Origin of the sequence: Rhizobium leucaenae USDA 9039 (assembly GCF_000426285.1) — a bacterium.
Taxonomy (GTDB): Bacteria; Pseudomonadota; Alphaproteobacteria; order Rhizobiales; family Rhizobiaceae; genus Rhizobium; species Rhizobium leucaenae.
Genome location: NZ_AUFB01000029.1, coordinates 1 through 46461, shown reverse-complemented (window position 1 = coordinate 46461; position 46461 = coordinate 1). Strand labels below are relative to the sequence as shown.

The window sequence follows — 46461 nt, the reverse complement described above, 5'->3', positions numbered from 1 at the left end:
CCCAGGCAAGGGCCAGTTTAACCCAGCCGCCGCTGCGCGCTGCAGATTATCCTGCACCGTGCTACGCGCAATTCCCAACACGACGGCAATCTCACGCGAGCTGGTTCCGCTTGCTGCAAGCCGCAGCATTTGTCGCAAATGTCTCATGGTCAGCCTTCTCTTTGCCGGCATCAAAATCCCCTCGTTCACCGCGAGGTATTTGATGCCAAAGTTGCTGACCCAGGGAGTGATGTTCAGTGTCGAAAACTGGCCGGTCTTTGATCGGAACGGTGGCCGGCTTCAAATCGGAATGGTGGCCGGTCTTTGATCGGATTGGCGGCCGGCTTCACGTCGGAATCCGCAGCCAGGTAGCTGCATTTGAAGAAGATGTGCTGTTTCTCGCCTGTACGCGCCCGGCAATGATTGCAGGTGTTACCATGGAAGCGATGGGCATCAATGTCATTGTGACGACCATCCTTTATGTTCTCGCCGGCTCGATTGCCTATGTATTGGTCGGCGTGGCTTTTCACTTCATCTTCCGGGCACTCGTCAAGCACGACCACAATATGTTTCGCACTCTGATTGCTTGGGTCGAGACGCGCGGCCGTTCGCGCAACATCAGACATTGGAATGGTGCTTCGATAACTCCGCTCAGGCTCTTGCGGCGCTACGATGAAAGGGACTTCGGTCATGACTGACATGTCTCGACTGAAATTCCGAGAACTCGAGCCGGAAACGTTTATCCCATATGTCCGATTTGTAGACGAGACGGCGGTAGCACTCGATTCCAGGTCATTAATGGTGATGATCACATTGGAGGGAGTGTCATTCGAGACGGCCGATGCTACCGACCTAAGTAGCCTGCAGCGCGATCTCAACACGCTGTACCGCAATATCGCCGACGAGCGTCTGGCAATCTGGACCCACGTCCTGCGCCGGCGCGACAACACTTATCCAGAAGGCGCGTTCGCCAATACCTTCTCTGCAACGGTGAATGGCAAATATCGCGAACGTATGGTCGGCGAAGATCTGTTCCGCAACGATCTCTATCTCACCCTTATTTGGCATCCCGGCCGCGATCCGGCCGAACAGCTCGTAAATCTTCTGACCCGGCTGCGCAAAGCCAGACGTATGGGGGGTGAACTTGATGGAGACAGTCTGAAGCATCTGCATGAAAAGGTGACTGATGTCACCGCGGGACTGCAACATTTCGCTCCGCGTGTGCTGTCACTCTATAATCGAGACGACATCGTTTTTTCCGAACTGAGCGAAGTGTTGCATCAGCTGATCGGCGGCCGCCGTGAACCGGTGCCGCTGACGGATGGCAGGATCTCCTCGGCAATCTATTCCGATCGTCTCATCTTCGGGCGCGAGACTGTTGAGATCCGCCACGAGGGATCAAGCCGTTACGCCGGCATGTTCGGTTTCAAGGAGTATCCGGCGAGGACTCGCTGCGGCATGCTGGATGGCATTCTGACGGCACCATTCGAGCTGATCCTGACGCAATCCTTTGGGTTCATGTCCAAAACCGATGCGCGCACAGTCATGGGGCGCAAGCAGAACCAAATGGTCAGTTCCGGTGATAAAGCAGTCTCCCAGATCGAGGAGCTCGATGCCGCCATGGACGAGTTAGAATCGAACCAATTCGTCCTCGGTGAGCACCATATGTCGCTTTGTGTGTTCGCATCCTCGGTAAAGGAGCTGACGGGCAACCTCGCAAAGGCGCGCTCGCATCTGACCACCGGCGGAGCGGTCGTGGCGCGCGAAGATCTCGGGCTTGAGGCAGCCTGGTGGGCGCAATTGCCTGGCAATTTTCGTTACCGAGCCCGCTCAGGTGCAATTACATCGCGCAATTTCGCAGCGCTTTCGCCCTTTCATTCCTATCCCGTCGGCAAGAAAGACGGAAACGAATGGGGGCCGGCAGTCGCTATGTTGCAGACAGCCTCAGGTTCGCCGTTCTATTTCAACTTCCATTATGGCGACCTCGGCAACACCTTCATCTGCGGCCCATCGGGCGCTGGAAAAACCGTGCTCGTCAATTTCATGCTGTCACAGCTCGAAAAGCACAATCCGCACATGGTCTTCTTCGACAAGGACCGCGGATCGGACCTTTTCGTACGTGCCGCCGGTGGCACGTATCTGCCGCTCAGAAATGGGGAGCCGACAAAATGCGCGCCGTTTAAGGCTCTAGAATTGACGCCGCACAACAAGGTTTTCCTGGCGCGCTTTGTCGGCAAGCTCGTCGGCTCGACGGCGCGCGAGCTTTCAGTCACCGAAATCGGCGATATTGCTCTGGCAATCGAAGGGCTTGCCGACCTTTCACGAGAACAGCGCTCGATCGGAGCTTTGCGCGCATTCCTCAACAATACCGATCCGGAAGGGGTTGCCGCGAAACTTCGCCGCTGGGAGCGGGGAGGGCCGCTTGGTTGGGTCTTCGACAACGAGGCTGACGATATTGGTATTGGCGCCAAGTTCCTCGGCTACGACATGACGGACTTTCTCGACAATGAGGAAATTCGCACTCCCTTGATGGCCTATCTCTTCCACCGTGTCGCACAATTGATCGACGGGCGCCGCATCATCATTGTCATCGACGAGTTCTGGCGAGCATTGCAGGATGCAAGCTTTCTTGACCTTGCGGAAAACAAGCTCAAAACGATCCGGAAGCAGAACGGGTTGATGCTGTTTGCCACTCAAAGCCCGCGCGATGCTATCAATTCCCCGATTGCGCATACGATTATCGAACAATGCCCGACGCAGATATTCCTGCCGAATCCGCGCGGCGACCGCGCCGACTACGTCGATGGCTTCAAGCTCACCGAACGCGAGTTCGAATTGCTCTCCCGCGAGCTCTCGCCCGACAGCCGCCGTTTCATCGTCAAGCAGGGCCACAACAGCGTTGTCGCTGAGCTGAAACTCAACGGCTTTGATGACGAACTCGCGATCCTTTCCGGGCGGACGGCAAACGTCGAACTTGCAGATGCAATCCGCGCCGAATTCGGAGCCAGCCAAGACGACTGGCTGCGGATATTCCAGCAAAGAAGGAGTGTAGGCTAATGGCCCAGTACAGAAAGCTGTCCACGGCAATGCTGGCGTTGTTCCTATCGGCCCAAGCGATCGGGGCGCAGGGCATTCCGGTGATCGACCAAACCGCGGTTACCAAGCAGATCGAAAGTATCGCCCAGCTAAAATCGCAGCTCGACACATTGAATCAGCAGCTTCAGCAGGCACAACAGCTTTACGGCTCGCTGAACAAACTGACCAACATGGCGGATATTGCCGGGGTCTTGAACGATCCGTCGATCCGAAAAGCGTTGCCTCAGGATTTCTCCGCCATCGAAAGCCTGTTTAAGGGCTCTGGCTCGGGGGTGTTCGGGGATGTCGCCTCAAAATTCTTGAGTGACAACTCGACTTACAAGACAAACGCCAACGATTTTTACGCGCAGGAGCTATCGCGAGTTCAAAACAAAAATGCCGGGCAGATGAGCCTCGGCCAGCAGATTTATGATGCCGCCACCAAGCGGATCGATGGCATCGATCAATTGCGGCAGAAAATTTCTTCGGCGAGTGATGCCAAAGACATCGCCGATTTGCAGGCGCGGCTGCAGGCCGAGACGGCCTTTCTTCAGACCGACGTGCTGAGGCTGGAAGGCCTGCGCATGGTGCAACAGGCACAAGTCCAGGTCGATGAACAGCGCAAGGCTGAAGATTGGCGCAAGCGCATGGATGTGATGGGAGCTGCGTTACAATGAAGTCACTCGTTCTTTTGGCACTCATCATCACCTTGGCCAGCTGCGGGAAAAAGGCTGAGCGCGTCTATTCGGTCGAGGAGCTATTAGCCGATCAACAGTTGCGCGCCGAGATATTCGAAAAATGCCGCAACAATCCAGGGGAGCTTCGAGGCACGCCAAACTGCGTGAATGCGGAGGCGGCAAATTGGAAGGCCAGCGTTCTGGACACACCTTCGGCACCGGGAGGCTGATGTATGTATGAGGTCTTTGCCTTTGTCGACGGGCAGTTCAAGACGCCACTCGAGACCTTCATCTCCTCGGGGACCTCGAATATCGCCAGTTGGGTGACTGGTCCGCTCACAGCGGCATTGACGCTTTACGTTCTTCTTTATGGTTTCCTCATTCTGCGCGGATCAATCCACGAACCAATTATGGATTTTGCGTTTCGGGCAATGAAGCTCGCCATCATCCTGATGCTGGTGAAGAGCGCCGGCGAGTATCAAACCTATGTGACCAACATCTTCTTTGATGCGCTGCCGAAGGAAATCTCGCAGGCGCTGAACTCGGGCACGATACCCAGCGCCTCCACCTTCGACAGCCTGCTCGATAAGGGCCAGAAATGTGCAAAGGAAATCTGGGCGCGGGCCTCATGGCCCGTCGATATTGTGACCGGTATTGAAGGCATGCTCGTCATCGTGTCGAGTTTCGTGGTAGCTGCGATCGGTTACATCGTTTCGCTCTACGCACGACTGGCGCTGGCGATCGTGCTTGCCATCGGACCGATCTTCATTGCGCTGGCGATGTTTCGGGCGACCCAGCGTTTCACCGAGGCTTGGATCGGACAGCTCGCCAATTTCGTAATCCTACAGGTGCTCGTCGTTGCCATAGGCTCTTTGCTCATTACCTGCATTGATTCTACCTTCGATGTCATTGAAACTTATAGCGATGTGCTGATGCGCCCCGTCGCGCTTGGCGCCATCTGCCTTGCCGCACTCTACGTCTTCTACCAGCTCCCCGGCATTGCTTCCGCACTCGCAGCTGGCGGGGCTTCGCTCACCTACGGATATGGGGCTGCGCGCGATGCGCATGAAAGCACCCTTTCCTGGGGCGCTACCTACATCGCGCGGACAGCGGGCCGCAGCATGCGCACCGCTGGCCGCCGCTTTCGCCCAAACAGAAGCTGACGATCCGGGGGTCGCAAACATGAAACACACGAGTGGCTTTAGTATGCTCCGAATACTTGCACTTCTAAGCATGGCATCGATTTTAGGTGCTTGCGTCTCCCATTCTCATTCTTTGCCGAAATGCGACGGCTACGCGCGCCGACCGCTCAACCGCGCGATGTGGCAGTGGGATGACGATAAGAGATTTTCGAAGCAAAGAACCGATCCTCCGGCCGTGCCCGCGGGCACGCCGCCGTCTTACGTCGAAGAGGAGGGGAGTAACGTCCCTGCTGCTTTCGCACGTTACCATATGACCGAGTCCTATCGTCCTTGTGCGGGGCAGAGCTGATGGTCACCGCGGACGGTCTTAAAAGCTATTTCGAAAAGGCTCGGCGCTTCGACCAGCACCGCATGATCCAGTTGGAGCGCTCCGCGCGAATTGCATGGTTCGTCGCGATCGTCGCGAGCGCCCTATCAGCAGCGTCGATCTTTGCTGTCGCCGGCCTGACGCCTCTAAAGACAGTCGAACCTTTCGTTGTGAGGGTCGACAATTCGACCGGGATTGTTGATGTCGTTTCAGGGCTCACGTCAACGGCCGGAAATTATGATGAAGCGGTCACCAAATATTTTGCCTCCCGCTATGTGCGTGCCCGGGAGGGATATGTGTGGAGCGAGGCGGAAGAGAATTTCCGCACGGTTTCGCTGCTGTCGACCGCCCCGGAGCAGACCAAGTTCGCCGCCCTTTATCGTGGTAGCAATCCAGATTCCCCTCAAAACATCTATGGCCACGGTGCCACGTCGCGCGTCAACATCGTTTCGATTTCGCTGATCAATAGCAACGTGGCTTCGGTTCGCTATATGCGCACAATCACCCGCGGCGACGAGGTCCATACCACCCATTGGGTGGCGACGCTCACTTTCTCGTATAGCAACGCACCGATGTCCTCGGCTGATCGACTAGTCAACCCGCTCGGTTTCGTCGTGAGCGAGTATCGATCCGATCCGGAGGCCATCAATTGAAACATCACTGCGCAATAGCTCTGATTGTCACCGCCATTTGGTCCTCACCGGCTCTCGCGCTTGAGACTCCACGTGGCGCCCCGCAGGACAATCGTATCCGCTTCGTCGACTATCAGCCCTATAACGTCACGAAGGTTGTGGGCTCGCTACGCTCGTCTGTCCAAATCGAGTTTGCTGGCGATGAAGAAATAGCCCATGTGGCGCTTGGAAATACCGTCGCCTGGGAGGTGGCGCCCGCAGGCAATATCCTCTTCTTAAAACCGCGGGAAAACCAGCCAATGACAAACATCTCAGTCGTCACCACCCGGCGGGACGGTTCCACTCGCAGCTACCAAATAGAGCTGACGGCTCGGGATGGTCCGGTCGCCGCCGGCCAAGACACCTATTTCTACATCAAATATCGCTATCCTGGCGACGAGGCGGAACGCCGTCGGGCGCAGGCGGCGGCGCAAACCCAGGCGGCGCAGGCGAGCGCGGCCGACAAGGTGTTGGCGCTGCATGAGCAATACGGACCACGAAACTGGCGCTATTCGGCGCAAGGGACTGCCCCTCTCGAGCCCCAGGCGGTTTATGACAACGGCAAGATTACGACCTTCGCCTTCCGCGGCAATCAGGAAATGCCCGCAATCTACATGGAAAATTCCGATGGGACGGAGAGCCTAGTTCCGAAGTCGGTGGATGGGGATCTGGTGCTCGTCCATGCGATCGGTCGCAAGTTCATCCTGCAGCGAGGAGGAGACGTACTTTGCGTTTTCAACGAGGCTTACGATCCGGTCGGCGTAAATCCAGACACCAATACGACATCGCCCTCGGTCGAGCGTGTACTAAAAGCGCAGACGGCAAACGCTCAGCAATAGGAGGTCGCGATGACAGAAGAGACAGAAGACCTCATCCCGGGAGAACGTGCTGAAACTGAGGAAGGCCGGCCGGGTAACGGCAATCCGCTCTTAAGACGCGGCGCCGTCGTTCTGGCAATGGTTGCCTTTGTGGCATTTTCGCTATGGTCCTTGCAGGGCCGGCAGAAGGCGGAAGTCAACCAGCCGGAGCGTGTCGTCATTCGCCAGACCTCGGATTTCGAGCCAGCCAAGGAGGAACCTAAGGTCGTAGCACCTCTCCCGGAAGTGCAACTGCCGACACCTTTGGCCAAGGACCCGGCGAATTCTGCGGAGGATCCCTTGTTCGACGCTGCCCGCCGCGCGCCCGTGATGGCCTATAATACGCCCCAAACTTCAGCACAGCAGCGTGACAGGGCAGCCCCCGCCGACCCCGATTCCAACTATCTTCCTTTCTCGGCAAATCCTGGTGGGCTCAACGGGCAAGCGGAAAACGAGGACCAACGTTTCAACAGGTTGCTGACGCCGACGCATCTGGAAGGGTCGCGGGCCGGCACGCTCGGCAACCGCGACTTCGTCGTAGCGATGGGCACCTCGATCCCTTGTGTACTTGAAACTGCGCTTGCCTCCGACCAGCCGGGCTTTGCAAGCTGTATTATCAACCGCGATGTGCTCTCGGATAACGGTCGTGTGGTGCTCATGGAAAAGGGTACTCAAGTCGTCGGAGAATATCGTGGCGGTCTCAACCGCGGTCAGAAGCGCCTCTTCGTCCTGTGGAACCGGGCGAAAACGCCGAAGGGCGTCATTATTACGCTGGCTTCACCTGCGACCGACGCACTCGGGCGTGCCGGCATTGATGGCTATGTCGACACGCATTGGTGGGAGCGCTTCGGTAGTGCCATCCTGCTTTCCATCGTCGGCGATGCCACGACTTACGCCGGCAACCAGCTGCAGGACAGTGATGTTCAGGCGCAGAATACCGCAACTGCTGGCCAGCAGGCCGCAGCGATTGCAGTCGAGCAGTCTATCAATATTCCACCGACGCTCCTGAAAAGTCAGGGCGAGCTCGTGTCGGTTTTTGTTGCCCGCGATCTCGATTTTTCCGGCGTGTATAGCCTGCGCGTCACCGAACCGCCCGGCCGAATTCTAGATCGGGCAGCATTGGCGGATTTTGCCCCTCGCTCCACATTGATGACAAAGTAAAGAAAGCGACAAAAAGTTGAGGGACGTTTCCCATGTCGGTGTTGTCCGTGAGTTGCTGTCGCCCTTGTCGCCCTTCCTCAAGGACAGCTCACTCTACGAGATCGTCATCAATCGCCCAGGTGAGGTATTAACCGAGGGAGCAGGAGGCTGGCAAAGCTACGACGTGCCAAGCCTCACCTTCGAAAAGCTCATGCGCCTTGCGCGCGCCGTGGCAAGTTATTCCAACCAAGCTATCGACGAGGCGCGGCCACTCCTTTCGGCCACACTTCCCGACGAAGAGCGGATACAGATCGTGATTCCACCCGCAACCCTCAGCGGCACGGTGAGCATCACGTTGAGAAAGCCGTCATTAGTGACATTGACGCTGGCAGATCTCGATCGTGGCGGGTTGTTTTCTGGGCTCGCGGCTAAGAGCAACTATTCCGAATCTTTGAATACGAGGCTGGCTGAACTCCATAACGCTGGGGACTATACCGCGTTTATGCGCGAGGCCGTGCTGGGCCGTAAGAACATCATTATTTCAGGTGCGACTGGTTCGGGTAAGACCACGCTGTCGAAGGCTTTGATCCGGCATATTCCGGAGCATGAGCGGGTCATCTCAATCGAGGATACGCCAGAGCTTGTTATCCCCCAACTCAATCATGTTCGGTTACTCTATTCGAAGGGTGGTCAAGGTATGGCAAAAGTTGGCGTGAAGGATTTGCTGGAGTCTTGTCTACGGATGCGACCTGATCGCATTCTTTTGCAAGAGTTGCGTGATGGTTCTGCCTTTTACTACATCCGAAACGTTAATTCTGGACATCCGGGGTCGATCACAACAGTGCACGCAGATTCTGCGATGTTGGCATTCGAACAGCTGACATTGCTCGTCAAGGAATCCGATGGCGGACGCGATCTTGAGCGTGACGATATTCGTCGTCTGCTCAAGATTGCTATCGATATCATTGTTCAGTGTAAGCGGATCAATGGGCAGTTTCGAGTGAGCGAAATCTATTTTGAACCTTCAGCGAATCTCCTCCGGCGAAATAATTGAAGGCATCAGCATCATACCGCTAAAGATATCTGTCTCATTTGATTTCATACATCCAACCTGGGGAGGCGGTAGTTGCGACTTGAGCAACGCCAGTGCGGATTCAGGGGTGAGCTGTGGCTGCGATTTGTCCAGCCGCGATGAAGACGCCGCTTCAGCGGCGGATCGACGTCAAGAAGCGGCGTAAGAGTTTTACGCGTCATACTCCAGGTGAGCCTCGCTCGTAGCTCGTAGGAGCGCTTGTTCCGGCGATCTTTCATCATGCACTGGCTCGTCGATCGCTAGACAAGCGCAGGCGCGGGAATTTCGCGGCAGCCCACGCGCCAACGGCGGGGGCGGAATGTGTTGCTCCTACACGCGGTATCGCGCTTTGGAAGCAATGTCCCCGTTTTTCTCCGAGGTGCCGCCTCCATTGTGGATGGACGCCGTATGCCCCGCCGGGGGTGTGCGCGGGCGTCACCATGACTTACTTCCCAGCCAAGGTCTCCGTGTAGTGACCGAGCCTTGCTTCAATGTCAGGATTGGTCTGCAACCCCATGGCCATCAGTTTTCCAATGTTTTTCTGCGCAATCGGGCGCTGCACGGCCGTGATGAACGCGTCCCAGCCTGCGCCAATCTCGGGATCCGCTGGAAGGCTCGCGTAATCCACCAGACGCTTTGTATCGGCGATCGCCTGGCGATCGAAACCGGAGATCCGGTTCGCCAATGCGTCGACGAACGCGTCGAGCTTTGCGTCAGGGAACGAACGATTGACATATCCATACTCCTCGGCCAAATCGCCGTCGATGTCATCCGAGCCAAGCAGGACCTCCAGCGCGCGGCCGCGGCCCATTAGTCTCGGCAGACGCGCCATGGGCCCCCCGCCGGGGACGAACCCCGCTCCAACCTCCCACTGTGAAAGGATGGCCTTTTCCCGGCTCGCGAAACGCATGTCGCTGGCAAGAGCAAGCTCGCTGCCGACGCCCGTGGCCCTACCGCGGATCAAGGCGATCGATACGACGGGCGCTTTGCTGATGCGGACGAGCATGTCGGGAAGGGGGTGCAGGCCCGTTGGTCCTGCCGGCAGACTCGTGGCTTTGGATAACGGCGGCGTAAAGTTGTAGTGAGTAAGGAAGAAGCCCGGTACTGCGCTGTCGAAGACGACGACCCTTAGGTTCTGGTCTGTTTCGATCTCGGCAACGACCTTCTCCATCTGCGGAATCGTCTCGGGGCCGAAGATGTTGAAAGGAGGATTGTCGAAGGTGACCCGCCAGTAGGCTGGCGTCCGCTTCTCGACCCTGATCTCCGCCTTTTCGATCGCGGGCTGCGCTTTGACGTCGGCAGGCCGGTCTACCTTTTCTGCCACCGTCGTCTGACCTGAAAGAGCAGGGGCCGGGAGCAGCAGAAGGGTCGCACCCGTCAGGAGTGTGAATGACACGGCCATGACGCCGTTCGAACGTGATTTGATGCTCATGACTGCCTCCATGCTTGGAATAAGTGGGTTCGCTAAGCTTCGATCTCGAAGACGAGCTCGACTTCTACAGGCATGCCCAGCGGGATGCTGGAGACGCCCAGGACTATCCGTGGCGGGACCAGGTCCGCGCCGAACAGGTTCAGCAGGAGCTCGGAAGCTCCGTCGGCGACCTTCGGGTGCTCCTGGAAGTCGGCAGGCGTCGCGAGAGACACGGCCAGCTTTGCAATGGCCCGGATCCTGTCTAACGAGCCCAGGTAAACCCGTGCGGCCGCCAGTCCGCTAAGGCAGGCCGCGCGAGCGGCATCGTAGCCCTCGCGAACCGAAAGGTCGCGGCCGACAAGCCCCAGATAAATCGGGACATGCCCCGCCACCGGGAGCATCCCGCTAAGGAAAAGCAGGGAGCCACATTGGACCGCCTCCACGTAGGCGCCGAATGCGGTCGGCGGCGGAGGAAGGACGACGCCCAGTTCCTTTAGGCGGGCCTCCGAGCTAGGCCCTACCATTTTCCAAGATGTGCGCCGTTATCGACGTGCAGCACCTCCCCGGTGATGTTTGCGGACTCGGTCAGATACACGACGCCGTCGACGATCTCCTGCACTGGCGTGATCGTTCTCATCGGCGAAAGGGTCTTCAGAAAATCGGAGGGATTCTTCGAATGCAGTGGGGTGTCTACGACGCCCGGCGATAACGCATTGACGCGGATATTGTCCGCGGCGAATTCCAACGCGAGGCTCTTGGTGATCGCGTTGAGGCCGCCCTTGGTGATCATTGGCAATGACGCAGTCACGCCTGCGATGGGATGGTCGGTCAGGGATGAGGTGATGGCGACGATGCTGCCGCCGGACTTTTGGCGCAGCATCTGTTTTATGGCGTGCTTGGTAAAGTGGATGAAGCCCTCGATATTTGTCGCAGAGAGGCGCCGGAAGTCCTCAATCGTGTATTCGAGAAACGGCTTCGTGAAGAATATCCCGGCGTTGTTCACGAGTGCGTCTATCGATCCGAACTGTTCGACGGCATGCTGTGCCACCCGCTCGGCGGTATCCGGATCGCCAACGTCGCCGTCGACCAGTTCCAGACGGCCCATTCGATTGAATTGGGCGGCTTCGCTGATGCGCCGCGAGGTGCCGACGACGTTCCAGCCCTTGCCGAGAAACGTCTTCACCAATCCCGCTCCGATGCCTTGGGACGCCCCGGTAATGATCACTGTCTTCATTTCTGCCTCCATCTCGGCAAAACTCACCACGCACGCTCGCCACGACAGCCGATACGTCCAATGTTCGAAATTGCGATTTAATCCGGCCGATGCCGGGAAAGCCGACGATGCAATTGCACCTGTTTCGCTCAAACCATCGCGTGAAATGGCTCCCGCCGCTATTGTACCAAGGTGTCAATCGCCCCCTCGGCGGTCCTCGTGCGGGAAGACCAAGGTGCAATAGACCTGCCGGAGGACTGGAGCTATCATCCTCGGCGGGACCCGTGAAATGGAGTTCGACATGAAGCGTTGGCAAGATCGCCGCATCCTCGACCTTTTTGGTATCGAACTTCCGATTGTCCAAGCGCCCATGGCTGGAGCGACCTCGGTTGAAATGGTCGTCGCAACGGCACGGGCCGGCGGACTTGGTTCGCTTCCAAGCGCCCAGTTCAGCGTCGATCAACTGCGGGACGCGTTGAAGGAAATCCGAGCATCGACGCACGCGCCGGTGAATGTGAACTTCTTTGCGCATACGACGCCGGCGGCCGATCCTGTAGCGCAGATGCGATGGAGGGCGATACTTGCGCACTATTACGTCGAGGCCGACCTGGATCCTGCATCCGCGGTCGCAGGGGCGGGACGTACACCGTTCGACGCCAGCTTCTGCGACGTCGTGGAAGAGTTCAGCCCGGAGGTCGTGAGTTTTCACTTCGGGCTGCCGGAATCGACACTCGTCCGTAGGGTCAAGGCGACCGGGGCGAAGCTGATATCATCTGCTACAACTGTCGCGGAGGCTGTCTGGCTAGAGGACAACGGCGTCGATGCCGTCATAGCGATGGGGTTCGAAGCCGGCGGCCACCGCGGAAACTTCCTCAGCCACGACATGTCCACCCAGGTCGGAACGATGGCGCTTGTTCCCCAGGTCGTCGACGCGATCAAGGTGCCTGTGATCGCGGCGGGTGGCATCTCGGACGGTAGAGGAGTCGCCGCCGCCCTTATGCTTGGGGCCTCCGCCGTCCAGATTGGAACCGCCTATCTTTTCTGCCCGGAGGCAAGGATTCCGCCGGTGCACTCCGAGGCGCTTGCGAGCGCCCGAGATGACAATACCGCCATCACGAACGTCTTCACGGGAAGGCCGGCGCGAGGCATCGTCAATCGGCTCATGCGTGATATCGGCCCCATCTCGGATGCAGCTCCTTCTTTCCCGACTGCTGGCGCCGCGCTCGCACCGATCCGATCGAAGGCCGAAGGAGAGGGTAACAATGACTTCACGAACCTGTGGTCGGGGCAGGCGGCACGACTCGGCCGCCAGCTCCCCGCTGAGGAACTCACAAGAGCATTGTACGACGAAGCCATGAGCGTCATCGCAAGGCGTTCCGGAGCTGGCTAAGTAGCCATCCTGCCGTTTGTCGCGATCAGCTTCTTCGCGATGAACGAGGTGCGGCGCATCCTATCCAGCCATCATGCAAAGTACATGGTGCTCCTGACGGCGGGCCATGCAGTCGGCCAGATCCGGCCGTAGCAAATATCCTCGCTTGAGCTGGAAGCGCGGATGCAGGATTCGATTCTGCCCTCGGCCTCGCAAGTATCACGTTTGTTCTCGGCGCGGTCTATGTCCTTATGATCATTTTGTATCCGACGGACGCATTAACGGCACCGTCGCGTCGGGTCATCATATCAGTGGATCAGTTCGTCGTCGGATAGATGGAGGCGCGCGGCCATGTTCACCAGGTCTGGGAGAGAGCGCGCATTCATCTTCCGCATGACCTGGCCCCGATGGGCTTTGACCGTGATTTCGCTGATCCCCAGTTCAAAGGCCACCTGTTTGTTGAGGAGCCCTTTGACGACACGACGCATCACATCGCGCTCGCGAGGGCTTAGCAGCGCGTAAGCTTGCTGGAGGAGAGCAAGTCCTTCCTCCTCGCGCGAGACCGTCTCGCTATAAATCAGCGCGGCTCGTACAGCTTTCAGAAGTGCTTCGGTATCGATCGGCTTTGTGAGGAACTCAACTGCTCCAGCCTTCATGGCGCGGACGGTCATTGGGACGTCGCCGAAGCCGGTGATGAAGATGATCGGTACGCTGATGCCTTCCGCTACGATCGTGCGCTGCAGTTCGAGACCGCTGACACCAGGCATGTTCACGTCAAGTATCAAGCAACTCGGCCCCCGCGTACTGGCGCATTCAAGAAACTGGCGCGCGGAATCGAAAATCACAGGTGCCCATCCCGCAGAGCGGATCAACTGCTCCAGCGATTCGCGCACGGATACGTCGTCGTCGATGATGAAGACGACCGGCTTATTAGCCTCAAGGACTGACGGCTTCGAGCATCGATCATGGGTCGTGGATGTAAGACTGTACATGCGCATCCTCCTTCTAATCCAGGTCTACGCGATTGCTCGGTCAAGCGCGTCGCGCAGATCTTCGTCATTGAACGGTTTGAACAGGCAGTCGATCGCGCCGCGCTGAAGCAGGGCCCGCTTTCGATCGTCGTCATGCTGAGCTGTTATGAATGCGATTGGTACGGTTTCTCCTCGCCTCGCGAGTTCGGATGGGAGCTCCGGGCCAGACATGTCAGGCATTGCGACGTCAAGGAGCAGGCACGCGGTCTCGACCCTGGATGCGCAGCTCAAAAACTCTCGTTTAGAAGGATAAGTCCTGATGTCGACACCCAACGAGCGAATAAGGTCAGGGAGCGATTCTCGAACCGCTTCGTCGCCGTCCACGGGCGAGATAAGGGGGACCTTCGTCATCGCCGCACCTCGGGCTCAATTCGGGCATTCAAAAGGCCTGTATGATCATACTGGTCCAACCGATCAATGATACGGGCGTCGAATGCGATTAGGTCGGTGACTTTTGGACGGACATCCCCAGCCCAATCCATCTGACAGACGATCCTGCTGAACAGGAAGCCGCCGGGCGCATTTCCACCCGCCAATCCCTCAAACTCGGTGACCATCCAGTTCTGGTCGAAACGACGTTCCCGAAGATAGGCGTCGATGTTTCTCCGTAGCTCGAGCTGTCCTGACACTTGTGCGGACTCCGTATCAAATCCCTCACATCGCAATCTCGACAGGTGCGCGTCTTCGTCTCCTGGATTCACCAGAAGAACCACCTTGTGCCCACGGCGAAACGAACGATGGGCGCATGCGAAATCATCGGCGATCACAGTCCTCGCTCTGCCACGCACCTGCTACCCCTCGATTATCGACGCATGGCTGCGTCCAAACATATGATAGCGCTCACCGCGATCTCTCGCGCGGGCAAGATTCTGTCCAACGGCAAGCAAAGTCTATTGTACAAAGGTGTCGGCTGTCGGGGGCAACACGGCATCGAGAATGATCATGTTCTACCGCTCGTCCGGCTCTGACGACACCTTTGTACAATAGATCACCCGGTCGAGTTTGGCCATCCTGATATAGCTGACCGGTTCCGCAGGCCATTCAACGAACCGGTGAAGCCGAGGGTCAATATCTTGATCCAGATCCTCAAGCTGTGCTCAAACGGTTCGATGCGAACTGCTCGAACTCTCCTCCAGGAAAGTGGCGAACTTTCAAAGGTGACCCACATGAAATGGCATCTCATCGAGATTACCGGAAGCGACGCCAAAGCCGGCGATGGCGGGCCCCTCGATGCGCTCATCGAGTTCTACAGAGCGTTCAACTCCGGCGACAACACGGCGCTCGAGTCCACCTGGCTTCCTGGCGAGGCGCCGAGCATGGACAATCCGATTGGAGGCATTCGGCGCGGATGGAGCTCGATCGCCGAAGGCTACTCGAAGATTTTCGAAGACCGGGTGAAAGTGCAGGTAACCTTTCACGACTTCACAAGCCAGAGCGGTGGTGACTGGCATCTGTTCGTCGGGCGCGAACGTGGAACGTGCAAGTCCTTATCGGAGTCGCTCCCGGTGGTGTTCCGGACGACGAGATGGTTTGTCCGGAAGGACGGCTCCTGGCGTCAGCTCCATCACCATGGCTCTGTCGAGGACCCGAAGATGCTGGCCGACTATCAGCGACTGATTTTCGGCGCGCGTTGAGAGCCTGTGCGAATCTTCGGGAAGAGGCGCCGAGCCTGCGCGCGGCGCCATTGTGACTTCATGAACTCCCAAGCCGATTCAGGTAGGCTCCCATTCGATCTTCTGCGTCGCCGAGCTGATGGAAGCCGAGTTCGAAAAATGCCTTCAATCGTTCTTGCGCCGCTGGCCTTGCGATCGATTTCATGCAGGCGTCCCAGCCGGCTCTGATTTCCACCTCCGGCGGCAGGCTTGCGGCGTTTACGAGCCGCTTGGTGTTCGAAATTGCCCATTTGTCGAAAGTCGCAATCCGCTTCGCGAGCGCGTCCACATAGGCGTCCAGTTCCGCGTCCGGTAGCGATCTGTTCACGTATCCGTAGGCTTCCGCCAGATCCCCGCGCATGTCATCGGACGTAAGGAGAACTTCAAGTGCGCGTGCCCTGCCGATCAACCTTGGCAAGCGTGCCATCGGTCCGCCGCCGGCGACTAAGCCGACGCCCACCTCCCATTGCGACAGGATAGCCTTCTCGCGGCTTGCGAAGCTCATGTCGCAAGCGAGCGCGAGCTCGCTGCCATTTCCGGTGGCGCGACCGCGTATCAAAGCCACGGATACGAAGGGCGCGTGGGTAAGGCGCACGAGAATGTCGGGCCATGCCTCCAGTCCGGTGGGGCCTTGCGGCATGCCAGTCAAATCTTCAAGCTTCGCGCGGAAATCGCTGTGGTTCAGAAAGAAGCCATCCACGTCGCTTTCGAACACGACGACCTTCACGTCCTCGTCCTCTTCGAGCTCATCCCTAATAGCCCGAAACTCCTGCACGAATTGTGGCCCCATGACGTTCAGAGGCGGGTTGTCGAATGTGATCCGCCAGTATGCGGGCGATTTCCTGGCAATCCGGATCTGCTCTTTTGTCGACGAGTTCATCGAGGCCTCCTGTGGCTCAAATTGAAACTCGAGCAGCTTGAGGTCCCTGTAACGACTTCACCATTGGCCATAGGTATCGGCAATACCATTGTCGGGGGCGATTGCCGTCGGGCTTCCAACACTGAGCGGTGTTGAAGTGAGGAGCCCGTTTCCACCGATACTAAGGTATTGGCGATACCTATGTGCAAATGCGCTGACTTGCGATCGTCGGCATACTTCGGCCCCGCAGTCATTTCGCTGCGGGACAGCAAACGAAGGAGCCGACCAATGAAAGTCCTTATGGTTTTCACCTCGCATGACATACTCGGAAGCACCGGCCGCAAGACCGGCTTCTGGCTCGAAGAAGGCGCCGCGCCATATTACGTCTTTCGCGACGCCGGCATCGATCTGACGCTCGCATCTCCGAAGGGCGGTCAGCCGCCGGTCGATCCCAAGAGTGACCTGCCGGAAAACCAGACGCCTGCGATGGCTCGTTTCAAGAAGGACGCAGATGCACAGAAGGTCTTTGCGAACACGATGAAGTTGAAGGACATGCGTTCGGAAGGATTCGATGCAGTGTTCTACCCCGGCGGCCACGGACCAATGTGGGACCTTGCCGAGGATCCGGACTCGATCGCGCTGATCGAGTCCTTCTACAATTCAGGCAAGCCCGTCGCTGCCGTTTGCCATGCTCCGGGTGTGCTGCATCGGGTCACCTACAAGGGTGCACCGATCATCAAGGGCAAGCGCGTTACCGGCTTCACAAATACCGAGGAGGAAGAGGTTCAGCTCACCAAGGTCGTGCCGTTCCTGGTCGAGGATGAACTGAAACGCCTGGGAGGCCTGTTCGAAAAGAAGCCGAACTGGGAAAGCTTCGCCATCACGGACGGGCGGCTGATCACGGGACAGAATCCGGCGTCCTCTACCGCCGGGGCTCAGGCTCTCGTCAAACTTCTTTCCGGCGCGACGACAGGGGTCGGCTCCACTGCTGCGTGAACAGCAGTAGACAGCCGCGAAATCGCAAGAGGGTGGTCGCGAAGCCCTCGGGGTTTTGCGGCCGCAGATGTTTCGCCCGCTTCGGTGCGCATGACGCGGGTATGCGCCCGACCAGGCAATTCATTAGCCAGACTTATAGGCGTGTGCGGATTGAGCGATCTAATCAGTCGGGTGGCTCATGCGTAGGTTACCTGCATTGTTCCACCGCCTGGCGAAGAGGGGCAGGCGACCCTCGAGCACTACCGCCGTCCGCATCATTGCCGCCGGGCGCTCCCGGGGATTGAGGTGGGGCCAGGCTCGCGATCGAAGGCGCTGGGTGCAGCCACGGCTACTAGATCGATTTTCTCAGTCGTCGGGTAAGGCATGGCAGCTACAGGCTTCTGGGTCGACGGACTGACGATGTCCTTTGAGGCGACGCCGGGGGCGCGAATCCAGCGCCCCCGATGAAGAAGCTGTCCAGCAGTCTGGGTGAAATCTCGTCGTTGAAGTCCACGATCACGACCATGAGTGGGCTTCCAATATTGCGTTGGCGAAAGCCTCCGGGGCTTCCTGTGGAAGGTTGTGGCCGATCCCGCCTGAGATCAGCCGATGTTCGTATCTGGCCTTGAACTTGCCGGTATACACCTTTGGATCGGGATGAGGTGCAGCATTGGGGTCGCCTTCCATGGTGATCGTCGGGACGTGGATTTCTGGCCCGGTCGCCAGCTTCGTTTCGAACTCGTCGAACCGTCTTTCGCCGTCCGCCAGTCCAAGACGCTAGCGGTAGTTGTGCACGACGATCTCGACGTGATCCGGATTGGAAAAGGCCGCCGCACTCCGTTCGAAAACTGCGTCGTCGAAGTCCCATTTCGGAGAAGCCAGCTTCCATATGAGCTTGTTGAACTCCTTGGTGTACATCTCGTATCCTTCGCGTCCTCGGTAGGTGGCGAAGTAATATTGATACCACCACTGAAGCTCTGCCGACGGCAGAAGCGGCGTCTTGCCAGCGCTCTGGCTCCCCACGAGATAACCGCTGACGGAGACGAGCGCTTTGCAGCGCTCCGGCCAGAGAGCGGCGACGATATCCGCCGTCCTCGCGCCCCAGTCAAAGCCGGCGATCGTCGCCTTGTCGATCTTCAGGGCGTCCATCAATTTAATGATGTCAACCGCAAGTGCGGATTGCTGGCCGTTACGCTTGGTTTTCGTCGACAGGAATTTCGTGCCGCCATATCCGCGCAGGAAAGGCACGATCACGCGATGCCCTCGCATCGCCAGCAGAGGAGCAACCTCGGCGAAACTGTTTATGTCATATGGCCAGCCATGGAGAAGAAGCACGCGCGGCCCGCCTGCAGGACCAATCGCGCCGTAGGAGATGCTGAGATCGCCGGCGTCGATCCGCTCGCTGGCTTGTAGCGCGGCGCCGCCGCTCCGCGGAGCACCCCTGTTCGTCGCCTGCTCCGCTGCGGCCTGCTGCCCGAGAATGCTCGCGGCTGTCAGGCTGAGGGCGACACCGCCAAACGATCGACGGCTGAGGTTTACGAACTCGGTCTTGTGCATGACTTTTCCACCATCTTCGAAATCAGGGTCCTAGACGACTGCGGTCTCGACAGGATTTTCGGGTGTCATTTTTCCCGTGCGCTTGAGGGCGGCCTCCAAGATGCCGACGTCCTGTGCAACGGTCCCGCCGCTGACACCAACGCCGCCAACAAATTCGCCGTCGTGTTGAAGAGGCGCTCCGCCGCCCATCGCGCAGAACCTTTCCTGCGACATCAAATGGAATAGCTCCTTTTCCGGTTGCACGAGATGAAACAAGTCGGCCGTCCGAACACGTATGAGCGCGGAGGTGTAGGCCTTACGCTCGGAGATCAGCATGGAGAAGGCCAGCGCGCCGTTCATGCGGTGCTGAAGCACCGTATTTCCGTGGACGTCTATGACCGTAACCGTCACCGGCACTTTGGCACGAGCGGACTCCTCCTCGACGCGTTGAGCAACGTCCTTCGCAAGGGATAGCAGGTCCATGACTGAGTCCTTTCGTGAGCCGGGGCGTCAACCACGCCGACAGAAGACCGACGGGCCGCTTCCGAGGGAGTTTGAGGCAGGCGCGAAAGGACCGCTACTGAACGTTGGTATCGCCGATACCAAAGTATGGTCAATACCTATGTGTAACTGTCGCTATCGATGCAGGTAGACATAGTGAAGGCCGTCAGCCGCGGTCGCGGCACCTTTTCCAGGGATCGAACGATGACCTATCACGACGACAAACCTTCAAGTTCAAGCGTTCCTCTCGTCGCGATAGCGATCGCGATCATGGGAATGGCCATCGCATTGGCGGTGATCCACCAGCCTGCCGCTGCTGCGCGCGTATGGGTGCCGGCGGCGCCCTCGGCGAAAGAGATCACTTTGCTCGGTCATTGCTCGCCTGTCACGCCCAGATGCGAATGTTGGGTGCAGGACGGACGTGACGGGGAATAGGGTGATGTTCGAAGCCTTCGACTACCGGCGGCGCGATCGGCCGCTAGGGCCGGACGACCTCTCTTTGTTGCACGCCGTCCTCACGGAATACTGCAAGGCACGCCAATGCAACCGAAAGAGCGAGGAAGCGCTCGCAGCCGCTCGCGAGCTTATTCGCCTGTATCAAGCGGGCGTAGTCGACCGCGAGGTACTTGTGTCGCGTCTCTATGCGCGCTTTCCGATCTAGCGGCTGGTTCTCCAAGCCTGTCCAATGAAGACTTCCGAAGTGTCCGATCTCTAGCCGCTCGACAACACTCCCAGCAGTGTGCACCGCGCGAGCAAGCCTCGGACACTCCGACCGTCAGTGCCCATGGAGCCGGAGAGCCGGCTGTGGACTTGCTCCGCCAGGGTCATCGTAGAAGCCAGGTAGAAGCTTGAGTTGGTCGGTCTGCTGCTTGTCGTGATTTATGAAGAGCGTCGCATGGAACTTGGCCATCAATTCCTTGACCCTTTTCATGGACCCAATGGACTGCGCCTTGTCTACATTCAAAGACGGCACGATGTCGCGCTCAAAGTTGTCCTCGAGGTGCACCAGTCGCCGGACAGGATGACGTACCCCGTCTTGTTCAAGTGAATCATGAGCGCCTGGCTTCCGGGCGTATGGCCGGGTGTCGAGATCAGCATCACACTCCCGTCGCGGAAGAGGTCGACGTCCCCGGTAATCAGTTCAAGCCGTCCGGGATGACCAAGGAGCTTCCGGGCAAGTGTGACGAGCGTATTGAGGTTCGGATCTGATGGCGGAACGGAATTGATCCATTCGTATTCTGCCTGCTGCATCACCACTGTCGCGTCGGGAAAAAGCCTAACTTTTCCGATGTGGTCGCCATGCGTGTGCGAGACGAGCACGTAGTTCACGGCCGCGGGCGTCAATCCGATTTGCGCGAGCTGGGACGAAATTGTCCTATCGAGGTGGTAGACGATGAGGTCGGGCTGGGTCGACCACCCTTTGGGGTCGCCGATCGTCTCCTCTGGAACGCCGGTATCCCACATCAGCACGTCCGCGTCATGACGGATGAGGTAGCATGTGGACGAAAACTCGATGGGCTTCCCGACGTTTTCTCCGGGCGTCCATACGGATTCGTCGTTTGCCAGCGAGTGTCAGCAGTCGAGCCGATAGAGCCTGTCGATCACAGCGGCGGCTCGAGGCCCGGCATCGTTCGATGCAGGGACGGCTGTTGCAGATAGGAAAGGGGTGAGTGCGAGGCCGATGGCGGCTGTCAGGACGGAACGGGATATCATCTGAGACTCCAGAGTGCACCGAAATATCGGAAACCGTGCTCCCACTACGAATGGAAGGCCGCCTCCAGGCGGACGCGGAGACGGCCTTGGCGGATCTCGGGATGGATCCGCGGCTCCAGCGGAGGGGAGGAGCACTGGAGCGTGTCTGTTGATATCATCATGCCGCCCCGTCGAGGGGAGGTGACGGTTGGTAGCATAGGCCGCAAACGCCGGGCCGCGTAAGTGCACTTAGGTATTGCCTGGCTATACTCGAGGCAATTCGGAAGATCCCTGCACGGTGCGCACTTCGAACATCTATCGAAGCCATTTCTCTGAGCGCGGCGTCGGAGATTTTCTCACGCGGAAGGGCGCCGAGCTTGTAGGCGCGGCGCCCAATGTGAACGAGTTTGCCTTCGTCATGGCGGACTTCGATGCCGCGATCCTTGGCATCGCTTTGGCGGAACGAGTTTCCGCGTGGCCGACGCCCTGATGGTTCGGCGGCGGCCATTTGTCTTCGCGACCACATGCAATGGCAGTCGAATAACAGGACGATATCGAACAGCACCCGGATTCCTGAAGCAGGTAGAGGTGCCCAAATTGGACACGTTCTGTCCGGCGGAGCCGTCCCCCGGATGTCAGCCCTCTTTCGTCGTTGTGTGTTCTTCCTCAGGCAGGAAGGCGGCTCCTTTGTGTGAATCGGTTGACTTACCTAAGTGGTCAGGTTGCGTCGCGAAGCGTCTTGAATGCGGTGTTTAGATCTGCGACAAACAACTCGGGCTGTTCCCAGGCGGCGAAGTGCCCGCCCTTGGGAGGACGGTTGTAGAAGATGAGTTTCGGATAGGCCTTTTCGGCCCAGCTTCGCGGCGCCTGGTAAATCTCATCTGGGAAGGCGCTGACGGCGACCGGGATCTTGATGCCGCGCGGGTCGAAGAATCCTCCCGTAGGGAAGTGCGCGTTGTCCCAGTAGAGCCGTGCAGACGAGGTCGCCGTATTCGTGAGCCAATAGAGCATGACGTTGTCCAGGACGTCGTCAGGCGTCAGGCCTTCCTTCTGACCGTCGAATGAACGGGCAATCATCTGGTAGCTCCGAATGTCATGGTCGAGCATCCAGGCGGCAAGCCCGATCGGCGAATCCACGATGCCGTAGAGCGTCTGCGGCCGGTTGTTCATCTCGATCGCGTAGCCGAGTCCGTTCTTGTTGAAGTCATCGAGCTGGTCATAGGCTCTCTTTTCGTCCGGAGAGAGGTTCGTGGGTGGAGCGCCTGCGGCGAGCGCCTTCGAGATTTCGGCTGGCACCGTCGCAGCCATGTTGGTGTGGATGCCAAGCAGGCCTGAAGGCTCCTGCACCGCCATTAGTTCGGTGACGGCATTGCCCCAGTCACCGCCCTGGGCGACATATTTCGTATAGCCGAGGCGCTGCATCAGTACGGCCCAGGCCTTTGCGATGCGAGGCGGGTTCCAGCCCGGCTGCTTTGGCTTGCCGGAGAAGCCGTAGCCCGGCAGCGAGGGGATCACGACATGGAAGGCATCCGACTCGCTGCCGCCATAGGCTGTCGGGTCGGTGAGCGGCTTGATGATCTTCAACTGCTCGATGACAGAGCCGGGCCATCCATGGGTGATGATGATCGGGAGCGCGTTCTCGTGCTTCGAGCGGACATGGATGAAGTGGATGTCCAGGCCGTCAATCTCGGTCATGAACTGCGGAAAAGAGTTTAGCCGGGCCTCGGTCTTGCGCCAGTCATAGCCACGCCAATGCTTGGCGAGTTTTTGGATGGTGTCGAGCCGTACGCCTTGCGTGTCGTCCGGGACTGTTTCCCGGTCTGGCCAGCGTGTGGCGGCCACACGGCGGCGCAGGTCGCTCAGCTCGGCGTCGGTCGCGGAGAACTTGAACGAGCGGATTTCATTGTCTTCGCTCTTTGCCACGGCAAGCGTGCCAGGCAGGGCGCTGATTGCGCCGGCCGCCGCAGCGGTTACCAGAAGGGTTCGGCGCGTGAACGATGGTGAGAGAGTTGACATGGCGATCTCCAAAAGTTTGGGATGGGCGCGTCGACGCTCTCACCAAGTGAAACGGTTCGCTATTGTACGATGGTGTCGTCAACACTATCGGCTCGGCATCGGACGCCTTTGCCGCACTTTGAAATGGATCATCTTGGAGCGCTCGGGGATGACGGCCGCCGCCAGGGTCCGCGACTACTGGACTTCGAAGAGGTTATAGATCGGGCCGCCTGGCAACCGATGCCCGGTCCCGATCGCTATCATCCGGTTCATCCAGCCCAGGGCATTTGCCCCCGTGCTGAAGGTTGCATGGATACGAAAATAATACTCAGTCGGATCGACAAACTCGCCTCTGGCCAGCCGGACCATTACGTCGGGAGGTCCGCAGCGTATCCCGCCGAATGTCATGCCGATCAATTCGCCAACGTCCGTTTCCAGGACGATCCGCGCGTCCAGGTGTGTCATGTTCTCGCCGGTCGCCATTTGCCAATCGGAGCCGCCGGGCGCGACCCGCCCCTTGAGGCGTTGTCCTTCGAAGCGGCCCGAAGCGATCGGTCCTACCCGCCGCTTAAGCCCCTCTACATCCCCGATCGCTTGTAATGCATCCACTGCCACTTCCAGAGTGAAGAGGTGGCGGAATTCCACGCGCTGGAGCACGGGTGGCAGATCGATGAAGTTGGCCGTCTGGCCCGGCTGACTCTCCGAGTGGTTTTCCGCGACACCAGTCTTCCGTAAGTTTGAATCAGCGTTGGGCATCACTTTAACTCCCCCTGAGCACTCTTCGTTGTCTCCACAACCCTGAAGGCCTCGCTCAGCCACGTTCGAGATGGATTGGAACTATAGCCTGCGGCCAAGATGCCTCTATTGAACGATGGTATCGTCGAGAGCACTGGCATCTAGTTTGGCTGACATTCGCGAAAATGACACGCTCGCCATCATCTCAGTCTTTGCAGCAGAGCTACAGTCGCGAAGATGTGATATCAGGAGACTATATGCGGGACGTGCATGAGTGAATGTTATCGCGATCCAATTCTGAAGTCCTGTGCCGCCGGTCCACGTTATCGGCAGCCGCGACGGTAAGCCTTTCCGGCGGAGGAATCCCGCTAGAGAAGCTCATCGCAGATGCAAGACCATCGTAGGATGGACGTGTGTCGGTTTTTTGCGGAATCTGTAGTCGATCTGGAATTCTGCCAGCACAAGCTTTTGACAGTTTCCATAGGAGACGGAAATGGACGAATCGGCTTATCGAATTGGCTTGGAGCGTCATTGGCTCGCTTCCGATGCGGGTGACTTTGACGTCGAGCCTGAAATCTATAGTGACGATGCGGTGCTGGATTATCCACAATCGGGAAAACGCATTGTCGGTCGAGGCAAAATTCGGGAGAGCCGATTCGTCCAGCCCGACCAAAAGCAGTTTGCGGTGAGGCGAATTGTGGGAAACGGAAACCTCTGGGTCACGGAATTCGTGCTTACCTACGACGGGAAGCCATCTTATGCCGTAAGCATAATGGAATTTCACGCGGGTCTGGTCGCTAAAGAAACGCAATACTTCTCAGATCCCTTTGGGCCATCGCCCACGCGCGCGCATCTCGTCGAGGCGGTCGGTACTTCCATCTCGCAGGCCTGATCGTCCTGCGCTGCGGATTGGATGTAGTCAGCTTGAAGTTTTTCGCGGCATGAAGGATCCAGGCCGACGGTTTTTATTCTGCGACCAGCCGGGCGGACGCGCCGTCGCGACGGTGCCGGAAAATGGAGAAAATGACCATGCCGATCTCAGCCACCGAGCTGGAAACCGCAGTCGACGTCTTTGGCGAAGTCCGCAGCAAGCCGCTGTTTACGATGAGACTGAACGTCAGGCCTTCCTTGGTCATCGGTCGGACGCCTTCGACGTCGAGGCAAGTCCGGGTGATCGAGGGCGGCCGCTTCGAAGGTGATCGACTCTCCGGGGAGGTCTTGGACGGGGGAAACGACTGGCAGGCCATCCGAACGGATGGCTGCACGGTTTTGGATGCACGATTGAGTCTCTGACCTGCCACTGAACTTTCATCCAGCGGCGATTAGAGCCCCGGCGGTTTTCGATACGCCATTTGGCGCGGTGGGAGCAACCGGCGGAAACGCGTAGCCTTCATCTTGCGCAGCGTTGGAGCCGGTTGCGGCGATAGTCCCGGCATAGTTGGCCGGGGTCTGATATCCGAGCGATGAGTGTGGCCGGAAATTGTTGTAGTCCTCCGCCCATTCGGAAATGGCGCTGCGGGCGTGGCCGAGACCGAAGAACAGGCTCTCGTTCAGCAGTTCGTCGCGCATGCGGCCGTTGAAGGATTCGACGTAGCCGTTCTGCATCGGCTTTCCCGGCGCGATGTAGTGCCATTCGACCTTGTGCTCCTTTGACCAGGCGAGGATCGCGTTCGACGTGAACTCCGTGCCGTGGTCGGAGACGATCATGCCGGGCTTGCCGCGCCGTTCGATAAGCGCCGTCAGTTCGCGGGCGACCCGACGCCCGGAGATTGATGTGTCGGGGATTGCCGCCAGGCATTCGCGCGTCACGTCATCAACGATGTTGAGCACGCGAAACCTCCTTCCGCAGGCAAACTGGTCGTGGACGAAATCCAGCGACCAGCGGGCATTGGCCTTCGCTTCGACCAGGATCGGCGCACGGGTGCCGACGGCACGCCGTCTGGCTTTGCGCTTGCGGACCGAAAGACCTTCCTCGCGATAAAGACGATAGATGCGGTTGACCCCGGACGGCTCTCCCTCCCGCTTGAGCAGGACGAACAGCCGCCGGTAGCCGAAACGCCGTCGCTCGTTGGCGAGGTCGCGCAGTCTTGCCCGCAGTTCGACCTCCGGCGGTCGGCTCGGCCGATAACGGATCATCTTGCGGTCGGCGGATATGATCAGGCAGGCCCGCCGTTCCGAAAGACCCATCACGGTCCTCAGATGCGCGACGGCGTCACGCTTGGCGGCAGGCCCTACCATTTTTTTGCCAGAAGCTCGCGGAGTGCGGCGGCATCCAGCATCTGCTCGGCGAGCAGCTTCTTCAGCTTGGCGTTCTCCTCTTCGAGCGCCTTCAGACGCTTCGCCTCGGAGACCTCCATACCGCCGTATTTGGCTTTCCAGTTGTAAAATGTCGCGTCCGAAATCCCATGCTTGCGGCAGAGCTCGGCCACCTTCGCGCCAGCCTCCTGCTCCTCCAGCACCGCAATAATCTGCTCTTCCGTAAATCTCTGCTTCTTCATGCGTCCGTCCTTCAATGGGCCGGACTCTAATCCAATCTGGAGGAAATTACCCGTGGCAGGTCACACTTACCTGCCTATCATCAAAGCGACCAAATTCGTATGTCAGCCCCCGCAAGCTTCGGATGACGCCGCGCTGCACCTTCATGATATCGATAATATGATCGTACCGCGCGCGCTCGGCGAGCTGTAGGCCGCGTTCGGCTTGCTGCTCCGCTTCAGCGAGAGGGTCGCCTGCGGCCAAAAAATTCGTATTGAGGTTGTCGCAGCAATAGACGGTGACGGGCAGATCACCGACTTCCGTCGCTGCCTCGAACGCTCGCATGAAAAGCGCTCGGCTCGCATGCACATGCTCGGTCCACATCAAGGAAAATTGCGCAAACCACATGTAGGTTCGCGCTCGGAACCTATCGAAGCGATGCTTGATGACCAGATCGTATCCGAGGTTGGCGAACTGAAATCCCGCCTTATAGTCGTTAAACTGCAGGCCTGCGATCTTGGCAAAGAAGACGTAGGCTACGCACGATCCGTCGCCATGCCCTTGCTCTAGGCTGAGATTGACCGAGCGGCATATAGCCAGCGCTAGAAGGTTTGCGTCTGTGAACAGCGCCGATGGAAAAATTGCTGTCAGTACATCCAGCGTGGCAAGTGACCCTGCGTCGCTCATCAGGGGCAGGGCGACAAGCTTCTCTACCGTCCGTTTCCCGATTTTCTTCCAGATCTTACCATATTCCCGTTTTACCTGGGATCGTGTTGGATGCGGCGACCAGTTCACGCCCAAATGACGCAAGTATCCGATGCAGATGGCGACTGCTTTGTCACATTGATCAAGGGTCGTGTACAGCTCGATGCGCAAACGGGCCACTCTTGCCAGCTCGAGCCTATATGTTGCCTTTAACGAGAGGAAATTCAGGCGCTTGTCGGCAGCATCCATATCGCCAAGGAGGAACTCGCATTCGGCCCGATAAAATTCGAGGGCAAATGCGAGTTCATGGTGATCAGTCCAAGCGTTGTCTGTCAGGAAGGACGCGCCAGCAGTGAAATATTTGAACGCCTGAAGGTAAGCCGTCGATACTCGCGCTCGTTTGCCTGCGATCAGATTCAGCCCGGCGAGCTCGTTTCGCTCTTCTTCGGAGAAAATCAGTGCCGCACCGCGGTTGAGATGATTAACGATGTCGAAGATCGCTTCCTCTCGTTGCGCCGTCGGCGTGCGCAAGACCAAGAGCCGGCCGATACGAAGATGGGTTTCAGCGCATCGTTCTTGTGGAATCTGCGAATAGGCAGCTTCCTGCACGCGGTCGTGTATAAATCTGTAGGAATCGTCGATCCGCTCGATGAAGTCGCGCCGCACTGCCTCCCAGAGGATCTCTTGAACGCGAGCCTCGGAGATCGACAGAACAGTCGAAAGCATCGCGGTCGTGGCGGTGGTTCCGAGACAGGCGAGTTGCTGGAGAGCAGCTTGAGTCTCTGCTGGCAATTTTGCGAGCTTGCCGACCATTAGATCGACCACGTTCTCGGTATATTTCCTGCCACGAAGATGATCCGGGTTCCACGACCAGTTGCCTTCCGTCAGATCGAAGGCAACGAGACCCTCATCGTCGAGCGCGGACAAAAACTGCTTGAGAAAGAAGGGATTTCCGGCGGTCTTGTCGTGGAGTATCCGAGCGAGCGGAATGGCGCGATCGTGTGCGCAGTGAAGCGCGTCTACGACGAACGCCTCGAAATTCTTCCGGGTGAGGGGAGCCAGCCTGATCTCATCAATTTTCAATCCGGCACTTTGAATTACCTCCAACTTTCGAACAAGGGGATGGGCCGGATCGATTTCCATTTCCCGATAGGCACCGATCACCAAAAGATGCCGCAGTTCGGAGTGTGTCACGAGATCTTCGAGAAGGTCGAGCGATGCGACGTCAGCCCAATGCAGGTCATCGAGAAAAAGCGTCAGCGGATGTTCGGCCGTCGCGAAGACGCCGACGAAACGCCGGAGGGCGATCTGGAAAGCCTGTTGGGCCTGTTGTGGAGGAAGATCGGGAGGAGGCTGTTGTTCGCCGACAATCAGCTTCAGTTCGGGCATCAGTTCGACCACGAGATGTCCCTGGCTTCCAATGGCCTCTTGCAGCGTCGCGCGCCACCTCTCCAGTTCAGCATTGTTTCTGCTGAGGAAGCTGCGGATCAATCCTTGAAACGCATGTGCCACTGTCGCGTAGGGAATGTCGCGTTTTTGTGGGTCGAACTTGCCGGAGGCAAAAAGGCCGCGCGATGGTATGAGCGCCCTGTGCATCTCGTTGACAATTGATGATTTTCCAATTCCGGAAAAACCGCAGATCATGACCAGTTCAGGCCTGCCGGTCGTGGTAACGCGATCATGCGCGTTCAGGAGGGACACAATCTCGGCTTCCCGCCCGTAAAGCTTCTCGGGCAACAGCAGCCGGTCCGGATTATCGAGGTCGCCAGGGGGAAAAGGATCGATCCCGCCCTCGGCCAGCCACTGTGTCAAGCAGCGTCGGAGATCGTGCTCCAAGCCCTTGGCAGTCTGGTAGCGTTCGTCAGCCGTCTTGGCGAGAAGTTTTGTGACGATATGGGAGAGCGCGATCGGGATGCTCGCAAGCCGCTCGCTCGGCGGTGCCGGCGTCCGGGCAATGTGGGAATGAATTAATTCCATGGGATCGGACGCAAAAAACGGCAGCACGCCTGTCAGCATTTGGTAGAAAACCACGCCGAGCGCATAGAGGTCACTGCGGGAATCGATCGACCTGTTCATTCGTCCGGTCTGCTCGGGCGCAATATAGGCAAGCGTCCCCGCTATATATTCGGGAGAACTCGTTGCCTGGCGCTCGCGCGGTAGGCGCGAAGCATGTCCAAACCCGGTCAACCGCACCTGTGCGCTTGTGTCGTCCACCAAAATATGTGCCGGCTTCAGATCTTTATGGATGAGACCACGTTCATGGACATGCCTCAGCGCCACCGTAATGCTTATGGCCAGGGCGAGAAACCGGGATGTCGGCATCGGTTCGCCCATATACTTGTCGAGGGCTTCTCCACCCGGATCCTCAAAGACCAGCATCGTTAGCTCGCGTTTACGGACGAATTCCAGTGGCCGCACAGCCCACGCGCTGTCCAGATGGTCCTTGAGTTCGAACTCATTGGAGAGTTGAGCGACGGCTGCCGCTCGGGGAAAGGCCGCTGTCAGACGAAGCGCTAGGACGTTGCGTGACGCGCCGTTCTTATAGACAAATTGTCCCCGACAGAACGCACGCTCCTCATCCTCCCATAGAACCTGCAGATCACCTTTGGGTCTGTCGCGCAAGATCTGCGGTTCCATCCCATCACGCTCCGCGGTGTTTCAAGTGATATAAGGGAATGGTGCATGCAAATATTGCAGTGCAGGCGCACAAATACGCGCATCGGCAACCGCATCTATACCATAAAAAACCTAACGCCGTCCAAGTAGCGCGTCAACGCAGAAATGGCCGGCGGTGAATTCCCGACTGGTAGCGTCTCACGTTTGAGATTGGCTCATCCCCCTCTTTACTCGACCGCAAGAGCCAGCTGTTTGGGACTATTGGTGCACCGCCGAAACAGCAGATAAATGGATTGGGGTTCGGTTGGACTTCGATTAGTATTCAAAAGACACATGATGCCCTTTGCGGTTAGGAGCCGAGCCTTCGCTTAGATAAGTAACAGATGCAATAGAGGGAACCTTATGTTCAAAAAACTCGCGTTTGTATCCATCTTGCTTGCAATTGTGTTCGGCTTCGAAAGCGCGGCCATAGCCGAGCCGACTTTCATCATGGTCACTCATTCTCCCGCCTCCGACAGCTATTGGCTCGGTGTAATAAAGGGCTTGGAGCAGGCGGCCAAAGACCTGGGCGTGACGGTCCAGTATCGCGGCATCGAGAAAAACCTGAACGATCCCAACCAGCAGCGCCGAAATCTGGAAGCCGCGATCGCCGCCAAACCCGACGGCATCATCGTGTCCGACCCGACGCCAACCTCACTGAACGCGACAATCAAGAAGGCCTCGGATGCGGGGATTCCCGTGATCATCGTCAATCAAGGCGGCGATCAGGTCGCAAGTGTCGGCGCCCTAGCATTCGTCGGTGACGATCCCGGCACGCAGGGTGCACTAGCTGCGGCCCAATTCAACGCACTTGGCGCAAAACATGCTTTGATCATCACTGCCCCTGTCGGCGCACTCTCCTTTCTCGATGCCCGCACAAACGAATTTAAGAAAGCGTTCACGGGCACCTCGACTTTGGCTGAAATCCCCTTGACCGATTTCAACAATTCGACACGTATCAAGACAATTGCCGAGACACAGCTAGAAAAGGACAACTCGATCGACGCCGTATTCTCCATTGGAGGCTGTTGCATTGCGGCAATGACCCAGGTCCGCGCCGATCTGGGCGACCGTGGCAAGGGAATGCACTGGGGCACTATCGATGTGACCGAGGGGGCCGCCAAGTCGCTTCAAGCGCATGAGCTCGATTTCGCGCTCGACGCCCAACAATATGCCCAGGGATACTACCCCGTTGTCATGCTGGCATTATATATTCGACAGGGGATCCAGCCAGCCGAGACGGTGCTCACGACCGGCCCCATCGTCATCACCCCGAAAAACGTCGAAAGGTTTCATGCCTCCGATCGCTGAGGCTCGGCGGAACGATGCGACCTATCAATTGTATCCCAGACAGGGGCAGGGAAGATATGAGAGCCGGAAGGATACGATCGATATTCGCGCGGCCCGAATTGACTGCGGTCGCTGGAACGATTGCTGTCTTTGCCTTCTTCGCGATTTTCACGGGAGAGGCTGGCTTCCTTACCCTCGCGATGACACGCAACTATTTGGAGGTTGGCGCGGAAATCGGGATTATCGCTGCGCCGATTACGCTGCTGCTGGTGGCCGGAGAGTTTGATCTTTCGGTAGGGTCGATGGTGGCGACAAACCAAACGATTCTGGGTTATCTGACGGTTCATTGTGACTGGCCGCTTTCGGCCGCCTTTGCCGCCGCCCTCGTCGCGGCGGCGATGGTCGGAACTCTCAACGGTTTGCTCGTTATAAAGACCGGGCTGCCTTCCTTTATCGTGACCCTCGCAATGCTCTTCATCATGCGTGGCGTAGCGCAAGGCAGCGTGCGGATGTTAGTCGGAACCAGCACTATCGACGGCGTGAAAGACGCCATGATCGGCGATGCTCTCGTCTTCCTGTTCGCATCATCGATTGGCCCTTTCTCGATTTCCGTCATTTGGTGGATCCTCGTGACAATTCTTGGGGCTTGGGTCCTTGAGAAAACGGTCTTCGGGAACTGGATCTATGCGACAGGTGGAGACCTGCGCGCCGCCCAACGGTTGGGCATTCCCGTCAGGAAGGTCAAACTACTGCTTTACATTGCGGTCGCGGTTTCGACGACCTTGGTCGCGGCGCTCGATGTCCTTGCCATCAACCAAAGCGATGCCAATGCAGCGGTGGGGCGCGAATTCGAGGTGGTAACGGCGGCAGTGATCGGCGGCGCCCTTCTGACCGGAGGCTTTGGTTCGCCGATCGGTTCCTTCTTCGGCGCACTTGTCTTCGGCATGGTCGGCCAAGGCTTTTTCTTCACCCCACTACCTGACGTCTGGTACATGACCTTTCTTGGATTCATGTTGCTGGCGGCGGTCCTGATCAACAACCATACGCGACTACAGGCAATGAAACCGGCGAGGTTGGCTCATAGACAATGAACCTTTTCTGGAGGCCATCTGCGTCTCGAAGTCCTATCAAAATGTCTCGGCGCTAACGGATGTAAGTCTTTCCGTCCGGCCCGGTGAAGTGGTTTGCCTGCTCGGCGACAACGGTGCCGGCAAGTCGACGCTGGTTCAAATCTTAAGTGGGGTGGAGAGGCCCGATCGGGGCGCGCTACGCGTATGCGGAACGGAGGTGCGCCTCGATTCACCATCGCAGGCGCTTGACAGAGGTATTGCCACGGTCTTTCAGGACCTCGCGCTGGTCTCGATGATGCCCGTGTATCGCAATTTTGTCCTGGGGCGAGAGCCGAGGATAGGATGGGGACCTTTCCAGCGGTTCGACACCCGTCGCGCCATCGCCGCGACAGAGGATGCTCTGCGCGTTTTTGGCCTCGGCTCCGACGCCGTGCGCAAACCGATCGGCACACTATCGGGCGGTCAACGCCAAAGTGTTGCGGTCGCGAGAGCTTTGCATTTCGGAGCTCGCATCCTCATCCTCGACGAACCTACGTCGGCTCTCGGTCTAAAACAGGCGGATAATATGCTGAGTTATCTGCAGAAGGCGAAAGACGCAGGAATCGGCATGGTTCTCGTCACACACAATGTCCAGCATGCCTACTCGATCGGGGATACGTTCGTAGTGCTTTCCCTCGGGCGACAGCTCGGAACATTCGACAAGTCGACGCTCGACGAGACGCAACTAGCGAGGCTGATGGCGGGCAAGGTCGACACTCCGACAAAAGCTTAGAACGGAGCGCGGAATAGCTGCTCCCAGCTCGGTGACTATGTTCACTGTGATCGCTTTTTAAGTGCGGAACCGAGCGCCAACTGCAGGCCCGCAGCGCCTAAAGGCTTGTACAAGCAATCGACTGCTCCGCGTTTTATAAGTTGGAGCCGCAGTGTCTCGTCCTTCAGTGCCGTGATGAAGACGATTGGTGTATGCAACCTGCGGCTTGCCATTTCGCGCTGCAATTCCGGTCCGGTCATCCCGGGCATTCCAATGTCGAGTATCAAGCAATCGGACAGGGTAGCGGCTTCCGATGCCAGAAATTCCTCTGCCGAAGCGAAGGTTTCGACGCGGTGACAAAATGCCCGCAGCAAGTCTTGAAGCGATTCACGCACCGACAAGTCGTCGTCGACGACCGACACTAGATAAGGAGTTGCGCTCATGAAGTCCCCACGGAATTTCCTGTACAACCGAGCACGTGACGATTGATGGTCTGAACTGCTCCGGCGGGCGCGAGAACGGCGATGCTGGCTGGTATGTTGTCCAAAATCGCGCGCTGAAGGTGGCCCCCTTCGCATTCAGGTCGACGGTGGCTCCCTGTCACCGTGCTCGACGGCAAGGCCGCACCGTTCCCTCACCCTTCCGCGTCCATCTCGAAGTGAATTGCAACCGATGTCGAAAAAACGGCAGAGACCATCAAACCGCAGAAGCTGCGCTTGCATATCGGCACGTTCGCCAGACGCCACGATAGACGCCCATCGAACAAGGAAGTCCTGCAAATTGTCCGGGCTGACTGTCGCTTCCAGTCAAGAGGGTCTAATCCGGTTTCATTCAGGCCGCCGAACTCCGACCAGTCTCGCTTGAGGAAATTTACGTCCCCTTGGGGGGCGCGCTAAAAACCAGGCCCGGAAGCGTATTCAGGATGCGACCGAGCTCGACGTCCATAGCCATTCCTTTCGCGAATAGCTCTCCACGCGACGATACCTCAACAGCTGATGAATGCATATTGTCTGATGGTATCGGTTCTGGGAGCGAAGGTGTTCCCGATACTTAGGTTGTTTGGCGAGATCAAATTGAGATCGTCCACGAAAGGACGCATTGCTTCAAGCAAAATGTTGCCGATAGTGCTGATGCTCCCGATGGGATGGCCATGGTTTGCCGTCCCGGCTCGGGGGATGGATGGCATCGCGGATCAGTATTGGCGACACGGGCGGAACTGGTCGAGGCGATCATCGAACGATATCGATCGAGTTGTGGAAATCTTCCATCCAATGTGAATTTATATGTTGATAGAAATTCCTGTGGAACGTGCCAGACATATTTGCCGCAAATGGCTGAAAAGATGGGAATCTCTAATTTGAACCTAAATTTTGCGAGCGGTCGCTCAGCAATCGTCCGCATGGAAAATTTGAGTGGTTAAATTAGCATGGGCAAATTTCATTCCACATTTTCATCTGTTGGAAACAAACAAGATTTCTCTCCTGAGGCCTGAAGAGATTATTTCGATCCTTCGTGTGCTAAGCAACGGGAAGAAGATGTCGGTGGCTCCATTCAATTTATCGGCGAAGATGGAAAGAAATACTCTTTTATTATGAATTATAAGGGAGAAGAAGGTATTTCTGTATCATATGACCGCTACAACAAATCAGATTTTTCTCGAAACTTCTCGATGATTTCGCAATCTAGTGAAATAAATAGAGAAGGGTTTGACATTTTGGATAATGGCGCTTCTGTGCCCAGAAATAGGTATCTTTCTTGGGATATTGCGCGTGTAGTTGTGGATGAATTTCTTGTCAATCCGGAGAGTAAACCTAAGTCCGTGAAGTGGATTGACGCAAAATATTTGGATTGGCCAGGGAGTTATTGATATAATTGCTTTTTCAAAAGTGATGAAATCGCGTCGAATTGTTGTCATTCGTTATTCAGCCCAATCGTCCGTCGAGGACCGGCTAGGCTGCAAGGTATATTCCAGTTGAGAAAGAACCCAAGGATGCGTTTAAAGACTGTTGCCGCTTGGTGCACTATTGGCTTTTTGGCAGGTTGCGCCGGGACCCCAGACCCCGCCAAGGTCGCTGCGCAGCAACATGAAGGATCTTCACAGATTTTGGCAAACAAGAACAAGAAGGGCTCGCTCCTTCTTGTCCGAATGGTGGATTCGCCGCTGTTGGGCGACGTGGATTGTAGCGGTTACATCACCTTGCGCAGGGTCAATGTTGAAAAGCAGACGAGACGGAGCCGCCTGTATCTATCGGTTCCGCAGTCGCGTATCGTTTGCAAAACCCAAACAAACTGGTACTCGGCCAGTTGTTCTCCGCGACCGCGCAGAAATATGCACGATGGTTCGTACCCGTTGCCCCTGGTCGCTACGTCATCACCTACGCGAACTGCAGCTATGGCAATGTCACCATCGAAGCGGGAGGTGATCAGGACGGACTCTTCGGCAGAACATTCAGCTACGTCCACCCATTTGGGGGTGATGCCGCCATCACGATTGGCGAGGGGAAGATCGTTGACGCTGGTTACATTCGACTTGAAGGAACGCGTAGCGACACGCGCGCAGTGGGATCGGAAGCAACGCCGGCCGAGCGTGACCTTATGAAGAGCGTCATGCCGGATGTCTATCCTTCGATAACTTTCACGAAATTCGGTTCATAGCTTCCTGTCTCGCGCCGGTATACGTTGGATAGCATCAGCGTTATCGGGGCCTTGAGGTAGATCCTCAGCTGCCTGAGAATGCGTGAACTGGAGCGATCGAGATTGAAGACCTGCATCAAAGCTATTGGACGAGCGGATGGAAAGGCTCGGGTTACGTTCGTTGATCATGGCAATGGACTCTATTCTTTTGGCGAAGAACAATTGCTTGAGGATGAAGTTCCTGGGTTCGGTCCGTACAGCTACTGGAGTCCAACATACGAGTCGGGGCTTTATGCCGAATTTGCAATGGCAGAGCGCGAGGCTAAAGTAATTATCGAGTGGCTGGTAGAGGCGATCTGACGGTGACCAAACGCCCATAGTGCAGGTACCGGCCCATTCCGGTGTGGGCGAGGCCGACAAGGAGCGGCTGCAGGCGATGCCAGAAAGGGAAGATCCGGTGACGTTGTTTGCCGGGATCCGCGCCGCCCAGGAGGTGCTCGGAAAGCGAGTCCATCGCCGTAGCTCGAATGCGGCGTCCGAAGAACCGGTCGCCATCGATTTCCGGCGATTCACCGCAAGCCTGAAGACGGTCTGGCAGGCTGGAGAGAAACGGTCCACACATCGGCGGCCACATCGAGGCACCAAGCCTTACCCGTGAGGCCGAGCGTGCTGGAGCCGTTCCAGCCCCAGATTCGCGCGTGGCTTTGAGGCGGATCCGTCGCTTTCGGCAGCCTCGGTCCTGCAGCGTCTGATGAGCGCCGATCCGTCACGCTTCACGAAGAGGATCGTGCGGACAGTGCAAATGGCCGTCAAGGCTTGGCGTATGGAAACGGATGGGCAGGTCATACTCAATGGCGACTGGATGAAGTGCGCGCCCGTATCTTCACCCACCGTGGCGGGTGACGATACGGGCCAATCGAGTGCCCTCAGCTTCAGTAACATTCTCGGGTGAGGCAATAGGAGGGGTCAATTCCTCGATTCGCTTGACAAGCCGCCACGGCGCGTTTCTCCGCGTCCCATTTAGACGGCAAGCCCTCGCCATCCCCGATAGGCCTTGCGAACGCGGGACAACAGTCCGCGCCGCATAACTGTCCCACAAATCCTCATGCTCTCATGGTCGTCACCATTTAACATTGAAGCTGAGCTTCCCACCAATTGAGTAGCTGTTGCCAAAGTTCTCGAGGCTGGTGCGCGCGAATGCTTCGCCATTGATGGAATAGCGCTCGTCGAACCAACTGTAGGAACCACCGAGACTCAATCCTCCCCAGAGCGCCCGGTTCTCGCTGACAAACCTCGTTCCCGAGACATCGACATCGGAGCCATCGAGGAAGTCGTTATAGATATTGGCTATGCCGTAGACGTGCGAACGGCCTATCCGGCCGGTGGAATCTTTCCACGCGTTGTCATAATCCGCGGAGAGGCCGAGGCGACCAATCAGGGTATCGCCATCGCGCAGCGATACTGCAGCGCCATAGGGATCGGTGAAGTGGTCGAAGTGTACGGACGAATAGGAAAGCTGGGCTTGCGGTGTCAGCGACCACCGCGCGCCAAGATCGATCTTCTGTGCTGTCTCGATGCTTAGCGCATAACCAAAGTCGTTGTTGTCGTTCGTCAGCGTCTTGCTCAGGGTAGCGGACTTAAGGTCGCTGTTGTACCAGGTCAGTTGCCCCTGAGCATCGACATGGAGGCCGCCATTGCCGTACCAGGTCAACGTGCCACCTAGGCCGTAGCCGGTGGTATTGATATCGCCCGTGCCGAAGATCGAGGATATATCTGCAGAAGCCGTGCCATAGTGGACGCTGAGGCCACCGATCAGGGTGCCGGTGGCGTTTTCAACGAGGGCGCGGTCCAGACCTGCTTGTAGCTTCCAGGTATCCACATCGTAGTCCGTGCCGCTCGTCGATGTTCCGGGTTCTAGATGACTGCGAGCTGCCTCGATCCGTCCCCAGATGCCTTGCGCCATTGTGTTCCCGTCCACGTCAGCCGTCGATTTGCCGGCCTGCCATGACCGGCTGCCGATGCGTTGCTGCAGGGTGTCGAGCTCGTTGAAGCTCTGCAGGACGCCGGCATAGGCCTCGTAGAGCGGCACACCCGGCGCATATAGTGGCTGTGTATCCGGCAGAGGATCAGGAGACGTGGTAGGATCGGGAGTGGTGGTCTTGGTATATGTAGAGCGCAGATACCAGTCGCCATCGGCGGGAGTCGAGACACCTCCCTTGTAGAGACGATAGGCGTATGCGCCGCCGATCACCGCCTGCTGCCCCTGGAAGAGGTAATCGCCGGCCAAGTTGAAAGCGCCGTTCGAAGCGCCGCCGACCTCGATGATCTTGATACCCTCGACCGTCCGCGCGCCGGCGCCGCCGACATTGGTAATCTTGATGGCGCTGGCGCCGGCGGTATTGCCGGTGACGACAAGCTGGTCCGTCGGCGAGGCGTCGGCGCCGAGCGCCGTGTTCAGCAACAATGTACCGTTATTGCCTGTGTAATTATCGACCGTGACTGTGTGATAAGTCGAGGCGTCGAGCGGGTTGGACGGCGTGGCATAGGCGAGCGTTCCGGCATTGGTCAGCGTTGTGAGCGAGGAATTGCCGGTCACGCTCCAGCGGCTGGATGCATCGATCGTCATCGCCACCGGATCGATCGCACCGGAAAGGACCGAGCCGTTCGTCAGATTGACGAGGCCGTTGCTGGAAGCATCCGAAATGATATTGCCGTTCAGCGTCGCGCCATTGGCTGTCAAGGTGACGGTGCTGCCGTTGGTGAGCTGCAAAATATCGCCGTTGCTGAATCCGAGGATCGGGGCATCGGAAACGCTGATGTTCGCATTGCTGCCGTTTGCGAGAATGGCCGGTCCGGCGGTGGATGTCAGACCACCGCCTGAGATATTGACCTGGCTCGCCGTGCCGCCGCCTGTCAACGTCAGCGCGACCGGACCCGAAATTGTGCCTCCGGTGACGTTGACGGTGCTTCCGCCATTGGCCGTGACCGCCCCCGCGCCGCCCGCCGCTTGGGTGAAGGTGCCGCCGGCATTCACGGTTACCGCACCAATCGTCCCCTGATTGACCAGCGTGCCGGCGTTAATCGTCGTCCCGCCGGCGTAGCTGTTGTTAGCTGTTAGGATAGTCGTGCCGGTGCCGATCTGATTGACCACGCCGCTTCCCGAAATCAATCCGGCGAAGGTGGAACTATCCGATCGGTCAAAGGTGAGCGTGCCATTGTTCGTCACGCCGCCGGTGATCGAGCCCGAGGCGCCGCCATTGCCGAGTTGCAGCGTGCCAGCCGAGATCATCGTGCCGCTCGCGACCGCGGCAGCATCGTTAAGGATCAGTGTGCCACCGTTGACGGCCAGCGTGTTAGTGGCGAGGCCGCCGTCGATCTCGGCCGAACCCGAGTTCATGGCGACGCTGTTCACACTGCCGATCGCGTAGGCGGCGCCGTAGGTGAAGCTGCCCGAGCCGAGATCAAACTTCAATGCGCTATTGCCGCCGCCGCTGATGTTGCCGGCGATCGAGCCGCCGGTGATATCCAGAACATTGCTGGCGCCGCTGAGATTGACGTTGCCGGTCACCGTGCCGGCGGTCGTAATGGTCGCCGCGCCGCCGCTTTGATTGACAGCGATGCCCGAGGCTCCGGCGTTGACCCTGGCAGCCGAGCCGATAGTGATTGTGCCGCCCGTAGTGGCGTCGCCATGAATGGCGGCGGCGGTGCCAGAACCACCGTTTACAGTGCCGCCGGTGACACTGATGTTGTAAGTCCTGGTGCCCTTGTTATCGGCAAAGAGGCCGTCGCCGCTGCCATTGTTCGTGACCGTCCCGCCGCTCATGGCGATGCTGGCGGCGCCGGAGCTGGCTGAATTGTTGACCACGGCGTTCAGAGCAGGGTTGGCGCCGCCTTGAACTACGACCGTTCCGCCCGTCATGTTGATACCGGCGCTACCAAGCTCCGCCTGGCTCAAAATGCCCGTGCCCGAAGTTGTCGTGACCGTTCCGCCCCCGATGGTGACGCTGGCGGCGCCGGAAGAGGCGGTGTTGGCGATCACGGCGCGCAGGCCGGGGCCGGTGGAGGTACTGACCGAACCGCCGATCATCGTGACGGCGGCGCTGCCGGTGCCCCCGTTCTGGGCATTCGCGCCACTGCCTGCACTCGTATTGATGAGCTGCCCGCCATTGAGGGTAATCAGGGCATTGCCCGTGCCAGCGCTGTTGTTGATGATCGCAAGGAGCGAGCCTGTAGTGGCGAAATTGCCGCGCGCTGTTACGGTGCCGGTGTCCATCCGGATGACGGCATTGCCGGCAGTCCCGCTATTTGTGACGGAGATACCGTTCGATACCGTTCCGGTCGACTGAATTGATTGGAAGAGAAGTGCATTGACGACGATGTCATTGATGTTGGTCGCCGACGTGCTGATATAGACGGCGCCGTTACCGTTGGTGGTCTTCTGGGCAACCAGATTGGAATTGTTGAGGATCAGGGTAAGGCCGTTCTGGCCATACGAAATGCCGGGCGAGGGATAACTGCTCCCCGAGCAAGTTACCACGCCGCCGACCGGTGCACCGCATTCGTTGGACGCATAAGCGCTGGTTGGTGCAGATGCCAGCATTGCCGTCAGGACGATCAGCGATGCGGAAGAAAGCGCGGCTCGTGGATTGCCGTTGCGGCTCCCGACTCTCTTGCGCCCGGCAACGGCGGTCCTAATCGACGACATAAATATTCCTTCAATCCTGATATATCAAATGTAGTGGATGCGGCCGCCAGACGACGGGCAAACGCGCGTGACAAGACCTGAGCCGGATCATCCGTATCAAGGCGTTTTTGAGATCTTGCGAAGACGCGAGCGATGCAGGCGTTTGCAGAGACGGTGGTGTTCCAAAGGGGTTTTGATTGAGCAGACGCTCGGCTGCGCGCCGACGCCCACGAAAGGATTGTATTCCAGGCGATATCGCCTGTTAGGACCAGAAAGGTCACCGCATGCCTGCATTACCAAATCATGCCCCGCCTTAAGCTCCCGGTTGCCAAAGCTTTTCCCGAAGAATCAAGCTCTTGGAGTAAGGCATAGAACGAGTGGAATGTATTTCAGAATCTTGCCGCTTTGTGAATTTTTGCAACGTATTGTTGCCAGAATGTTACCAAGTTCACACAGCGATCCATCTGCGTGAACGTTTTAATGGCCCGGCGCTTGTTTATCGCGCAACAATGGCTCCTTCAGCATGTCTAGCTACGCAAAATGGAAAGATCAGCTCGGGGAAATTACAACCCAGAGAGACCGAGGCCGCACTTTAACGCGTCCCTTTATTCGCGGCCATGTGTGGTCGCTCAACCGCTTACGCTTCAACCAATCCAGATCAGACGGTTCCAGCCCCAAAGCGCAATGTGTCCCGCTCACGCTCCGCTTCATCATTCGTCGGTTGAACTTGGTTCGCCATGCCCAGCTTCAGCACCTATCGTTTTATGGATGCACGACCTAAAATTTTCTGAGGCAACCGACGACGAGAGGGAACCTCGGCGTCATCATAGATCACGGACCAGCCGAAGGCGGCGGACAAGCCGCAAATTCGTTTTGCGTTCATCGCGAACGTCGATGAACCGTAGTGGAGCGCTCGCCAGCGATTGCGGGAACGCACCTATGCCCGGCCCTTCTGTTTTCGTCATCCAGTCGAGCCCGCCACGGACCAAGGATCGTCCAAGACGCTCGCGCCATGTCGACAGATACTTGTTTGGCCCCAGCGCACCCCGTCTACCAGTTAACGATCAGATAAGGAAACGCGTGACGATCCAGCCCCTCAGTTCAGCGGGACCAGAACCTGCAAGGTAGCGGAAGAACGACAGCCAGAATTCACGATCCATGTTGCCCGCCGCCGTGTCGGCAATTTTTCCCAGCACAGGACCGAGGGTTGCACACCATTCCTCTAATCCGTACTGCGCCATCTGCCGCAAACGAGGGATCATTGAATTCCAGTCTTCGACCGTTCCATGGAGAATAATCTGGGGAATGCCGCAAACCACATCGCGTCTCGTATTTAAAATAGTCCTTGAAAGCATCCATCCAGCAGAGATCAAACGCCGCTGCCTCTACAGCAGTCGTCGTAGAAAAGCGAACGCCCAGGATATCCTTCAAATGCGGAATGTTCAGAGCGATCTGTTCCGAAAATTCCGAGAACAGCTCCGGCCACGGATTTTCCTGCCCAAGAAAGAAGTCCGATGGGAAACCTCAAGTCCCTTCTTACCTCCGTGCGCGACAAAGTGCGAACGTAGTGCCTCGCTGCTCAGCGATACGTGAGTTGCAAAGCCTTGAGCGACACAGAACCAGATATCGTCCGGTCGTATAATCAAAGGATGATGATCATAGAAGGCACGGCGGGCTGCCTCAGCAAATGCGTGGTTAGGTTCGCAGCAAACCAAAGTCGAAGTGGCGCAGCCGATGGCCTCCACCAGCTTGGTGCTGAGACCTCGCATGGCTTCGTGAGCATCGAACTGCTTGGACAGGCTGCCGGGGGGGGGGGACGTCGGATAAACCAAAACTTGCATCAGTACAATTTTCTGCTCGGTGTGGCATGCGCCGGCCGGTAGCGACCGGCCCGATACCTGTGCTCGGTTGTGTTCTGGGCCGACAATCGCATTAAGATCGTAGCCCATTATTGCGCGTTTCCTGAGTTCTTCCCCGGCGGTACGGATTTCACAACGCCGGTCATTTCAAAACCACTGCCCGTTATCCGCGTCAAAAGTCCAACACGTGCCGACCAGACGACTTATCTCCGGCGCAACAAAGCCAATGAGATTGGTAATGAGACCTGGATCATCCTTGTTGTCCCACGACTGCGCTGCCTTCTAGATCAGGGAAATTTGCGGCGATCTCTGAGATTCCGTCAGCACATGTGCCCCACTGCTCAATTGAATATCCAATTCAGCCTGTGCACCGAACTTCAAGTGTTGCGAAGTGATCTGTTGAAGCGGTTCGCGATATCTAGTCAGCGCGGCTTGCAGAGGTGTCAAATCCTCAAAGCCGTGACGGAACAGGATCATCCAGGAGAGACGCGGCATTTTAACCTCTATTTTGTTTCACAACGCGCCCGCAAGCGTCACGCTGGCGGCATAAAACACCCCGCCAGCTTGCCAGAGCGGACGGCTATTTCTCTAGATTCAGCATGACGTAAGCTTCGCCGCCTTTGCGGTCATGCTGGAAGATGAAGCGCCTGCCCTTGATCGTCGCGATGAAAGGCTGATTTGGCTTGTCGTCTTGCGGAACCTTGTCCGCAAATTCTGCGACGGTACGCAGGAATTGCTGATGCAAAGTCGTGTCTGCACGGTTAGGGCTGGTGATGGCACATTCCTTGCCAGGCTTGATCTGCACGGACATAGACTCGTCTTTGGTCATGCCGCTTTGCTCGCCGCCGAGATCGAGGAAAGTGACGCCATAGCGCTTAGCCCCTTGGATGCCCGCTGCAAAATCGGGGGCGGTCTGCAGGCACAGTTTCTTGAAGGCATTTATGGCGACGTCGGTCTTACCGGCCGGAGCGGCGGCCGCCGATGTTGACTGTGGTGAGGAGGTCGTGCATCCAGCTAGCGCCACCGTCAGCGCCAAGCCAATTGTCGTGATTTTGCCATTCTTATTGATTGCGTATTGATGCTTCATGGTACCTGTAACTTTATGCTCGCTAATACAAGGATCCGAGGCAAGGCCCCAGTCGGTAGCGAGACCATGCCAGCGCCGTTTGAGTCAATGATTGTCGCCACTCGAAATAGTAGTATTGCTAACGGGAGATTTATACCGTCTTTCACCGCGCCGAGTGTTGTGATCACGTCCTCGATAGAGGTGATGCGGTCAACCTGGACATCCTGGCCCCTCTAGCCAAACATCTAAGATGTCCCCCAACTTCCCACCCGTCCGGTGCTAACGAAATTGGACCTGAATGAAGTCTGCTGAAGCGGAACATGCCGACCGTCGACGGACAGTTGGTGCAACTGTAAACCGAACTTGGTCGATGAAGTGCCCGACGCGGATAGGGAATCTTTTCAGGTGATTCGCTTTGAGTCGCGAATCAGTCCTTGGAGCATAGTGTTATGGCTCAAGAGATCATACGGAGAACCGCTAAGCCTTTGGTGAAACTGACGATCGCGGAATGAGACCAGGTTCTGCTGGAGATCAGCAGGACCCGGCACTACACGACTTTGGTATTAAGAGCAGTCAACGACACTGCTGCGAGGCGCATGGATGCCCTCGCCAATAAGATCGACCGGGAGCGCGAAGAGCTGGCCGCTGATTTTTCAGCGGCTTCCGGGAAAATCCTCGTTCCGGCGCTCGAACTTATCGACGATTTCGACCGGCGCGTGATGTCGTGACGCCATTGGAGCCCTCTCCAATGCCTTAACCATCTCCACCCGCGTCGTTATGCCAAGTCCAGACGGTGGCATCGCCCGGGTGAGCGGAAATGGTCAAGGCTTGCTTGACGCATTAATCCGGCATTGGATCGCGGCCTATCCACCATGTGGACGCTCATATCCCCAGCCTTCATCCAAAAATATATTCAAGTCTGTCAGCGACATCCGACAGAAAGAGAAACCCGCTGGCTACGAGCGTCAATCCGTTGGTTGGATCAGTTGCAGGGCTTCGAGAGAGCCAGTTTCGCCATAAGCAACGAGCCGCGCCCTGATTCTTAGGGCCACCGCTTCAAAAACTGGAAATCGTTGAAGATGCTTTTCATCGATCCAAGCAGCATCCATCTCTTCGCCGGGTGGCAAGAAATTGAGAGGCTCGCCGTTCTTGATCTCTTGGAGATGGCCATCCAAGCCTACCGGCGTCAGCATGAAGCCGGTACCGGCGTGCATTAATACCCGGTCCAGCCAGAATTCATAAGCATCACGCTCGATTTTCATTTGCTCTAAGTCAGTCATCGCGTCAATCCCACGTCCAGTCCGAAGGACACCTAAGCGATCACATTCGCTTAGTCGAGTAGGAGAGTTGGACCTTGATTTAATGATATCGCCCATATCTGTGAGTCGCCGCACGCAGACCACAAACACGTCGACCTAACGATACGGCCCAATGTCCCCAAAGAAATTGGGGGCGTCATGCAGCGCGATGTCCGAGTAGTAACGAGGCCGAATAGCTTCAAGGTATTGCAACTGCCGACGCTCGCCGAGTCCCAGGGAATAGCAAGGGCACTGTGCACCCGCTCACGGCCTGCCCGTGGAGGGGCATGTCAGCACATGCTAGACGATTGGATTACGCACGAATCGTGCCCTTAACGAGAATTCAGCAACGGTCGACATACAGGCAAGAAGATGACGATTAAAACACCTCCCAAACGCGTCTTCGACCCGATGTTGCCGCGGATGGGACAGTATCGGTCAATTCCGGAAACGGAAGACAAAGCCTTCAGTGTATGGCTTCAGGGCCAGTTCGACGAGATATACTCGTCATCCGAGACGCCGCCGCTCTGCCCGCATTGCCAAAGCGGCCAAACGGTGCTTGCGACCCGTGCCGCCCATCCGAAGCCGGTTCTGCCGGTGTTTCGGTGCATCGCCTGCGATGTACATTTCCGCCGCACGACCGGCACACCACTATGGGCGTTGAAATTTCAAAATTTAACGCAATTCATCGGACTGTTGTCGCAACAACGACCGGTCACCGAAGCGGCTGCGATCCTCGGCGTCAAGCCGGTGACCGTCAGCCGCTGGATCAGACGTACGCGCGAGTGGATAATGGATCTCGATCCAACCGGCCACTGGGATTCAAAGGTTCGGCTTGGCATGGAAATTCGTCCAGATATTCCGTGCCCTAACTGTGGCGCGACAGATCACATGCATTATCGGGGCTTTACCTCGGACACCGGTGATCGCTTGTGTCGTTGTGATGCCTGTGGGCAGTTCGCTCGCCTGTCAAACGTGCTACGCGACCAAGGCCCTGATTTCGTGCTTGAGCACCGCGTCGTAAACCGACCGCCATCGACGCGCCGCAAGACGTCTACTGCTGTGGAATGAACTGCCTTGCCCCTGTTGTCGTGAATTGCACGTAAATGACCGTGTCAAATTTACACAGCTTTCACCAAAAGAACGAGAACTTCCCTAAAGTTAGTTCTCCATATCCGTGTGGCGATTGACGCGCAGCTGCAACTCAACGAATGAAAGAGCCGGCAATCTCCGCGTGAAGTCTGAAGAGACGAATGCGGCGGAACGGCCATTTGAATTGGTACCGCAGGTAAAGAGGCAGGAAATCGTCATGGGCAGGGAACCAGTGCGGGGTTCTGATAGGTCGTGCGGACACATTACGGCACGAAATTTGGGTGGTTTGCATTCCGTCTTCCGTCTTGCCCATCAGTCTTTGGCGCTGCTGCTGAGCTGCCTGCTGGTGTACCAGCCGGCGATTGCTAACGCTCAGTCGATTTCGGCCAGCACGATGGCGCCTGTCGCCAACCAGCCGAGCGTCGGAGCGGCGCCGAATGGCGTGCCGCTCATCGATATCGTCACGCCGAACGCTGCCGGCCTGTCACATAACAAATATGACAGCCTCTCAGTCGGCACCCAGGGCGCAATCCTCAACAATTTCAAGGGCGAGCAAGGCACCTCGAACCTCGGCGGCGTGACGCCGGGTAACCCGAACCTCAATGCCTCGAACCCGGCTTCGGTCATCCTGAATGAGGTGACCAGTTCCAATCGCTCGGCGCTGAACGGCCCGATGGAAATCTTCGGCACAAAAGCCGACGTGATAGTGGCAAATCCTAATGGAATAAGTTGCAATGGCTGCGGCTTCATCAACACGCCGCATGCGACGCTGACGACCGGCGTGCCCAATATCGGCGCCGACGGAAGCCTTGCCGGCTTTACCGTCAATGGCGGCGACGTCACCTTCGAGGGAGCCGGCGGCAACTTCGCCGCTGCGCCCGGTGCCGTCGATCTGTTTGATGTGGTGTCGCGCACCATCCATGTGAATGGGCC

At 57.6% G+C, this 46461-nt stretch carries 46 protein-coding genes and 2 pseudogenes; 25 read left to right on the top strand and 23 right to left on the bottom strand.

The genetic code is table 11. From position 1 onward, the window contains the following. Window positions 1-129, bottom strand: a 129-nt coding sequence (locus K290_RS36585; protein WP_245276604.1) for a helix-turn-helix domain-containing protein, incomplete at its 3' end; no start/stop codon positions are given. A gap of 206 nt (window positions 130-335) precedes the next feature. Between K290_RS36585 and K290_RS0128055 the strand changes: the two genes are divergently transcribed. The 9 genes from K290_RS0128055 (at window position 336) to virB11 (ending at window position 8962) form a co-directional block, all read left to right on the top strand. Further along, window positions 336-677, top strand: a complete 342-nt coding sequence (locus K290_RS0128055) for a VirB3 family type IV secretion system protein (RefSeq protein WP_028754887.1) — start codon at window positions 336-338, stop codon at window positions 675-677. Then, the gene (locus K290_RS0128050; RefSeq protein WP_028754886.1) at window positions 670-3036 is read left to right on the top strand and encodes a VirB4 family type IV secretion/conjugal transfer ATPase; all 2367 of its coding nucleotides are present in this window, start codon (window positions 670-672) and stop codon (window positions 3034-3036) included. Before K290_RS0128055 ends, K290_RS0128050 begins: the two co-directional genes overlap by 8 nt. Beyond that, window positions 3036-3731, top strand: a complete 696-nt coding sequence (gene virB5 / locus K290_RS0128045) for a P-type DNA transfer protein VirB5 (RefSeq protein ID WP_037136453.1) — start codon at window positions 3036-3038, stop codon at window positions 3729-3731. The genes K290_RS0128050 and virB5 overlap by 1 nt, the downstream gene beginning before the upstream one ends. Next, the gene (locus tag K290_RS0128040; RefSeq protein WP_028754884.1) at window positions 3728-3961 is read left to right on the top strand and encodes an EexN family lipoprotein; all 234 of its coding nucleotides are present in this window, start codon (window positions 3728-3730) and stop codon (window positions 3959-3961) included. The genes virB5 and K290_RS0128040 overlap by 4 nt, the downstream gene beginning before the upstream one ends. 3 nt (window positions 3962-3964) lie before the next feature. Then, window positions 3965-4894, top strand: coding sequence for a TrbL/VirB6 family protein (locus K290_RS0128035; protein WP_028754883.1), 930 nt, complete (start codon window positions 3965-3967; stop codon window positions 4892-4894). Between the two features lie 327 nt (window positions 4895-5221). Beyond that, window positions 5222-5893 (top strand): VirB8 family type IV secretion system protein, encoded by a 672-nt coding sequence (locus K290_RS0128030; RefSeq protein ID WP_028754882.1) that lies wholly within the window; start codon window positions 5222-5224, stop codon window positions 5891-5893. Further along, window positions 5890-6750: a P-type conjugative transfer protein VirB9 gene (virB9, locus tag K290_RS0128025; protein ID WP_028754881.1), complete on the top strand. Its 861-nt coding sequence runs from the start codon at window positions 5890-5892 to the stop codon at window positions 6748-6750. Before K290_RS0128030 ends, virB9 begins: the two co-directional genes overlap by 4 nt. Before the next feature lie 9 nt (window positions 6751-6759). Further along, entirely contained in the window at window positions 6760-7929 is a 1170-nt protein-coding gene (gene virB10 / locus K290_RS0128020) for a type IV secretion system protein VirB10 (protein WP_028754880.1), read from the top strand. A 16-nt stretch (window positions 7930-7945) separates the two neighbouring features. After that, entirely contained in the window at window positions 7946-8962 is a 1017-nt protein-coding gene (virB11, locus tag K290_RS0128015; RefSeq protein WP_028754879.1) for a P-type DNA transfer ATPase VirB11, read from the top strand. A gap of 463 nt (window positions 8963-9425) precedes the next feature. Here the strand turns inward: virB11 and K290_RS0128010 are convergent, their stop codons facing one another. Genes K290_RS0128010 through K290_RS0128000 form a run of 3 tightly spaced genes read right to left on the bottom strand, consistent with a single transcriptional unit; the run spans window position 9426 to window position 11625 of the window. Further along, window positions 9426-10412 (bottom strand): enoyl-CoA hydratase/isomerase family protein, encoded by a 987-nt coding sequence (locus K290_RS0128010; protein WP_028754878.1) that lies wholly within the window; start codon window positions 10410-10412, stop codon window positions 9426-9428. A 32-nt stretch (window positions 10413-10444) separates the two neighbouring features. Beyond that, on the bottom strand, window positions 10445-10915 hold the full coding sequence (locus K290_RS0128005; protein WP_028754877.1) for a RidA family protein: 471 nt from the start codon (window positions 10913-10915) through the stop codon (window positions 10445-10447). Next, window positions 10909-11625 (bottom strand): SDR family NAD(P)-dependent oxidoreductase, encoded by a 717-nt coding sequence (locus tag K290_RS0128000; protein ID WP_154668687.1) that lies wholly within the window; start codon window positions 11623-11625, stop codon window positions 10909-10911. Before K290_RS0128000 ends, K290_RS0128005 begins: the two co-directional genes overlap by 7 nt. A gap of 280 nt (window positions 11626-11905) precedes the next feature. On the opposite strand from K290_RS0128000, the gene K290_RS0127995 reads away from it, so the two are divergent. Then, window positions 11906-12994, top strand: a complete 1089-nt coding sequence (locus K290_RS0127995) for an NAD(P)H-dependent flavin oxidoreductase (protein ID WP_028754875.1) — start codon at window positions 11906-11908, stop codon at window positions 12992-12994. 287 nt (window positions 12995-13281) lie between these two features. On the opposite strand, the gene K290_RS0127990 is transcribed toward K290_RS0127995, so the two are convergent. Genes K290_RS0127990 through K290_RS35200 form a run of 3 tightly spaced genes read right to left on the bottom strand, consistent with a single transcriptional unit; the run spans window position 13282 to window position 14771 of the window. After that, the gene (locus tag K290_RS0127990; RefSeq protein WP_028754874.1) at window positions 13282-13965 is read right to left on the bottom strand and encodes a response regulator transcription factor; all 684 of its coding nucleotides are present in this window, start codon (window positions 13963-13965) and stop codon (window positions 13282-13284) included. Window positions 13966-13989: 24 nt separating this feature from the next. Continuing rightward, window positions 13990-14355, bottom strand: a complete 366-nt coding sequence (locus K290_RS0127985; RefSeq protein ID WP_028754873.1) for a response regulator transcription factor — start codon at window positions 14353-14355, stop codon at window positions 13990-13992. Further along, a complete protein-coding gene (locus K290_RS35200; RefSeq protein ID WP_161631256.1) occupies window positions 14352-14771 on the bottom strand; it encodes an MEDS domain-containing protein in 420 nt (139 codons plus the stop codon). Before K290_RS35200 ends, K290_RS0127985 begins: the two co-directional genes overlap by 4 nt. Before the next feature lie 399 nt (window positions 14772-15170). Between K290_RS35200 and K290_RS0127975 the strand changes: the two genes are divergently transcribed. Next, complete coding sequence (locus tag K290_RS0127975; RefSeq protein ID WP_028754872.1) at window positions 15171-15638, top strand: YybH family protein; 468 nt, start codon at window positions 15171-15173, stop codon at window positions 15636-15638. A gap of 58 nt (window positions 15639-15696) precedes the next feature. Here K290_RS0127975 and K290_RS0127970 read toward each other — a convergent pair whose 3' ends face one another. Further along, the gene (locus K290_RS0127970; RefSeq protein WP_028754871.1) at window positions 15697-16536 is read right to left on the bottom strand and encodes an enoyl-CoA hydratase/isomerase family protein; all 840 of its coding nucleotides are present in this window, start codon (window positions 16534-16536) and stop codon (window positions 15697-15699) included. A 267-nt stretch (window positions 16537-16803) separates the two neighbouring features. On the opposite strand from K290_RS0127970, the gene K290_RS0127965 reads away from it, so the two are divergent. Continuing rightward, window positions 16804-17511 carry a type 1 glutamine amidotransferase domain-containing protein gene (locus K290_RS0127965; RefSeq protein WP_028754870.1) on the top strand — a complete coding sequence of 236 codons (708 nt, stop codon included), beginning with the start codon at window positions 16804-16806 and terminating at the stop codon, window positions 17509-17511. 495 nt (window positions 17512-18006) lie between these two features. On the opposite strand, the pseudogene K290_RS35195 reads toward K290_RS0127965, so the two are convergent. Both K290_RS35195 and K290_RS35190 read right to left on the bottom strand, forming a co-directional pair. Continuing rightward, window positions 18007-19047 (bottom strand): annotated as a pseudogene (locus K290_RS35195) (alpha/beta fold hydrolase). Between the two features lie 30 nt (window positions 19048-19077). Beyond that, on the bottom strand, window positions 19078-19509 hold the full coding sequence (locus tag K290_RS35190) for a GlcG/HbpS family heme-binding protein (protein ID WP_051264239.1): 432 nt from the start codon (window positions 19507-19509) through the stop codon (window positions 19078-19080). A 222-nt stretch (window positions 19510-19731) separates the two neighbouring features. Here K290_RS35190 and K290_RS37505 point away from each other — a divergent pair, with 222 nt between their 5' ends. Both K290_RS37505 and K290_RS0127945 read left to right on the top strand, forming a co-directional pair. Then, window positions 19732-19962 carry a hypothetical protein gene (locus K290_RS37505; protein ID WP_154668686.1) on the top strand — a complete coding sequence of 77 codons (231 nt, stop codon included), beginning with the start codon at window positions 19732-19734 and terminating at the stop codon, window positions 19960-19962. A 4-nt stretch (window positions 19963-19966) separates the two neighbouring features. Beyond that, window positions 19967-20188: a hypothetical protein gene (locus K290_RS0127945; RefSeq protein WP_028754869.1), complete on the top strand. Its 222-nt coding sequence runs from the start codon at window positions 19967-19969 to the stop codon at window positions 20186-20188. Between the two features lie 299 nt (window positions 20189-20487). Here K290_RS0127945 and K290_RS38085 read toward each other — a convergent pair whose 3' ends face one another. The 3 genes from K290_RS38085 to K290_RS0127920 form a co-directional block, all read right to left on the bottom strand. After that, window positions 20488-20991, bottom strand: coding sequence for an N-acyl homoserine lactonase family protein (locus K290_RS38085; protein WP_245276693.1), 504 nt, complete (start codon window positions 20989-20991; stop codon window positions 20488-20490). Window positions 20992-21936: 945 nt separating this feature from the next. Further along, window positions 21937-23235: an epoxide hydrolase family protein gene (locus tag K290_RS0127925; RefSeq protein WP_028754867.1), complete on the bottom strand. Its 1299-nt coding sequence runs from the start codon at window positions 23233-23235 to the stop codon at window positions 21937-21939. A 174-nt stretch (window positions 23236-23409) separates the two neighbouring features. Next, window positions 23410-23970 (bottom strand): DUF3237 domain-containing protein, encoded by a 561-nt coding sequence (locus K290_RS0127920; RefSeq protein WP_202595641.1) that lies wholly within the window; start codon window positions 23968-23970, stop codon window positions 23410-23412. 472 nt (window positions 23971-24442) lie between these two features. On the opposite strand from K290_RS0127920, the gene K290_RS0127915 reads away from it, so the two are divergent. Next, a complete protein-coding gene (locus K290_RS0127915; protein WP_028754865.1) occupies window positions 24443-24841 on the top strand; it encodes a nuclear transport factor 2 family protein in 399 nt (132 codons plus the stop codon). 137 nt (window positions 24842-24978) lie between these two features. Continuing rightward, window positions 24979-25242: a DUF3237 family protein gene (locus K290_RS35180; RefSeq protein ID WP_161631255.1), complete on the top strand. Its 264-nt coding sequence runs from the start codon at window positions 24979-24981 to the stop codon at window positions 25240-25242. 15 nt (window positions 25243-25257) lie between these two features. Here the strand turns inward: K290_RS35180 and K290_RS0127905 are convergent. Continuing rightward, a protein-coding gene (locus tag K290_RS0127905; RefSeq protein WP_154668685.1) for an IS3 family transposase occupies window positions 25258-26447 on the bottom strand; the annotation gives its coding sequence in 2 pieces (ribosomal slippage) (window positions 25258-26195 and window positions 26195-26447; 1191 coding nt in all). 46 nt (window positions 26448-26493) lie between these two features. Further along, window positions 26494-29766 (bottom strand): ATP-binding protein, encoded by a 3273-nt coding sequence (locus tag K290_RS35175; protein ID WP_051264238.1) that lies wholly within the window; start codon window positions 29764-29766, stop codon window positions 26494-26496. Window positions 29767-30147: 381 nt separating this feature from the next. Here K290_RS35175 and K290_RS0127890 point away from each other — a divergent pair, with 381 nt between their 5' ends. From K290_RS0127890 to K290_RS0127880, 3 genes are all read left to right on the top strand, one after another. After that, entirely contained in the window at window positions 30148-31095 is a 948-nt protein-coding gene (locus tag K290_RS0127890) for a substrate-binding domain-containing protein (protein ID WP_028754862.1), read from the top strand. Window positions 31096-31193: 98 nt separating this feature from the next. Continuing rightward, window positions 31194-32165, top strand: a complete 972-nt coding sequence (locus K290_RS0127885; RefSeq protein ID WP_161631254.1) for an ABC transporter permease — start codon at window positions 31194-31196, stop codon at window positions 32163-32165. Beyond that, a complete protein-coding gene (locus K290_RS0127880) occupies window positions 32155-32916 on the top strand; it encodes an ATP-binding cassette domain-containing protein (RefSeq protein ID WP_028754860.1) in 762 nt (253 codons plus the stop codon). Before K290_RS0127885 ends, K290_RS0127880 begins: the two co-directional genes overlap by 11 nt. Window positions 32917-32957: 41 nt before the next feature. Here K290_RS0127880 and K290_RS0127875 read toward each other — a convergent pair whose 3' ends face one another. After that, the gene (locus K290_RS0127875) at window positions 32958-33338 is read right to left on the bottom strand and encodes a response regulator transcription factor (protein WP_028754859.1); all 381 of its coding nucleotides are present in this window, start codon (window positions 33336-33338) and stop codon (window positions 32958-32960) included. 1148 nt (window positions 33339-34486) lie between these two features. Here K290_RS0127875 and K290_RS37500 point away from each other — a divergent pair. The 3 genes from K290_RS37500 (at window position 34487) to K290_RS0127860 (ending at window position 35889) form a co-directional block, all read left to right on the top strand. After that, window positions 34487-34762: a hypothetical protein gene (locus K290_RS37500; protein ID WP_154668684.1), complete on the top strand. Its 276-nt coding sequence runs from the start codon at window positions 34487-34489 to the stop codon at window positions 34760-34762. A 404-nt stretch (window positions 34763-35166) separates the two neighbouring features. Further along, a complete protein-coding gene (locus K290_RS38535; RefSeq protein ID WP_245276692.1) occupies window positions 35167-35550 on the top strand; it encodes a hypothetical protein in 384 nt (127 codons plus the stop codon). 78 nt (window positions 35551-35628) lie between these two features. Then, the gene (locus tag K290_RS0127860; protein ID WP_037136444.1) at window positions 35629-35889 is read left to right on the top strand and encodes a hypothetical protein; all 261 of its coding nucleotides are present in this window, start codon (window positions 35629-35631) and stop codon (window positions 35887-35889) included. A gap of 760 nt (window positions 35890-36649) precedes the next feature. Here K290_RS0127860 and K290_RS0127845 read toward each other — a convergent pair. The 6 genes and pseudogenes from K290_RS0127845 to K290_RS0127830 form a co-directional block, all read right to left on the bottom strand. Further along, window positions 36650-40234: an autotransporter outer membrane beta-barrel domain-containing protein gene (locus tag K290_RS0127845; protein ID WP_051264237.1), complete on the bottom strand. Its 3585-nt coding sequence runs from the start codon at window positions 40232-40234 to the stop codon at window positions 36650-36652. A 1043-nt stretch (window positions 40235-41277) separates the two neighbouring features. Beyond that, a complete protein-coding gene (locus tag K290_RS36575) occupies window positions 41278-41586 on the bottom strand; it encodes a DUF4419 domain-containing protein (RefSeq protein WP_191055857.1) in 309 nt (102 codons plus the stop codon). A gap of 22 nt (window positions 41587-41608) precedes the next feature. Then, window positions 41609-41653: pseudogene (locus K290_RS39000) on the bottom strand (hypothetical protein); the annotation flags it as partial. A gap of 2 nt (window positions 41654-41655) precedes the next feature. Further along, complete coding sequence (locus K290_RS36570) at window positions 41656-42162, bottom strand: DUF4419 domain-containing protein (RefSeq protein WP_081670448.1); 507 nt, start codon at window positions 42160-42162, stop codon at window positions 41656-41658. Window positions 42163-42354: 192 nt separating this feature from the next. Continuing rightward, window positions 42355-42567, bottom strand: coding sequence for a hypothetical protein (locus K290_RS38190; RefSeq protein WP_154668683.1), 213 nt, complete (start codon window positions 42565-42567; stop codon window positions 42355-42357). 85 nt (window positions 42568-42652) lie between these two features. Continuing rightward, entirely contained in the window at window positions 42653-43159 is a 507-nt protein-coding gene (locus K290_RS0127830) for a hypothetical protein (protein ID WP_051264236.1), read from the bottom strand. A 575-nt stretch (window positions 43160-43734) separates the two neighbouring features. Here K290_RS0127830 and K290_RS38795 point away from each other — a divergent pair. After that, window positions 43735-43866, top strand: a complete 132-nt coding sequence (locus tag K290_RS38795) for a hypothetical protein (RefSeq protein WP_280750648.1) — start codon at window positions 43735-43737, stop codon at window positions 43864-43866. A gap of 237 nt (window positions 43867-44103) precedes the next feature. Here the strand turns inward: K290_RS38795 and K290_RS0127820 are convergent, their stop codons facing one another. Beyond that, complete coding sequence (locus K290_RS0127820; RefSeq protein WP_154668682.1) at window positions 44104-44418, bottom strand: hypothetical protein; 315 nt, start codon at window positions 44416-44418, stop codon at window positions 44104-44106. Window positions 44419-44808: 390 nt separating this feature from the next. On the opposite strand from K290_RS0127820, the gene K290_RS36565 reads away from it, so the two are divergent. Further along, window positions 44809-45507 carry a DUF746 domain-containing protein gene (locus K290_RS36565; protein ID WP_081670447.1) on the top strand — a complete coding sequence of 233 codons (699 nt, stop codon included), beginning with the start codon at window positions 44809-44811 and terminating at the stop codon, window positions 45505-45507. A gap of 298 nt (window positions 45508-45805) precedes the next feature. Then, the coding region (locus tag K290_RS35155; RefSeq protein WP_245276691.1) for a filamentous hemagglutinin N-terminal domain-containing protein at window positions 45806-46461 on the top strand (656 nt) is incomplete at its 3' end.

Excerpts from the sequence above, each read along its gene's own strand:
- K290_RS38190 (WP_154668683.1), bottom strand. The coding sequence starts at position 42,567 with ATGCCGCGTCTCTCCTGGATGATCCTGTTCCGTCACGGCTTTGAGGAT.
- K290_RS37505 (WP_154668686.1), top strand. The coding sequence starts at position 19,732 with ATGACCTATCACGACGACAAACCTTCAAGTTCAAGCGTTCCTCTCGTC.
- K290_RS0127890 (WP_028754862.1), top strand. The coding sequence starts at position 30,148 with ATGTTCAAAAAACTCGCGTTTGTATCCATCTTGCTTGCAATTGTGTTC.
- K290_RS35175 (WP_051264238.1), bottom strand. The coding sequence starts at position 29,766 with ATGGAACCGCAGATCTTGCGCGACAGACCCAAAGGTGATCTGCAGGTT.
- K290_RS0128040 (WP_028754884.1), top strand. The coding sequence starts at position 3,728 with ATGAAGTCACTCGTTCTTTTGGCACTCATCATCACCTTGGCCAGCTGC.
- K290_RS38085 (WP_245276693.1), bottom strand. The coding sequence starts at position 20,991 with ATGTGGGATACCGGCGTTCCAGAGGAGACGATCGGCGACCCCAAAGGG.
- K290_RS0127915 (WP_028754865.1), top strand. The coding sequence starts at position 24,443 with ATGGACGAATCGGCTTATCGAATTGGCTTGGAGCGTCATTGGCTCGCT.
- K290_RS0127820 (WP_154668682.1), bottom strand. The coding sequence starts at position 44,418 with ATGACTGACTTAGAGCAAATGAAAATCGAGCGTGATGCTTATGAATTC.
- K290_RS0127925 (WP_028754867.1), bottom strand. The coding sequence starts at position 23,235 with ATGTCAACTCTCTCACCATCGTTCACGCGCCGAACCCTTCTGGTAACC.
- virB5 (WP_037136453.1), top strand. The coding sequence starts at position 3,036 with ATGGCCCAGTACAGAAAGCTGTCCACGGCAATGCTGGCGTTGTTCCTA.
- K290_RS0128005 (WP_028754877.1), bottom strand. The coding sequence starts at position 10,915 with ATGGTAGGGCCTAGCTCGGAGGCCCGCCTAAAGGAACTGGGCGTCGTC.
- K290_RS0128050 (WP_028754886.1), top strand. The coding sequence starts at position 670 with ATGACTGACATGTCTCGACTGAAATTCCGAGAACTCGAGCCGGAAACG.
- K290_RS0127965 (WP_028754870.1), top strand. The coding sequence starts at position 16,804 with ATGAAAGTCCTTATGGTTTTCACCTCGCATGACATACTCGGAAGCACC.
- K290_RS0128030 (WP_028754882.1), top strand. The coding sequence starts at position 5,222 with ATGGTCACCGCGGACGGTCTTAAAAGCTATTTCGAAAAGGCTCGGCGC.
- K290_RS0127975 (WP_028754872.1), top strand. The coding sequence starts at position 15,171 with ATGAAATGGCATCTCATCGAGATTACCGGAAGCGACGCCAAAGCCGGC.
- K290_RS0127985 (WP_028754873.1), bottom strand. The coding sequence starts at position 14,355 with ATGACGAAGGTCCCCCTTATCTCGCCCGTGGACGGCGACGAAGCGGTT.
- K290_RS0128000 (WP_154668687.1), bottom strand. The coding sequence starts at position 11,625 with ATGAAGACAGTGATCATTACCGGGGCGTCCCAAGGCATCGGAGCGGGA.
- K290_RS0127970 (WP_028754871.1), bottom strand. The coding sequence starts at position 16,536 with ATGAACTCGTCGACAAAAGAGCAGATCCGGATTGCCAGGAAATCGCCC.
- K290_RS36565 (WP_081670447.1), top strand. The coding sequence starts at position 44,809 with ATGACGATTAAAACACCTCCCAAACGCGTCTTCGACCCGATGTTGCCG.
- virB10 (WP_028754880.1), top strand. The coding sequence starts at position 6,760 with ATGACAGAAGAGACAGAAGACCTCATCCCGGGAGAACGTGCTGAAACT.
- K290_RS38795 (WP_280750648.1), top strand. The coding sequence starts at position 43,735 with ATGGATGCCCTCGCCAATAAGATCGACCGGGAGCGCGAAGAGCTGGCC.
- K290_RS35180 (WP_161631255.1), top strand. The coding sequence starts at position 24,979 with ATGCCGATCTCAGCCACCGAGCTGGAAACCGCAGTCGACGTCTTTGGC.
- K290_RS0127860 (WP_037136444.1), top strand. The coding sequence starts at position 35,629 with ATGCGTGAACTGGAGCGATCGAGATTGAAGACCTGCATCAAAGCTATT.
- K290_RS37500 (WP_154668684.1), top strand. The coding sequence starts at position 34,487 with ATGAATTATAAGGGAGAAGAAGGTATTTCTGTATCATATGACCGCTAC.
- K290_RS0127845 (WP_051264237.1), bottom strand. The coding sequence starts at position 40,234 with ATGTCGTCGATTAGGACCGCCGTTGCCGGGCGCAAGAGAGTCGGGAGC.
- K290_RS0127920 (WP_202595641.1), bottom strand. The coding sequence starts at position 23,970 with ATGCCCAACGCTGATTCAAACTTACGGAAGACTGGTGTCGCGGAAAAC.
- K290_RS0127990 (WP_028754874.1), bottom strand. The coding sequence starts at position 13,965 with ATGTACAGTCTTACATCCACGACCCATGATCGATGCTCGAAGCCGTCA.
- K290_RS0127875 (WP_028754859.1), bottom strand. The coding sequence starts at position 33,338 with ATGAGCGCAACTCCTTATCTAGTGTCGGTCGTCGACGACGACTTGTCG.
- K290_RS0128035 (WP_028754883.1), top strand. The coding sequence starts at position 3,965 with ATGTATGAGGTCTTTGCCTTTGTCGACGGGCAGTTCAAGACGCCACTC.
- K290_RS36570 (WP_081670448.1), bottom strand. The coding sequence starts at position 42,162 with ATGGGCTACGATCTTAATGCGATTGTCGGCCCAGAACACAACCGAGCA.
- K290_RS0127830 (WP_051264236.1), bottom strand. The coding sequence starts at position 43,159 with ATGAAGCATCAATACGCAATCAATAAGAATGGCAAAATCACGACAATT.
- K290_RS0128010 (WP_028754878.1), bottom strand. The coding sequence starts at position 10,412 with ATGAGCATCAAATCACGTTCGAACGGCGTCATGGCCGTGTCATTCACA.
- K290_RS0127945 (WP_028754869.1), top strand. The coding sequence starts at position 19,967 with ATGTTCGAAGCCTTCGACTACCGGCGGCGCGATCGGCCGCTAGGGCCG.
- K290_RS35190 (WP_051264239.1), bottom strand. The coding sequence starts at position 19,509 with ATGGACCTGCTATCCCTTGCGAAGGACGTTGCTCAACGCGTCGAGGAG.
- K290_RS0127995 (WP_028754875.1), top strand. The coding sequence starts at position 11,906 with ATGAAGCGTTGGCAAGATCGCCGCATCCTCGACCTTTTTGGTATCGAA.